The following is a 57,671-nucleotide window of genomic DNA, read 5'->3' on the forward strand; positions in this document are numbered from 1 at the left end:
ATTCAAAAATAGATTATATGTAGAAGTATTTTTTAAGACTTTAAAAAGTAAAATTTTAGATAAAGCGAATAAATTTCCGAGTTTCAATTAGATAAAGAACGCTTAAAAAAAGCAACAAAGTTTAAACATTTAGAATATTTATATACGGTACCTGTTTTTGGCTTTAAAAATCCAGAAGATTATTGGGAAAAAGCGAGCTCTAAACCTTATCTATCTAAAATAGATAGACCAACTTTACTTTTAAATGCGAAAGATGATACTTTCTTATCTGCAGAATGTTACCCAAGAAAAGAAGCGATTAAATCGCGTAATTTTTATTTAGAAATTCGAGAATTTGGTGGTCATTGTGGTTTTATGAGTTCCTTTAAAACAGAAGAAAATAATTGGCTAGAAACCAAAATAGCTTCTTTTATCGAAGAAAAAATTCAAATATAATTTTATGAAACAATATCTTACTAAAATTAATGTTATTTTAATAGGATTTAAGATATTTGTTACAGAAAAAATTATGTCATTTGAAATATAGAATTTTACTTTTTTCTTATTCTTAACTTTATTAATAAACGCGCAGGCATTTAGAAATTACTCTAATGAATTTTTAAATATTGGTGTAGATGCTGCTGCTTTAGGTAAAAGTAAAGCTGTTGTAGCTACTACAAATAACGTAAATGCAACTTACTGGAATCCTGCAGGTTTAGTTGGCATCGAAGATTATCAAGGTTCTTTAATGTATGCCTCATATTTTGCAGGAATTGCAAACTATAACCATGCGGCTTTTGCAATGCCTATAGATAAAGAAAGTGCTTTAGGAGTTTCTGTTATTCGATTTGGTGTAGATGATATTTTAAATACGACACAGTTAATTGATAGCGACGGAAACATAGATTTTAACAGAATTAGTTTATTTTCTGCGGCAGACTATGCGCTTAATCTAGCTTATGCTAGAAACTTAATTTTTAAAGATGTTAAGTTAGGTGTTAATGCAAAAATTGTAAGAAGAACAATTGGCGATTTTGCTTCTTCTTGGGGATTTGGTTTTGATATTGGTCTTCAATTTGAAAGAAATAATTGGAAATTTGGTTTAATGGCTAGAGATATAACTACAACTTTTAATAGTTGGGCTATAAATGAAGAAGAATTTGAAAAAATTAGAGATGCAATTCCTGGTCAAAATCAAGAATTACCACAAAGTACAGAAATTACAAAACCAAAACTACAACTAGGTGTTGCCGAGAGATTTTAAAATTGGCCGATTTTTTAATTTACAAACAGAAGTAGATTTAAATGTACGTTTTGCTAGAACAAATGATATCTTCTCTTCGGATGCAGGAAGTATAGATCCGGCAATTGGGTTGCAATTAGATTATGAAAATATTGTTTATTTAAGAGCTGGTGTTGGTAATTTTCAATATCAAACAGAATTTGATGGCTCTAAATCTTTAAACACACAACCAAATTTTGGTGTTGGATTTAATTATAAAGGAATTCAAGTTGATTATGCTTTAACTAATATTGGTAGTGTCGGAAACGCTTTGTATTCTAATATTTTTTCTATTACCATAGATTATAATTTACTTAGACCTTAATATATTATGATAAAAAAACTACATATAGTTCTTCCTATCTTTTTATTATTATTTAAAATTAATCATGCTCAGAAATTATCTACTTTCTCAGAAATATCTATTGTTACTGCAGGTCCTGGTAAAGAGTTATATGAGAAATTTGGTCATTCTGCAATTAGAATTAAAGACCCTTCTTTAAATTTAGATGTTATTTATAACTATGGAATATTTGATTTTGATAAACCTAATTTTCTATTAAATTTTGCTCACGGTAAAATGTACTACCTATTGGCTAAATATGATTTTGTCTATTTTTTTAATAGTTACATGAAAGATAAGCGTTGGTTAAAACAACAGGTTTTAAATTTAAATACATCAGAAAAACAGCAAGTCTTTTTATATTTAGAAAAAAATGCTCTAAAGGAAAATGCGACGTATTTATACGATCCTTTTTTAATAATTGTGCATCCAAACTTAAAGATATTTCTCTTGAAGTTTTAAAAGAAAATTTAATTTTAGAAAGTAATGAGATAGAAAATAATAAAACATTAAGACAATTAATGAACAAAGAAATCACCTGGAATACTTGGGGTAACTTTGGAATTAATTTAATTGCTGGTACTATCTTAGATAAAGAAAGAAATCAAATAGCTTACACCTATTTACCTGATTATTTATACAAAATATCTAAGAATGCAAAAATTAAAAGAAACGAAAGAACTGTAGACTTTGTTAAGCGCGAAGATGTTTTATTAAATTATAAAGAAGTTCAAAATAATAACTTTATTGTAAGTCCGATTTTTATTTTTTCTGCTCTTTTAATTATAGTTTTATTTATAACTGTTAAGAATATTAAAAATAATAAAAGATCAAAAGTTTTAGATTTTTTAATCTTCTTTATAACCGGTTTAATTGGTTTAATTTTAACCTATCTATGGTTATTTTCTTCGCACACAACTGCTCCAAATAATTTTAATGTATTATGGGCATTTATCCCTAATATTATTATTGCATTTTTATTATTAAGAAAATCGGTAAAACTTTGGGTGAAAAATTATTTAAAAGTAGCAATAGTTTTATTGAATCTAATTCCGTTATTATGGATATTAGGTTTACAGAGCTTTCCTGTAACTTTAATTCCGATTTTAATATTATTAAATATTAGATATTTCTATTTACTAAAAAACTTATTGCCCTCTGTAAAATAAGATTGTTGTAATGGTTTTAATTAAGATTTTAAAATCAAGAAAAGCACTTCTTTCTTTTATATAATACAAGTCGTATCTAAGTTTTATTTCTTGTTCTTCTATAGTATTTGCATAAGGATAATTTACTTGTGCCCAACCTGTTAAACCTGGTCTAACTACATGTCTAATAGCATAAAAAGGTATTTGTTCTTCCAAATCTTTTACAAATTCGGTCTTTCCGGTCTTGGTCCAATAATACTCATATCACCTTTTAAAACATTTAAGAACTGTGGTACTTCATCTAAACGCGTATTCCTTAAAAACTTACCAAAAGCTGTAATTCTACTATCATTTTTTTGCGCCCAAACTGCTCCATTTTTTTCGGCATTTTTCACCATAGAACGGAGTTTAAATATTTTAAAAAGGTTGCCATTTTGACCTACCCTAATTTGTGTGTAGAACAAGGAACCTCTATTACCAACTAAGTTTCCTATAATTAAAAGCGGAGCAATTAATAAAAAAACAAGAAGTCCTATAGTAGACACAAAAATGTCTACAAAACGCAAACCAAACAAGTAGAATCTATTGGTATTATTTTTACTGAAATTTAAATATTCATAAAAATTAGTGTCTAAAAAATCTTTTGGCACTCTAGACGTAACTTCTTCATAAAAACTAGACAAACCAACAATATTTATTCCTTTTTTAAACAATAAAATTAATTCTTTGTTTAGTTTATTTACATATTTGATATCTAATCCTTCTTTAGCAATGATTAATTCGTTTACGGGCAAACCTGTTAACTCGTCTATGATATTAGCAGTTGCTATATTTTTATAACCTTCTACACCTTCTATTTCTTCATTAGTATAATAAGCAATTAAATTATGTAAATTGTCATTGTACACATGTCTTACAATATTTTCGATACGCTCTTTTTTACCTACAAAAACGATGGTTTTAAAATGTTTTGGGGAAAAAATAAAAGATACGTACAAAAATCTCCAAATTATAACAGGTATTGTTATGGCTAAGAAAAAGTAAATAATTTGTAAACGATTGGTAGGTAATTACGGAGAAATATAAGGTGTGAAAATATAAAATATTACAGTAGCAAACGTGGTTACTACTACACTTCTAACGACCAAATATCTATTGTTAGAAATATTTAAATTAAAGAGTTGAAAAATTTCTCCAAATAGTAAAAAGTAAACAAATAACAGAAAAACCCAACCTAAACTGGCACTACTATTAAAATTAAAATAGTTAAACTCAAAAAACAAAAAAGAAGCATAAAGACCTGAAATTAAAAAAAACAAATCTATAATTTTTAAAAATATTTTTCTCTCAGAAAGGTTAAAGTAGTTTTTTTGAGGCATCAAATGGATAATAAGTTTGTTTAGCTTTTAGAGATTTAAATTGGAAACAAAAATAGAGTAATTAAAAAAATTGCTATGTTCCCTTTAAAATATTTTTTCATACAAATTACTTAGAAAATAAAAGTTGTGATATTTTTTCATGAAATCATACCCTTTTTCGCCTAAAATAGTTCTTTCTGCTGAACTCATCTCGTAAAGTTTTGTAATTCCTTCAATAATTTCTTTTGTTGATTCTGGTTTTACAATAATACCACAGCCGAGACAACTCTACCTGATCTCTAATAAATTCTGATGATTCTAAAATTGGTTTTTTAGCTAGCATGTAATCAAAATATTTATTGTAAGAAACACCATAATGGTATAATTTAGATTTATATCTACTAATGTAACAAACATCAAAAAAACTTATCAAATGTTGCACTTTAGCTTTATTAATTTTTTCTATAAAAGTAATATTTGTGGACTTTATTACTTTCTTTTGCAAAGATTCTTTTAAATAGCCGTCTCCAACTATAATAAAATGAATACTACTATTTTTAATAGAGATAGAAGCTTCAACAAAAAACTCCATTGCATTTGCCAATCCTATTGTACCAGCATAACCAATAATAAATTTATCTTTTGGAATTAAATTTAGTACTTCTTTATCTAATTTTTCATTTTTAAGTAGGTTTTCATCGATTCCATTAGGTATGTAATGTACTTTTTTATTTACTTTAATTAGAGAATTAATGTAAGTAGAAGTATTTGGCAAAACAGAAACGATTTCGTCTGATTTATTATAAGCATATTTTTCAAAAAAACTTAAAAATATGATAAAAGGATGTCTTTTAGAATAACCTTTTAAATACATTGGCGTTAATGGCCAAAGATCTCTAATTTCAAAAATTAGTTTTTTAGCTTTAAACTTTTTCTTAAAAAAAACACCATTTAAAATAGGAAAAATTGGCATTGAAGAAACCAAAATAACATCTGGTTTTTCTAAAATTTTAGTTGTCAAAAAAAACAAACGAAATGTATATACAAAGTTGCTAATTATTTTTTAAAACCTGTATTTTTATAAACGGGTACTTTTACCCAACAAAACTCAATATTATTTTCTATAGTTTCCTTGGTAAACCATTTGTTTAAAGTTTTAGGTTGATTTATAAATAGATGGTTGTAAGAACCAGAGATAATTTTAACCTTATATCCTTTCTTTACCCAATATTTGCTAAGAAAATAATGCCTTTCTCCCCAACCAGAATCTAAATTACCTGCTGTTTGATTTATTATCCAAATTGTTTTAGACATTCTTTATATTATTTATTACTGCTCTAAATTTACCATTTTTATTTTTAGGAATTTCCTGTAAATATTTAAAATCTATAGTATTATTTTCACCTAAAATATCATTTAACCTTTGTAGAATTGTGGATTCAGATTTTTGTGAATAACTATTATCAACTGTTAAATTAATAACAAATACATTGAGATTTTCCTGTACAATTTGGCCCACTATTAAACCTGTAATATCTAAAAACAAACTATGAAATCTAACTATTTGTTTACCATCTTTACCAATAATAACATCCTCTACTCTACCATTTATCTCTAAAATTGATGGCATTTGCAAACCAGATTTTGTTTGTTGATTTTTTTCTTTGTAGCGCTATCTCCAATTCTATATCTAATTAATGGTTGATCAAAGTTTAACAAACCTGTTAAAACTACTTCTCCTTCTTCTCCATTAGCAACCTTTTTACCATTTTCATTTATTAATTCTAAAACGCCTGTATCTCGGACTAAAAAGAAAATCTCCAAAAACGTTTTCTGAAATTAAACCACATGCTTCCATACCACTGTAAGAATCGTAAGTTTTACAATTGTAGGCTTTTGTAAAAGTAGTTCTCATTTCTTTTGTTAATTTTTCACTAGAAGTAATTACAGCTTTTAATTTAGGTACTTTAATTTTTTTATCTGCAATTAGTTTTGCCAAAAAATAATTACTCATTGCATAGCCAACCATAAACTCTACTTTATGATTTACAATGCCTTCAACATAATTTTTAACCGATTTTTCATGAATATGATAAGCAGAAAAATAAGTTTGTTTTTCTGCTTGATTAAACCTGTAGTAAGGTGGTTTTACATTTGTTTTGTGTATAATTTTTCTACCACCAATCATTCCTCTAGCATTTTTTATAGAAACTCCTGCCCAATTTAATACTCTACTTTCATATGCTGCAAACCATTTTTGATGTGTTTTTTTTGAAAAGTAAATACTTACTGGCGTTCCTGTACTGCCACTACTGTAATAAAATTTCCCTTTTTCTTTCTTTTTTGATAAAAGTAATGTTGTTCCATACTTTCTTAATTCTTCTTTTTCTAAAAACGGTAATTTATGCAAGTCAGCTAGTTTAAAATGCTTAAAATCATTTAAACAAAAACCTGCTTTAGCATATTTTTCTTTGTAAAATGGAACATTTTTAAAAGCATGAATTAATAATTTTCTTAATTCCGTTTCTTGATAAATTTCCCATTCCTTGAAAGTAAAACTTTCTCTTTTCTTGAATAAAAGTAATTCTTTTTTAAACTCTTTACCTAATCTTCTATTTTTCCAGTAATAACCATAAATACTAATTCCAATGTTTTGAATTTGGTATGGTAAAAAACTATATATTTTAGATAAGAAACGCATTAATTTAAAATTTCTTTCCACTGGTTCATAACAATAGGACTATCAAATTTCTCTACTTTTTGTCCGGCCTTTAGTGGCAATGCTTTATGTTTTCCATCTACTACATTTTTAATTGCATTTACCATCTCCTTAGCATTGTTTTTTGCTACTAAGAGCGCATCTGTATTGTTTTCTAATAAATAAGAAATTCCGCCAACATTTGTAGTTACAACAGGCAAACCCAATGCCATTGCTTCCATAACACTTATAGGTGTATTGTCAAAATTTGTAGTATTTATAAAAACATCAAATTCTTTAGATTTTTTGTGCCATTCTTCTTTAGGCAAAACTCCTGTAAATTCTACAGCTCCTTGTAGTTGATATTTTTCAACTAATTTTTGACATTTTTCATAAGAACTATCTACAAAAGGACCAACCATAAATAATTTTGCATTTGGGTATTCTTTTTTTAATAAAAACAATACTTCTATTGCCATTGTAGGATTATAAATTTCTTTAAATGCTCTAACCCACAGTAATGTTGGTTTTAAATCTGCTCTTTTTTTAAAGGGATAATTTTCTATTTCTAAAATGTTAGGGATAAATTTTACAATATATCCCTTTCTTTCAAATTCAGTTTTTAAATAATTGGATGGTGCTACGTTTACAAAAGAATTTTTAAATAATAAATTCGACATTCTTACAGATTTAGAAATTCTATAAGGCAAATTACCTCCATGTAAAATAGGTATATATTTAATTTTAAAAAACCTGGCTAATTGAGCTGTTAAAAAAGCATAATAAAAATTTGTAGTACTAAACGTGTCAATTAATATATATGCTACTTTATTTCTATATTTTACAATAGAAAATAGCATTGATATTAGTCTTAGGAATTTATTGGTTTTGTCTGAAGAAATGTAAACGGTAAAACCTTCTTTTCTGAATAAATTAGATAAGACTGTTAAAGTAGAATTGTACTTGGATTTTTTGGTTAAATTGTTACCAATATATAGAATGGATTTATATTTCTTCTTCATAATCTGTAATTCTAATAAGACTTAATGCATAAATAAAGCCAGGAATTGCAATACGCATTGCAGAATGATTTATAGTTAAAAACCAAATTACATAAAATGAAATGATAAAGGCTTTCTGAAAATAATCTCCTCTAAGAAAATTAAATATCGGAACTGTTAACAGCATAATTAATATGAAAAAACCAATTATACCGTGTTCTTCTAACAACCTTCCTACTTCGTTATGCGAAGCTCCTGTTACTTTTCCAATACTTTTTTGTCTTTCATATTTACCATTCCCAACACCAATACCCAAAGGATATTCTAAGAAATTATCAAACTGCACTTGTATAATATCTAATCTACCGCTGGTAATGTCTTCTTTTACACCTATTTTGTTTCTACCAGCATATCTATTATCTAACATTCCTCCAGTGATATTGGAAGTATATAGCCATATTGCTACTAAGAAAAAACCTCCTATAAAAATATATTTTGTAAGTATTTTTATAGAAACTTTTTTATATAAACTATAAAAAAACAAAAATAAAATTATAGATACCGTTGCCACGAGTATACCGCCTCGAGAAAATGTTAAAAGACCACGATATGAAAAATAAATAAGGAAAACTGCGTCTAGAAATAAAAAACCCGAAAGCTTTGTTTTAGATGCAATAAAAACTAACAATACAAACATTCCTAAACCTATTGCAGTAGCAACTTGGTTTGGTCCAAAACCGCCGAGATGTTGCAAAATTTGCTTCAGAATGAAAAACAATTTCTTTTAAATCAGGGGTTTTAAAATACATATAAGTCAACATGGAAAATAAAGGTAACAACATAAAAAAAAGTGCATTTAAAAATTCCTGCTTTTTAATAGGTCTCTTATAAAAATAAATAGCAGCAATACCCAAGCCTATTGGACCTCCTAAATTAAAAATAATTGCTTTTCTTATCGATTCTCCTCCTGGTACTTGTGTAAATACAATACCCAGTAAAAGTAGTAAAATATAAAAAATGTATTGTAAAGAAAAAACTTGTTTGTACTTTCCAAATAAAATTCCGAGCACTAAAAATAAAATGACACCATATTTTCCTGTTTCATATAATATAAAACCTTTTGTCATTCGTATAAAAACCTCAGCACCTGTAATATAAGCTGCTAATATAAAAGCTTCTTCATTTTTATTTTGTGAAAGATAAATAAGCAATACAGGAATTATAATAACTAGGGAACCGTAAAGTTTCGGAAGTAAAGGTAAAGTCCCTAAGAATCCAAATGCAATATGGATTCCTATAAATAATAATTTGTTATTTAGTATTTTTTCTATCAAATTTAACTTTTATAAACCTCTAAAAGTCTTTTTAAAAATAAACTTTGAGAATAATTGTCTGAAATATTTTTAAAATTTCTTTCGGCAAAAATAATTCTTTTAGATTTAGAATTTGCCAATAAATCTAGTTTCTCAGATAATAATTTAGGGTTTTCTTTTTCTACAACATAACCAGAATATTCGTTTTGTATTACATTTGAACATTCACCAACATTTGTAACTATAACTGCTGTTTTTGACAAACCATATTCTAGCAGAGAAATAGGTAAACCTTCTGATTTAGAAGTTAAAACAGCTATGTCTGTTTGTTCTAGAATATTTTTAATATCAAAACAAGAATTATAAGTAAACACTTTATCCTTTAAATTTAATGTATTTATTAGGTTTAGAATTTTATCTGAATATGCGCCTTTATGTAATTTCCCAATTAAATGTAAACTCCAATTTTTATTATTTACAATAAATAAAGAAAACGCTCTTAGTAAAGTTTCATGGTCTTTCTCTGCTCTAAAACCAGCTATATGAGTTATTCTTTTACCGTTTAAGCCTTGTAAATTAGTCTCTTTATTCAAATTACTAAAAATCGGAAAGTTTTTTAAGTAATAATTTTCTCTACAATATAATTTTTTCTGAGACCATTTTTTTAAATCTTCATTTACATGTATAATACAGCTAAAAAAATAAGATTGAATTTTTAAAGCTAATAAATTAACACCGGTTAAATTTACATTATTTCCATAATGGTTGTGCCATATTATTTTAATTTTCGGATACATTAATTTTATACAGAAAGCAAAAAATGAAGATGTTCCATGGGCATGAATTATATTGATCTTATTATCTTTTAAGTATTTTTTGAATCTAATAAAAGATTTAAAATCAATAGTTTTTTTCGATTTAAAAATAAATAATTAGTAGGATTTAAAATACTATTTTTTAAATATCCTTCTGCTCTTGTAGCACAAATATGAGAGTCTGTAAGGTATTTAGATAAACCATTAGTTATATTTACGGCTAAAACTTCTGCTCCTCCTATTTCTAAAGAATCTACAAGTTGTATTACGCCTTTTTTACTAATCATTTAAAAGTTTCTTTATTTGTAACTCAAATTTATCTAAAGTATATGTTTGAGACCATTCTTGAGCTTTTAATGCCTTTTTTTGATAATCTTCGGATTTTTCATAAAATGACCAACAATTTCATAAATTTCAGAAATTGTGGCATTTGCATTTAAAACGACACCTCTTTTTCCAATATCCAACATACTGCGCACACAAGAAACATCAGATGATATGGGTAAACACCTCCAAAACATAGCTTCCGCAACTACCTTAGGCCAACCTTCAGATTTTGATATAAATAATAAGAAATGAGCTTTTTGGTAAGCTTTTTTAATTTTTTCTTTTGGTTGATTTCCATGTAAAATAACAAAATCAGACAAATTATTATCCCTAATGTATTTTTTTACTTTATTAAACTCAACCCCATTACCATACATATCTAATTGTACATTGTGTTTTTTAGATTTTAACAACGCTATCGTTTTAACACTTAGCAAAGGCTGTTTTCCTTCAGAAAAAGTTCCAACAAAAATAAACTTGATTAAAGAATTTAAGTTCTTTTTTGGTATTTCCTCTAATTCATTATTGTAATATGAAGCAGTAAAAAAAGGCACAATATTTTTTGATTGATTTTTCCATTCCCCATACACTAATACTTTACAATTTCTAGTTAAAAACGTATTCGATATTATTTTTTTCTGTAAACGATAACTAAATGGTTGTATACTCCTAGGATCCCAGTTACCTGCATATTTCACTGTTTTAGGTTTACTAGGAAATAAAATTTGTACAAAACAACCTAATAATCCAATATTTCCAGGACATCTTAAATGAATGTGATCTGCCCATATCATTACTTTTAATATTCTAAAAAGGATTACTGGAATTACAAAAATAGATTTTACCATATTTGAAAAAGTAACAATATTAAAACTTGGGATTTTTAAAAATGAAACTTCTTTATGTTGGTACTTTTCTTCAATAGTAGATATATTTTCAAAGGAAATTGGTGAAATAATTTTTACCTTTTCAACATATTTAGACCATAAATTCATTTCGCGAACATAAGGTTCGTAAGCGAATAAAGTATTATTTACTTTTTTATGAACTGCATGTGTTATTATGGCAAATTTCAATATTTAAATTTTAAAAGTTAATTTTAATAAACTTTTTTTAATAAGTAGTTGTAAAAAGTACAATTTTTATTTAAAATATTATCTGGTGCAAACTTTTTTAATACTTTTTCTCTTGCAGCAATTTCTATGAATCTATTATTTTTTCTATTATTCAAAGCTTTAATAATAGTTTTAGAGATACTATCAATTTCTAATGGTTTACATAAAAACCCATTAATTCCATCATCTATGGTTTCAGGTCCAGGACCATATTCTGTAAAGACTACTACTTTTTCCATGCACATTGCTTACGGAGCCACTAGACCTTGCACTTCCATATGAGAGGGAAAACAACAAATTTCACCAAACTCGTAAACTTTTGGCAATTCTTTATAAGGAACAGGTTTTCTAAAAGTAATATGATGTTTTATTTCGTCCGAAAATTGATTCAACATCCAATTTTTGTATAATGTCCCATCAGAAAAAAACCAATCTCTACCATAAATATAAAGATGAACCTCTCGGAAACATTTCCCTTATTTTGGGTAAGGCCAAACACAACTGTCTTATACCCTTTTTTTCACATACTGTGCCCGCAAAAACAATTGCGCCTTTTATAACTTTACTTTTGTCTGCTGGATAAAATTGTTCTGTGGGAATTGGGTTGTTTATTGTTATATTTTCTTTATTTGAAAAGTCTAAAAATTTAGAAGTTTGTTTTTTTACAAAATCTGATGTTGCAATTACCGCATCTGTTTTATTAAATGTTATTTTCTCTAGAATAGATTTTTTAAAACTTAACTTTTTATTTTCGAAACTATGAAAAAAATGATGACCTCCATGCATTCTAACAACTTTACGGATTTCTTTAGGAATTTTTACAAAAGCCAAACCCGCTTCTTGTGATTCTATAATATCTATTTTATTTTTTTGATGAACCTGTTTTATAATTCTACCAGTTGTTTTAGAGTTTTTAAGCCAGGATAAACCTTTTATTGTAGATCTTTTTTTATAATAAATATGTACACCGTTTATTTCTGTCTGTATTTCTGTTTCTTTTATAACACCTACAATAGAAACTCTATATCCACTTTTAACTAATAGATCGCAATAAGTAAGTAAAAATGTACCAATTCCTCCAAAAGATTTGTTTGGTAAAGGATACTCACTAGCTATAAAACAAATATGCATCTTTTAATTTTAATGTATTTCTGAAATTATAGTGTTTGCTAACAAAGTTGCATTATCTTTTAAAGGGTGTAAAACAATTCTTTTCATCCATAACTTCCTGTCTTCACCAATACTTTCAGGGTTGTTTATAGCCTGAATAATCTTAGTGCTAATATCTTTTTTATTATTAATCCAACCTACAGCATTTATATCCTTCAAACTTTTAAAATGTTCGAAATTAAATACATCTTCTACCTTAAAGATAGAATCTTTTACTGGATTGTAATTTAAATACAAGCAAGGCTTATTTAAAACTGCAAAATCATGTGCCATAGTGCTTCCTAAGTTTATAACTAAGTCAGAATGTTTTACTGTATTAACCAATAATCTATTATCATTTATAGTTGGATAAATAGTGGCAAAAGAATCACCATTTACTTTACCAGTTTTCCAATCTGGATCTATAGAAAAAACAAAATCTTTATATTTTTTTAACACAATATCAAATCTATCAGACATATCAACAGGGCATCTTCTAAAAAGAATTTGAGGTCTTCTGTTTTTATCTATTTTAGATATTTCTTCACAGATATCTTTTAAATAAACGGCGTCATAGGGTGATGAAATATCATTTCGGAAAAACAGATTGTTTTTTTATTTTCATCTAACCCATATTTATTTAAAAATACTTTTCTATCTTCATATAGGTTAGCATAACTATAAAACTCAAATTGTGGTGTACCGTAAATTTTTACTTGTGTAGGAATAATTTCTGAATACAATTCTAATAATTGATTTTTCATTAAATTAGACCATACAAAATAGTAATCATATCTTGATATTAATCTTGCTTTCGGCACATTGTCCCATGAAAAGATAACCGTTGCAGTAGTTATTCTATTTTTCTTTGCTGCTGTTATTATTGGAGAGGTTATTGGTGCTCTTTGGTGCAAATTTAAAACGATATCTGGCTTAAAATCTACTAAAAATTTTTCTGTGGACTTTGAACTTTTACTTTTAGAAACCTCTTTTTCATAAAATCTATCCGCTTTTTTAATAAGTAAATACGATTTAGATAATAAATACCCTAAAACTTCAGCTATAAAGTACAGTGTTTTCTTCTTAAAACCTTTTTTACTAGGGCTCCAAAACTTTAATATTGTATTATTTTTTAATGTTTTTTCATTTCTTAAAAGTCGGGCATATGCTAATGTTTCTCTTAAAAGTCTAGCTTTAGGACTCTCTATAAAATCCGGAATTTTTTCTAAATTATTAATTTCCGGTTTATTTATTTTTATCTCCTCTATAGCAGATTCAGACAAATTATGATAGACTAAAACTTCATTCCCTTCTTTTAAGAGATTACTTGTAAAATTTGAAAAGAGGTAATTACGAACACCTACACCATCTGGAACTAATAATATAACTTTCATTTTTATTACCTTAAATCTTTTTTAGTATCTATATCTAAACTACTTTCAATAGACATTTCAAAATGTATTGTTTTATTTGTTAAAAGAGTATTTTTTTCATAAACTCCTCCACTTTAATTATATAGATTGCGCCATTTGCTCTGTATGTTTTAGGTAATACTTGCCTTGGGTAAAATGGAAAATCATTATTTATAATCCCTTTTAAATAACCATTCTCATCAATATTAAATGTTTTGTATGGATGATGCTCTAACTCGCATACACTAATTAGTGACGTTGCTTTAGAATTTAATAATTTTTCAAAGGCAACATCTATATCTTTAAAGGTTCTTAAAGGTGATGTTGGCTGTAAAAGAATTAAATAATCATATTTTATTTCATTTAAACTATCTAAAACATGTGTTAAAACTGGTTCAGTTTTAGAGGTATCTTGCGCTAATTCTATAGGTCTTTTTAAAGCTAGAACTTCTTTGTTCTTTTGAGCTTCATTTAAAATTTCATCATCATCTGAAGAAACAATAACATCTGTAATATATTTTGATTTTAGAGCCGCTTCAATAGACCATTGTATTAGCGGTTTTCCGGAAAAATTGACTAAATTTTTCCTAGGAATTCCTTTAGATCCTCCTCTTGCTGGTATAATTGCAATAATTTTCATTTATAAATCTTGAAATTGTTTTTGACAATTTACTTCCCAAATAATATCTGATTCTAACAAATGTAAGAAAAGTTCATTGCTATTTCCTTCTCCAAATTCATTAATATCAATGATTTCTTGTTTTTTTGATGAAATGTTTTTTATTGCCAATAAAATGTCTTCAGAATCATAAGCCACATTTATAATAGAATTTGCTTGTCCTCTATTACTTTGTCTTGTTCCTATATCTATTGTAGGTACTTTATAATAAGGAGCTTCTCTTACTCCTGCACTAGAATTACCTATTATAAATCGAGTTTCTTTAAGTAATCTTAAAAAATATTCAAATCTTAAAGATGGATATATTTTAAATCTAGAATTATTTTCTAACCTTCTATATTCTAAGAGTATTTCTTCTGTTCCTAAATCATTATTAGGGTAAATAACTACAAAGTTTTCGTTCGAATTTAATAAAGAATCTACAAAGTTTTTAGCGTTCTGTTTTATATTTTTATAATCTGTTGTTACAGGATGAAACATTACAATTGCATAATCTTTAAAAGGAATTTCATAGTACTCTTTTACTATATTTAAACTTGGTAAATTAGTAGGATTCATTAAATCTAAATCTGGAGAACCAATTACATAAATAGAACTTTCTAACTCTCCCATTTGTATTAACCTTTTTTAGCTTCTTCGTTAGAAACTAAATGCAGATGACAAAGTTTACTTACAGAATGACGAATTAACTCATCTATAGTTCCGAAATTTCACCTCCTTCGATATGTGCAACCAAAATATTATTTAAACTTCCTACAATTGCTCCTGCTAAAGCTTCTACTCTATCTCCATGAACCACAATTAAATCTGGTTTTTGAGTTGCTATGTATTCTGAAAAACCGATTATTGTTTTTGCCAAAGTTCTATCCATAAACTCAGCACCAGCATGATTTTGAAAAGTGTGAATATTATTAAAACCACTTTTATAAATTTCATTGACAGTTGCGCCATATTTTTCATCCAAATGCATTCCTGTTGCAAAAATTTGAACATCAAAATTGGAGTTCTCTTGTGTTATTTTTATTAAGGACTTTAATTTCCCAAAATCTGCACGAGTTCCTGTGAGGAATACTATTTTTTTGATTAATCAATATCCGACCAATTTAAATGTGTATCAGTTTCAATATCTTTACCTGAAGTTTTACCAAGAATATCGTTAAAATCTTTTGCTAAAATATCTCCTGTGCCAGGTCTTTTAACCCATAAATTTTCTTTAGTAAAGATTTCACCTTTTTTAATGGCTTTAATTGTAACTACAGTTGCAAATGCAAAATCTATAGTAACTTGTTCTTCTTTTGCGGGTTCTTTTGTTCCTCCACACATTTTCCAAATCATATTACTACCTTCAATCAACTCTTTACAATCATTTTCATCCATAGAACAGACGATATCTGGTCCTGTTCTTTGTTTATGGTCCGTAAAGTGACGTTCTAATATTGAAGCCCCTAAAGCAACAGCACCTAAACAAGCATGATTTGTTAATGTATGATCTGATAAACCAAAAACATTTTTAGGAAAAGCTTTTGACAATTCTTGCATTGCCCCAAAACGAACCAAATGCGGTGGTGTAGGATATAAATTTGTTGTATGTAATAATGCCAAAGGAACTTCTGCTTTTTCAAATATTTTGACGGCTACAGAAACACTTTCGATCGTGTTCATACCTGTACTTAAAATTACAGGTTTTCCAAAAGTTGCAATGTGTTCTAACAATGGATAATTATTACATTCTCCGAACCAATTTTATAGGCTGCAACATTCATTTTTTCCAAACGTTCTGATGCTGCTCTAGAAAATGGTGTAGAAATAAAGATCATTCCTTTACTTTCTACATAATTTTTTAAAGCAATTTCATCAGCTTCATTTAAAGCACAACGTTTCATAATTTCATAAATTGAAACATCTGCATTGCCTGGGATTACTTTTTTTGCAGCTCCACTCATCTCATCATCTACAATATGAGTTTGATGTTTTACGCATTCTGCTCCTGCTCTATAAGCTGCATCAACCATTTCTTTGGCAACTTTTAAAGAACCTTCGTGGTTTATACCAATCTCTGCGATTACAAAAGGCGGGTAATCTTGTCCTATTTTTCTTCCTTGTATTTCTATATAATTATTCAAAATATCTCTAAATTGTTGTTAATTTTCTATATATTTTCCCAATAATCTCTTTAATTTTATAACTAAAAAAGGGAGGCTTAAATTTAATATCAGTACTATACTTAGTAATTTTTAATTCAGTAAATTTATATTCATTTATCCAATTTGGTATATTATTTCCTAAATGATAAGCAAATGTTTTAATTGTTGATAATCTATAGTAACCTAATTTATCAATTGGATCGTCTAAATAAAATCTTTCTGCTCCATTCTCAAAAACAAATTTTGTTTTTTTAATTTTATGTTATGCAAAACCTCTTTTCTGTATGTAGCAATAAAATGACCTGCTCCAATACATACTTTATATTTTTTTTATTTAAATATAGTTGATTTCTAAACCAATTATTCTTTTCAAGAGAAATTTTGCTATTTATGCTTTTTTCAAATAACAATATATCTTTATCTAAAACAACTTTTCCTTTTTTTACTCTATGCAAATTGTTAAAAAATAAAGAATAATTAGAATAATAGGCCAATTGTGGCATTGGTAGTGGTGCTACTACACCAGCTTTTTTATAATTTTTAAAAACCTGAATTGTACTATTTAACCAATTAGAAAAATAGAAAACATCTGCATCTGCAATTGTTATAAATTGCTCATAACTACCTTTTGCTTCAGATAAAATTGTATAAACTTTACCATAATTAGTGGCTAATTTAACATGTTTATCTATTTTTTTACTATATAATAAACCATCTATGTAATCTGTAACTTCTTTTTTACTATTGTTATTAATAATAGTAATATTTGTTTGCGTCTCATTCGTGGTTTTAAGTAAAGAATTAATAGAGGTTTTTAAAACTGAAAATAAATTATTAAAATACTCTTCTTTAGATTCCGGGATATAGACTGGAATTATAATTCTATGAGGTTTGTATAAAATCTCCTTATATATTTTTTCTCTCGGGTTTTTTCCTTTCCTCATTTTTTTAAAATTATAAACAAAAGTAATTTAATTTTTTTATAGCTAAAAAACCAAAATAAATTCAACTTAAATAGTATTTTTAAATTTTTAAAATAGCTTATTTTTACCTTTTTAATTTCATCTTTAACTAAATTATTAATATTAATTTTATAGGTCTTTTTATTAATAACACCACTATTTAGGTAAAAATCTAACTTTGATTTTATTGTTAAATTCAAATTAAAGTATAAACTTTTGTTTAATGATGAGTTGTTTTCATTATGTATTCTATATTTTGTAAGTGGTAAATCTAAATAATAAAAATTTGTAAAAAAAGAAGCTCTAGCCCAATATTCTGCATCTTCACCAGCCGCTTTCATTTCTTCATTAAAAAAACCAATTTTGTTTATTATTTCTTTTCGAACCAATGGATAATCACTTATTGTCCAATTACCAATCATACGCAATGAAACATCACCATGCTTAACATCTCGGAGTACCAGGTCTACCTGTTATTCTCTTTAATTCTTTACCATTTTTATCTATTAATGAACAATAATTATGAACTAAGCCAAATTCTGGATTAGTTTCTAAAATTTGAACCATTAATTCAATTCTATTAAAAACCCATAAGTCGTCATCATCTATAAAGGAAATATAATTTCCTCTTGCTCTTTTTATACCTTCGTTACGAGGTTTACAAGGTGAACCACTATTTTCAATTTTTAAATAATTAACCTCAAATTTTTTACATAAAATTTTATTACTATCTCCAATACTACCATCATCAACAACCCAAACTTCAATATTAGAGTAAGTTTGATTTAAAACAGATTCTAAAGTTTGTTTTAAATATTGTGTCCTATTGTAAGTAGGTATAATTACGCTAACAAGTTTCATTTAGTTAAAATTTTTTTGATAAAAATTTTAACTAAAATTTTATAATATTTAATTTTAATAAATTTTACATTATTTATTTTTTTCAAAAAATTAATTTTGTAAAATTTAGATTTATCTTTAAGAATAAAAAAATTTATATAGTGTTCTATAAACTCTTCATATTTATGATGCTGATTAAATATATTTAGATATTCTATTTTTTCTTTATAAATAGACTGTAAATTAAAATTAAAGTTTTTGGTAGAAGTAGAATCAACATGTCTTCTAAAATAATTTAAATTTTTATTTAAGAAAATAAAAGTCTTATTTTTAACTAGATATGTCCATAAAAAAATATCTGAACATTGTTTAAAAGCAAAAATTTCTTGAGGTATATTATCTAGAGGTTTTCTAAAAACTACGCTACTACCATTTGTAATTAATGTATGAAAAGGCATTGAATTAATAAATATTTCTGATGGAAAAATACCGTAATTACCCCTTAAAACTTTTAATTTTTTTAATCTGTTAGTAGAATCATATAAATATTCTCCTTCTTGGTTTACGTAATTACTTGCACAAAAACTTAAAGCAGCATCTTTATTCGCATTTAAAACAGCAACTTGTTCTTCTAAATAAGTTGTATCTGAATAATCATCAGTTTCTGCAATCCAAATATATTCAGATTTTGCAAGTTTAATTCCTAAATTCCAAGAATTATAGCCACTTCCGAGTTCTTTTTATTAATTATAAATTGCTCTATTTTATTTGGGTATTTTTCTTTGAAATTTTTCAAAATTTCAATACTATTATCTGTAGAGCAATCATCAATTATAATTAACTTCCAATTTATAAAAGTCCGGTTTATTATAGAATTTAACCTTTCTTCTAAAAATAAAGCATGATTATAACTTGGAAGAATTATTGAAACTTTTGTCATTTAATTAACTGTATTTAATTTTATGGTTTTAATAAATCCTTTTTCAACCAAATATGCTTTTTCTGAAACGCTATAAATTGTGTTGCCTGTTTCTTTTAAAGATTTAATTATAAAAGGAAATTCATCATCAATTTTTGTGTTTTTATAGTCTATTATACTAAAATGCTTTTTTTCTGAAGTTATGTATTGAGAAGTCCAATCTGTAGCATTTATATCTAATTTATTAAGTTCTTCTTGAAAAAAATAATGTGGTGAATTAAAATCTACACCAACAAATAAAATTTTTTTATTAGGAAATTTTATAGAAATATAATTTAAAACGGTTGTTAAACTGCCTCTAAAATGATATAAATCATCTTTAATTGTTGTTGCCCATTTATTACCTCTTGCAATCCAGTTTTGAACACTGATATATTCAAATTTAAAGTTTTCTGGAACAACATTAAATTTAATTATATCCTTAGGCGTTAAAATCTTTTTTATTTTATTTTTTATACTAACAAAGGTTTTATAATTTAAAGGTTTTATTGTTTTTCTAAAAAATAGAATTAATAACCGATAGAAAAATAAGTTTATTTGACTTAAAAATTTCGTTAAATAATATGAAAGTTTTGTTTTTTTAAAATATCCTAAATATCCCTTAGAAAGAATAAAATTGACTTCCTTAAGAGGTTTATTTTTTAAAAAATTAATTATATGCTTTAAAAAGAGTATTGAACTATGACTAAAATCATCTAAAAAGTATACATGAGTTGGAGAAATTTCAGCTTTGTTGTAGAAAGCTGCATATTTGTTTATGCCAATTTTAGTAGGACAACTATTAATTAGAACTCTCTCTTCTAAGGTCAAATTATTAACAGATAATCCAGATCCCAAAACAACTACATAGTCACTAATTATTTCATTTTTACTTACGGTCATCTGATATTGTTTTTATTAATAGCATATTTAAAATACCGATATCAAATTATATTGGTATAATTTGCATTAATTAAGGCAACATTGGTAGCTCTATTTGTGTTTCCAACACCCCAATAATCTCCAGGAAAAACTTTAAATGAGAATGCATTATGTAATAAATCCAACTGTTTTAGTTCCATTTTATTAGTTTGCACAACAATAGATACATTATAGTTTCCACCTCTTAATAAAAGCTCTGGTATCACTAAATCTACACACTCATCAATATTATTAAATTTTATCCCCATTTCATCAGAATAAAAATCGGCAATTTTAATTTCATAATTATCAAATATTACTAAACCAAAAATTAAATCTTCTTTATTAATTGATGATTCAAAATTTATAGAAAGTCGAAATTTACAATAACTTCCGGATAAAATTTCACTAATAGAATTATCTTCTTTATTTAAAAACTCAATTTTTGAAAATTTAATCTCACCACTACCAGTCCTATCTTTTCTATTAGATAAACTAGTTTTTAAGTTCATTTTTTTATTATTTAAATAATAATCTACTGCAGCACCTGTATTTCCGAAAAAACAGACTTTCCATCTTCTAAAACTACTCCTCTAGTACAAAGATTTTTAACAGCTGCCATATTATGACTCACAAACAAAACAGTTCTCCCATTTTCACCAGAAATATCTTGCATTTTACCTATTGCTTTCTTTTGAAATTCGGCATCACCAACTGCTAAAACTTCATCAACAATTAAAATATCGGGTTCTAAATGTGCTGCCACAGCAAATGCCAAACGCACTTTCATTCCACTAGAATAGCGTTTTACAGGTGTATCTATATAACGCTCACAACCAGAAAAAGAAACAATTTCATCTAGTTTAGATGCTATTTCTTTTTTTGTCATTCCGAGAATTGCCCCATTTAGAAATATATTTTCTTTTCCTGTCATTTCTGGATGAAAACCAGTACCAACTTCTAACAAAGAAGCAATTCTACCTTTTGATTTTATTGAACCTGTGGTTGGACCTGTAACTTTAGAAAGAATTTTTAATAGTGTAGATTTTCCCGCTCCGTTTTTACCAATAATCCCAAGAACTTCTCCTTTTTTCACTTCAAAATTTATGTCTTTTAACGCCCAAACATATTCAGATTCTCCTTTAGATGCTCTGTCATTAGATTCACCAATTTTTAAATACGGATCTTCTTTACCACGAATTTTCGCTAAAAATCGATTTAAGTCATGGCTTATTGTTCCTGTACCCAAGGTTCCTAAACGATATTGTTTAGATAAATTTTCAACTTTTAAAATAACTTCCTTACTCATATTTAAATAGTATCTATAAAAGTTTTTTCTGTTTTATTAAAAATCAATAATCCTAAAAAGAAAATTATAACTGTAAATATTGATGTATAGACAATTCCGAAAGAAGAAAAATCACCATCACTTAAAAGTATAAATCTACCAAATTCTATTAAATGTGCTATAGGATTTATATCTACAACCCAAGAATAATCAGTTCCTTTTTCAGCATTTATTAACTTTTCTCTCATTAAATCTAAAGGATACATCACTGCTGATAAATACATCAGCAACTGAACACCAAAAGATACTAAAAAAGTTAAATCTCTATATTTGGTTACCATAGATGAAATAATCATCCCTAAGCCTAAACCAATCATCCCCATTGCAATTATCAATAAAGGAAAAAACAATATATATATATTTGGTAATATGTCATATCCTGAAATAACATAATAAAGATAGAAACAAACAAATATAAATATTTGAATACCAAATTTTAACAAATTAGAAATCACTATTGACATCGGCATTATAACTCTCGGAAAGTATACTTTACCGAAAATTGCTTCATTTTTTTTAAACGTATCAGAAGTAGCTGTTAAGCATTCTTTAAAATAATTCCAAGTAGTTACACCCGCTAAATTGAATAAAAAAGGTGGAATTTCCCCAGTTGAAATACCTGCGATATTATTAAATACCAACGTAAATATTACAGAGGTAAATAATGGTTGAATTAGATACCAAAGTGGACCTAAAATTGTCTGCTTATATAACGTAACAACATCTCTTTTTACAAACAAAAGAAGTAAATCTCGATACTGCCGGACTTCCTTTAAGTTTAAGTCTAATAAATTGTTTTTTGGCGTTATTTCAAAAAGCCATTTATCTTTTTGCATTGTTTATTTTATAGGGCTGATACAAATATAATTTTTTTAAATAGATTAACCATTGTCTTTCGTTGAAAGGTATTATTTTTACGTTCAAAATTATCTTATTTAGCTTAAATCATAAAAATTCTATGTCTCATAAAATTTTACCGTTTAAAATTATTTCTTTTGAAGATAGGTATTCTAAAGATTTTTATAATCTTAATGTTAACTGGTTAGAAAAATTCTTTTATGTTGAGCCTTATGACGAAAAAATTTTAAGTAATCCTAAAGAATATATTATTGATAATGGAGGATTTGTTTTTTTCTAAAATTTGATTCTAAGATTATAGGTACTGCAGCTTTTATCAACCAAAAATCTTATTTTGAATTAAGTAAAATGGCAGTTTTAGAAGAATATCAAGGGTTACAGTTTGGTAAAAGATTGATAAATCATTGCATATTATTTGCTAAAGAGAAAAATTGGGAAAATATCACACTTTACAGTCACAGAAAACTAGAAACAGCAATAAATCTATATAAAAAAGTAGGATTTGTTGAAATTCCTTTAGAAAAAGATGTTCACTACGAAAGAGCAAACATCAAAATGAAACTTGATTTATAAAAAACTCTGTATTGCTAAATCGTATCCTTTTAAACCAAAACCAAATAAAACTCCGTTAGCATTTGGTGAAATAAAACTGTGCTGTCTAAATTTTTCTCTTGCATGAATGTTAGAGATATGAACTTCTATTACCGGTGTGTCAATTCCTTTGATTGCATCACCCAAACCAACAGAAGTATGCGTGTAAGCCGCGGCGTTTAAAATAATGCCATCATAAGAAAATCCCACCTCATGTAATTTATTAATAAGTTCTCCTTCAACATTACTTTGAAAATAAAACAATTCTATGTTATCAAATTTTAATTGTAATTCTCTAAAATAATCTTCAAATGATTTGGAACCATAAATTTCTGGTTCACGTTTTCCTAAGAGATTTAAATTTGGTCCGTTAATTATAATTATTTTCATATTTCAAAAATACATTTTTTTTACAAAAAAACGGAGGCATTTGCCTCCGTTTTGGTGTATTATAATAAATAATCTAACTTAGATTCCGAACATTACCCCTAAACTTACGTTAGAAAATGTTAGATTATCATTGCTAATACCCGAATATGATAAATTTAATTGTGTTGTATCTCCAATTTTGTAACCAACTATTGGTCTGTAGTAAAAACCACCATCGTTTCCTTCATCTAATCCTAAAGCGTAACCAATGTTAGCTCCTAAAACAAATTTTTCTGAAACGTTAAATCTTGCTGCACCGAAATTGGTAAGAAAGAAGAATCTGATACATCAAATGTACCTCCAATAGTTTCTACTTCTTCTCCAAAAAAGTGCGAATATTGTACAGATGGTCCTAATGTGAAACCTTCAGCTACCGGAAACATATAATTTAACTCTGCTCCTAAAGTAAAACTAGTTAGATCACTTACGTCTCCTGTTGGTAAACCAACATTAAAACCTCCATTTAAAACACCTTCTTGTGCATTTACTTTACCTAAACCTGCTATTGCTAAAAACGCAATGAATAATACTTTCTTCATAATTAAAAATTTTAGTTTAAATTCTTTTACAAAAGTATCTTGGTTCTGCACGTAATATTTGCTCAAAAAGGAATTAAATTAACTCAAATGAATTAATTTAAAAGCTACTTTTTAACATTCAATTTCACAATATTAATAAAAGCTTCTTTACCTTCCTCTAAATCAGCAATTACCTCATATTCTCTTCTAAAATCGTATAAAATTAACTTTGCAGTATTGGTTTTTAATTTACCAAAATTTACTGTAATAATTTTAATTAAGTTATTGGTATCTTCTAAATTTAAGGTGATTGATTTCTTTTTTTGTTACAGCATAGTTTTCTAAAACTGGTTTATTATTTTTGAGTATCGTAATTACATCACCATCTTCTTTACCATAATCCCAAATTTCCATTTTAAGTTTACTTGTATAAACAAATACAGATACTTTTTCTCCTGATCTAATTTTTGTTTCGCTAAACTTTTTTAGATAATTTTCTCGCTCTAACTCGGCAATAACTACACTGTCAATTTTCTTAACTTTACTAATCTTCTTTACTTTCTTATATACTTTTTTGATTTTTTTCTCTACAAACTTAGTACTAACTAATTTTAATTTTCCGGTTGCACAAGTATCTCTATCATCATAAATACCTGTAAAATCACCTTCTAAGAGCTTTTTTTAGTTTCTCCTTTAAATTTCCCTTTAAAGCTTACAAAACAAAATTCTTCCGGTAAAAACTCAGATTTTGTATATAAAATATCACTTTCTTTAAACTGAATATTTTTAGATTTCACATCATAATAACCTCTTATGTATGATTTGGTTTCGTTTTCTCCTGATAAATCTGTGTAAGAATATCCTTCTATAAACCCGTTTTCTCTAGCATTAAAAACTATTTTATAAGAAATCAATTGATTAGATTCTAACGCTAATGCGCCTAACAACTCATAATCAAACTCTTTTCTATCTTGAGAAAACAGATTAAAAACGGTTAATAAACTAACTAAAACTATAATATTTTTATTCATAGAAATCTGCTATATTTGACACAAATAACTTAAAAAAAACAAACTTCATGAAAAAATCATTAACTATTTACACATTATTATTTGCTTTCTTTGCTTTTTCTTTTAATACACATGCATCTTTCCCTGTAAAAAAAACTAAGGAAATTGTAGAAGTGATTAAAGACAATAAAGTAGAAAAGAAAGAACTAACAACTTATGCAGCGGCTGCTAACTCCGGTAAAAGCCAAGTAACAGCTTTATTATTATCTCTTTTCTTAGGAGGATTAGGTGTAGATAGATTCTATCTAGGATACACTTTATTGGGAGTTTTAAAATTAATCACTTTAGGAGGTTTTGGAATTTGGTATATTATTGATCTAATTTTAATAATTACGGGCGATTTACAACCTAAAAACGGAAGTTATTCTAAAACTATTTAAGAATAGGTTTTTTATAAATTTTTAAAACCATCCATTATTTGGATGGTTTTTTTATTTACTAAATTTACGTCATGAATTGGCAACACGCAATTAAAGATTATCAAATGTATTTAAAAATAGAAAGAGGTCTTTCTAAAAATACAATTATAAGCTACACTAAAGATTTAGAAAAATTATATTCCTTTATTACAGAGAATAATATTGTGAACACCCCTGTTACAATTGATGCTGAGACAATAAAATTATTTATTTATGATGTTGCTAAAAAGGTTAACCCTAGAAGTCAAGCTAGAATAATTTACGGTTTAAGAAGTTTTTTTGATTATTTAATATTTGAAGACTACAGAACAACAAATCCGACAGATTTATTAGAGACACCAAAAATAGGAAGAAAATTACCTGATACTTTATCGCAAGAAGAGATCGACTTATTGATATCTGCAATCGATTTAAGTCATCCTCAAGGTGAAAGAAATAGAATAATTTTAGAAACAATTTATAGCTGCGGATTACGTGTAAGTGAAGCAATAACACTAAAAATTTCAGATTTATTTTTTGAAGAAGGATTTATAAGAGTTTTAGGTAAAGGAAATAAAGAAAGATTTGTTCCAATTCACCAAGAAGCTCAGAAATACATTTCAATTTATATAAATCAAATTAGAGTTCATATAAAACCTCAAAAGGAATATGAGGATACTTTATTTTTAAATCGAAGAGGAAAAGCTTTAACTAGACAAATGATTTTTATGATACTAAAAAAGTTAGCATCAGATATTGGTTTACATAAAAAAATTAGTCCGCACACTTTAAGACATTCTTTTGCAACACATTTATTACAAAATGGTGCAGATTTAAGAGCTATACAACAAATGTTAGGGCATGAAAGTATAACAACCACAGAAATATACGTTCATTTAGACAGATCATACTTAAAAGAAGTTGTAGAAACATATCATCCTAGAAAATAAAAAATCCCGCCAAAAGCGGGATTTAAATTATAATATAAATTAGAAAAAATTATTTAGCTACATTCACAGCTCTAGTTTCTCTGATTACAGTAACTTTAACTTGACCAGGATATGTCATGTCGTTTTGTATTTTTTGAGAAATACTGAATGACAATTCAGAGGCCTTTGTATCGTTCACTTTTGTACTTTCTACCATAACACGCAATTCTCTACCTGCTTGAATTGCATATGCTTTTTGAACACCAGTAAAACCAAAAGCGATATCTTCTAAATCTTTCAATCTCTGAATGTAAGAATCTAATACCTGTCTTCTAGCTCCTGGTCTTGCACCGAAATAGCATCACAAACCTGTACAATAGGAGAAATTAAACTTTTCATTTCAATTTCATCGTGGTGTGCTCCAATAGCATTACAAACATCCGGCTTTTCACCATATTTTTCTGCCCATTGCATACCTAATAATGCGTGAGGTAATTCACTTTCTGCATCCGGTACTTTACCAATATCATGTAATAAACCAGCACGTTTTGCAACTTTAGGATTTAAGCCCATTTCTGCCGCCATAATTCCACATAAATTAGCAACTTCTCTAGAGTGTTGTAATAAATTCTGACCGTAAGAAGACCTATATTTCATTCTACCAACAGCTTTAATTAATTCGGGTGTAAACCGTGAATTCCTAAATCTATAACCGTTCTTTTACCAACCTCTATAATTTCTTGAGTAATTTGCTTTTCGGTTTTACTTACAACTTCTTCAATTCTAGCTGGGTGAATTCTACCGTCTGTAACTAATTTATGTAAAGATAAACGAGCAATTTCTCTTCTAATAGGATCAAAACAAGATAAAATAATTGCATCTGGCGTATCATCAACAATAATTTCTACACCTGTGGCAGATTCAATAGCTCTAATATTTCTACCTTCTCTACCAATAATTCTTCCTTTTACATCATCAGACTCTAAGTTAAAAACAGAAACACAGTTTTCTACAGCTTGCTCTACGCCTACTCTTTGTATAGTTCCTAAAACAACTTTTCTAGCCTCTTGTTCTGCTGTTAATTTAGCTTCTTCTATAGACGTTTGAATAAATGCCATTGCTTCTGTTTTCGCCTCATCTTTTAAAGAAGAAACCAATTCTTTTTTAGCTTCGTCTGCAGATAAACCGGAAATTTGCTCTAACATATCTACGTGACGCTTATGCATCTTTTCTAACTCATTTTCTTTTTTCTCTAAGAAATCTAATTTATGGTTAAAGTCTTTCTCTTTCTGTTCTAAAGAACGATTTAACTTAACGTTTTTATCAACTTCTGATGCTACTTTAGATTCTCTATCTCTAATTCTTTTCTCTACATCAGAGATTTTCTTTTCTCTTCCTAAAATTACTTTTTCATGTTCAGACTTAAGTTCGATAAACTTTTCTTTAGCCTGTAAAATTTTATCTTTTTTAATTGATTCTGCATCAATTTTAGCTTCTTTAATAATTGCTGAAGCTTCTTTTCTTGTAGAATTTAAAAGCTTTTTCCTTTTGATTTTTCAATTGATTTTGCAATAAAAAAACCTACTGCAATTCCAATAATTCCCACAATAATGGGAAGTAACATTCCATCCATAATTTAATTTTAATATATAAAAAAAGCCTACGCTAGTTTGGTTTTTATAAACTCCATTATTACAGGTTTAGGACTAACCAGCTGATCAAGGATCCACCTAAAATACTAAATAAATAGCAATAGTGGCATGCTTTAGCAACCGAGACTTATCCTTTATAATAGATACTTGTTGAGTTTATCAAACAATTTACTAACGTAGGCAGTGTGTTGTTAATGTATTTTAAAGAACTTATTTTAAATGAGTATCAACCAAATTGGTTAATTCTCTTAATTTATTTATTGTTTCAGTATTTTCAGAACCTTTTTCTATTGTAGATATTTCTAATTTAGAAGCAAACTGTAAAGCACACATAGCTAAAACATCTTGTTTATCGCTTACTGCATAATTTTGCTCGTACATAGAAATTAACTTATTAATTGCTGTAGCTGCTTTTCGCATACCTTCTTCTTCTTTAGTATTATTAACACTTAAAGGGTAAGTTCTACCAGCTATAACTATATTAATTTTTAATTTATCCACAATTTAAAGAACTTTATTCTTGTAACTGAATAATACATTTATCGATTTCTCTAATTAATGTATTTATTTTGAGTTTTGTATCTCTTGTATTTGTATTACTGCCGTCTATAGTTTTTGCTATTTTTAATAAATCAAATTCTTGTTTTTGATTTTTTATAATTTGCTCTTGTTCTATAATTTTTTGCTGATATTTTGTAGCACTTTGAAGCAATATTTCATTTTCTTTTTTAAAAAATCATAATTAGAAAGTAAGTTTTTTAACTTATCTTCCAGTAAATGAATTGCTTCTAAGGTATTACTCATAAAATTTTTAGAATAAAACTATACACACAAAGTTAACGTTCTGTTTTAAATATTACAACATTTAATTGATATTTTAATAAATTATTGGCTACTAGCTAATTAGTAAAATGATGTTTTTTACTATTTTTACACAAAAAAACACATTTTTTGAAACAGAAATTATTTATACTCTTATTACTACCGCTTTTTAGTTTAGCTCAAGATAAATATCCAAAAGATTATTTTAGAAACCCTTTAAATATACCAATTGTTTTATCCGGTACTTTTGGCGAATTAAGAAGCAACCACTTTCATTCCGGTTTAGATATTAAAACGCAAGGTAAAGAAGGTTTAAAAGTTGTTGCCGTTGCAGATGGGTACGTTTCTAGAATTAAAGTGCAACAATATGGTTATGGTAAAGCTATTTATGTTACACATCCAAATGGTTATACATCGGTTTATGGTCATTTAAGTAAATTTAATCCGGAAATCGAGGCATACGTTAAATCTATACAATACAAGAAAGAAAATTATGAAACTGGTAATTTATTCCCTAAAAAGAACAAATTTGTCTTAAAAAAGGGCGAATTACTTGCCTATTCTGGTGATACTGGCGGTTCCGGTGGCCCACATTTACACTTCGAAATTAGAAATACAAAATCAGAAAACGTTATAAACCCTTTATTTTTTGGTTTACAAGTAGACGATACCAAATCACCTACAATTCAATCTTTACAAGTTTATCCTTTAAATGAAGGGTCAAGAATTAATCAGCAAAATAATAGTTTTAAAATCGCTGTAAAAAATATTGGTAAAGGTAAATATACTGCAAATAGAATCTTTGCAAGTGGGCGTATTGGTTTTGGTATCAATGTTTTTGATAGACTAAATAAGGCTTTAAATAAAAACGGAATTTATAGCTTAGAAATGTTAGTTAATGGTAAAAGACATTATTATCACGATGTAGAAACTTTTTCTTTTTCTGAAAGCAAATATTTAAATCTATTAATAGATTATGCGTATTATAAAAAGTATAGAAGTCGAATTCAGAAAACCTTTAAAGTAAAAAATAATAAACTATCAATTTATCAAGATCTTGTTGATAAAGGCGAAATAAACATCGAAAATGGTTTAAATTACACCATAAAAATAATAGCTAGAGATTTTAAAGGAAATACAAGCGCTGTTACAATTCCGGTAATTGGTAAAAAAAGTAATGCTATTTTCAAAAAACAAAAAGACACTACCATTTATAAAATTACTGCAGATAAATTTCATAAATTTACAAACAAAAATGTAACTGTTGCTTTCCCTAAAAACAGCTTTTATGATGATATTTATTTAGATTTTAAGGTGGAAAACAACATTGCAAAAATACACGACAAAACAGTACCTTTAGATAAAAGTTTTACCTTAACTTTTGATGTTTCTAAATACACAAAAGCACAAAAAGAAAAGTTATATATTGCTAATGTTGAAAATCAAAAATATCCTAGGTACACAAATACAAGAAAAAAGACAGTACTTTTTACACAACAACAAAAACTTTAGGTAAATACTCTTTAATTTCTGACAATCAAAAACCTAAGGTTAATATTTTGTATTTTAAAAATAATCAATGGATATCGAAATTCAATACTTTAAAAGTCAAAATTTCTGATGTTGGTTCTCGGTATCAAAAACTGGCATGCAACTATAGATGGTAAATGGGTTTTAATGCAATTTAATCATAAAAGAAGAATTCTAACATATAATTTTGATGACAATAAATTGATTGGAAGCAAGCATAATTTTAGAATTATAGTGTCTGACAATGTAGGTAATACTACAGAGCGTTCTGCAACGTTTTTTAAGAAACAAACAAATTAATTTATTCGTGAAAAGAAATTTACTATTAATCATATTATTTTTACCGCTTTCTGTTTTTTCTCAGAAAACAACCATATTAAAAGGTACCATAAAAAACACTAACAAAACTGTTATAGAAAACGTATCTGTAGAATATGGCTCAAAAGGAACGATTACTGATAAAAATGGTAATTACTCAATTAGAATACCTTATAGGAAAGAAATTACTTTAAAATTTAGTCATATTAGTTATAAAACTATTTTTCATAAAATTACGGCAAAAAGTAGAAATGCAATTCGCTACTCTCCTACTTTAATTCTTAAAACAGAATCGTTACAAGAAGTGGTTGTAAAGGACAATAGAAAAGCCGCAAGCGGAATCACTAAAATTGACGTAAACAAAGCAAAAAATATTATTGGCGCCAATGCAGGTGTAGAAAATATTTTAATGACTTTACCTGGCGTAAATAATAACAATGAGTTAAGTACACAATATAATGTTAGAGGTGGTAATTTTGATGAAAACCTTGTTTATGTTAACGGAATTGAAGTTTATAGGCCTTTTTTAGTAAGATCTGGTCAGCAGGAAGGGCTTAGTTTTATAAACTCTAATATGGTTCAGAATATAGATTTTTCTGCAGGAGGTTTTCAAGCAAAATATGGTGACAAGCTATCTTCTGTTCTAGATATTACATACAAAAAACCAACGGAAACTGTAACTACTATAAATGCAAGTTTATTAGGTGGTAGCTTAACTTTCGAAAGTCCGTTTTTAGATGATAAATTAACTTTAATCACAAGTTTAAGGTATAGAGATAATAGCTTGTTTGTAAACAGTAAACAAATTGAAACAAACTTTAGACCAAAATTTACAGATTTACAATCTTATATCACGTATAAAGTAAACGATAAAGTTAGTATAAACTATCTGAGTAACTTTTCTTTAAATAATTACAATTATCAACCAATATCTAGAAGAACAAGATTCGGAACTGTTGCAAATCCTTTAGAATTAATTGTTTTTTATAAAGGAAAAGAAGAAAACAACTATTTAACGCTTTTTAATGCTTTGTCTGCAGATGTTTCTGTAAATGAAAATTTATCTTTCACAAGTACAATTTCTTCATACAATACACAAGAAGAAGAGTATTACGATATTGCGGCTTCTTACAATTTAGGAGAAGTTGATTCTAATATTGGCTCTGAAAATTTTGGTGAAGTAGATTTTTCTCAAGGAATTGGATCACAATTAAATCATGCTAGAAACGATTTAGATGCTCTGATTAATAATGTTCAACTAAGAGGAACTTATAAAAAAGACCGACAACAATTAAATTTTGGTATTAAATATCAACATGAAGATGTTAGAGAAAGAATAAGAGAATGGGAAGTTATTGATTCTTTAGGATTCTCTGTAAGACCTCCAAATCATATTTCAAATAATCAACCTTATGAATCTTTTGAAGGTCCAATTACACCATTTCAAAATATTAGAAAAGATAATAATGTATCTATAAATAGAGTTTCGGGGTTTGTTCAATTTAATGAGCGTTTATTTATGGGCGACAGTGAATTTTGGTATAATATTGGAATTAGAGCACATAATTGGAGTGTTAAATCGGCTCTAAAACTTCTAAAAGTCAAACAACCATAAGTCCTCGAGTTCAGGCTTCAATTAAACCTAATTGGCATAACGATATGCTTTTTAGATTTGCGGCTGGTTGGTATTCTCAACCACCTTCGTATCGAGAATTAAAAGATTTTAACGGTACTATAAATGAGAATGTAAAAGCTCAAAAATCTATACATTTAGTTGCAGGTATGGATTATAGTTTTGATTTATGGGGAAGACCTTTTAAGCTTACATCAGAATTATATTACAAAAATTTAAATGATATTAACGCATATTCTGTTGATAATGTTAGAATTCGTTACAGAGCAGATAATTTAACAACAGGTTTTGCTCACGGAATAGATTTAAGATTAAATGGTGAATTTGTACCTGGAAGTGAAAGTTGGGTGAGTTTAGGTTATTTAAAAACAGAAGAAAACATAGAAAATAGAGGTGATATTTCTAGACCAACAGACCAAAGATTAAAATTTGCTGTTTTATTTCAAGACTATGTGCCTAATCTGCCAAATTTAAAGGCTTATTTAAACCTAGTTTATAACACAGGTGTACCTGGTGGCGCGCCAGCTTACGCAGATGTATATCAATTTCAAGAACGACTTCGTGATTACAAAAGAGCAGATTTAGGAATTTCTTATGTTTTTACAGATGCAAACAAACAATACAAAACTGGCTGGTTATCTAATTTTAAAGAACTAACAGCTGGTTTAGAATTATTTAATATGTTTGATATACAGAATTCTATAACCAACACTTGGGTTAGAGATGTATATTCTAAAAATCAATTTGGGATTCCTAATTTTATGACTGGAAGAGTTCTTAATTTTAAAATAAGAATTAAAATTAATTAATTTAAGGTTAATTCAAACTTACCTTTTTTACTTAAAAATAAAGAGGGTTTTATATTGACTACTTTCATTTTGTAAGATTTTCCTTTATATTGTCTAGTCTGATCTCCCTCCAAAACATTTTATCATTGAAAGAGCTTGCATAATAAAGAAACTTAGGATCTAATAAATATCTTAACAATTTCTTTTCCCCTGGCTTATAGTGAAACCAACCGATTGTTTCCCATTGGTCTTTAGTATTTTTATGTCTTAAAAGTAATTGAATTTTTTGATTTGTATTATTATGAATAACAAGTTTTACTGCATGAATTTCTTTTGTTAAAGAACCTTTATCGTAAATAAACTTAGATTTTATTTCACCACTATCAAAATAATCGTACCAAGTACCTGTTTTTTTATCGTTAAAATAACTTCCTTTTTCATCTAGAAAATATTTTCCTGATAATGTTTCATAATATATTTTGCATTCTCCGTTCCTTAAACCATTTATAAATTTAGTTTGTTTTTTAAGTTTACCACTTTTGTAATATATTTTAAATGTACCATTTTCTTTACCAGAGGTATAATTACCTGACTCTTTAATTAATCCATCTGAATAATATTCTTTATATGAACCAGTAATTTTGCCATTTAAATAGTTAACACTTTTCTTTAATTTACCATTATAATGATATTCTTTTTGATAACCTGTTTTTTTACCATTTACGTAATTAGTAATTTCTTCTAATGCACCGTTTTTGAAGAATATTTTCTGTAAACCATCTAACTCATCATTTTTATAATTTTTTAAAACTTCAGGTTTTCCATTTTCAAAATAATAAGAATACTCTCCATTGTAACCGTGCTCATTATATTCTATTTTAGACTTTAGTTTACCATTTTTATGGTATGTATACTCTGCAGTCTGTCCGCTTATTTCATCACCTTTATAAATCCCCTTGAATAATAATTTATCTTTTTCTAAATATTTAAAAGCAGCTCCGTCCTTATCACCATTAATATAATTGATCTTTGCTCTAAGAGATCCGTCCTCAAAAAACTCTAGATATTCACCATTATACTTTCCTTTAGTATAATTTATAATAAAATTTGGCGACCCGTCTCTGTAATAATTAAAATATAAGCCTTCTTCATTATTATCGACAAATGTTACTATGGTTTTTAATTGATGGTTGTCAAAATAACTCTTCCACTCTCCTGCTCTTTCTCCTTTAGAATATTTTCCTTCTTCCTTTATTTCACCATTTTCAAAAAAACTTTTAAACAGCCCATCAAAATCCTCATCATCTAAATTACATGTAGCATATATTTTACCAGACTTGTAAACAGCTTTAAATTTATTTGGTTCAATTTCTTTTCCATTGTCTGCATATTTTTTTTCAATATAATAATCTAAAAAAACACTATTTCCTTGTAACCAGGTTCCTACTTTGTTTCCGTTTATATAATTTCCCTTGAAATAAATATCTCCTTTTGGTACATATCCTTCCCAATAACCATTTTCTTTTCCTTCTTTAAAAGGACCTTTTGCTAGAATTTCACCTGTCTTGTGATAATAAACCCATTCACCTTCTTTTTTACCATCTATCATTTTACCTTCACCAAATAACTTACCGTCATTGTAATTTATTTTTTTAACTTGAGAGTTCGTAGTTAAAGTAAAAACGATAAAGAATAAGTAAATTATTTTTTTGTGAAATATTGGCATAAAAGAATAAGTTATAATTTGTAACAGGATTTATTATTTTCAAAAATAAAAAAACGAATTGACTTTCGTCAACTCGTTTTAAATTAATATACTATCTTCCTTTTTCTATTTTTTAAGAAGCTTTTGCATTAATGTACCTTTATCTGTAATTACTTTAATAAAATACACTCCGCTTGAAAAGCGCGATATATCTAAATCTATTTCTTTAGATTTTAAAACTTTTTTACCTACCAAGTTATATATTTCTATAGAATTTAATAACAAGCCATTTGATAATGATACTGTAATGTATTTTTCTGCTGGATTTGGGTAAATTAAAATATTATCTTTTAATAACTCACTATCTACAGACAATACTTTACAAGAAAGGTTATAATTTGCTTCTTTGTCTTTTTTCCAATTCGTATTATTAATTGCAGCATCTACATCATCAACCTCAATACAAGTTAAATTCGGATTTCCGGTAGCATCAAAATTTATTAAAGTACTATTAGCACCATTTTTTAAATTTAAACTACTTAAGTTGTTATTGGTAACAATTAAATCTGTTATACTTGTTAATTTAGAGATGTTTATTGCTTCAATTAAATTGTTGGCAACATTTAAAACTTTTAAATTATTATTAACCGAAAGGCTTCTTCTCTCGCCTGTTATTCTAGACGAAACAACAACTGCATTTGCATTTAATAAACTACTTATATCTGTAATACTGTTTCGAGAAATATTTATACTAGCAGCATTTGTAAATGCTTCTAAACCTTGTACCGAAGTTATATTTCTTCCACTTAAATCTAAATCACCTGTAAAAGCCTGAGCTTCTTCGTAGGTTACAACTCCGTCACCATCATCATCTAAGCCAGCAAAAGTAACCAAAGCCGTTTCTAAGTTTGTATCTGTAGTATAAACTTCCCATTCTGATGCGCAATCTATATTATAACTTACCGTTGCATCTTTTTCTAACCAATTTTCATCAGAAAAAACAACATTATCAACAGCGATACAACTAAGATTTTCGTTATTTTTAATATCGAATTCTACAATAGATTGATTATTTCCGTTTCTTAAATAAGCTCTTTCTAGCGCATTATCATTTAAATATAATTTAGTTAATGCTGTATTTTGGTTAATATCAATATTTATAATGTTATTATTACCTAAATACAACTCTTCTAATAGCGTGTTGTTTGTTAAATCTAAGCCAGTTAAAGCATTATCGCTTGCAATTAAAATTTTAAGCTTTGGATTTTTAGATATATCTAAAGATGTTAAGCCAGAATTTATTACATCAATTCTTGTTAATTCTACATTATTAGAAAAATCTAAATTTGTAATATTATTATCTCCCATTCTTAAATCATACAATTTTGTGTTTTTAGAAATATCTAATGACGTAATATTAGTTTCAGACACATATAACCTTTCTAGATTTAGTAGCATAGAAACGTCGATTGTACTAATTGCTGTTTTCCATAAATGGATTCTATTTAAAGATAAGTTATTAGAAAAATCCACTGCTGTTAAACCGAAATTCCAATCTAATTGTAATGATTCTAAAGCTGTATTTTTAGAAATATCTATTGATGTTAACTCATTTATATTTAACCATAATCTGGTTAAAGCAACATTATTTGTTAGATCTATGGTTGTTATTTTATTCTCGCCCGCATAACAATATTCTAAATCAACTAAACTACTAATATCTAAAGAACTAAGTTGATTTTGATCGATACTTAAAATTTTAAGCTTTGTGTTATTTGATATATCTATAGTAGTTAATAAGTTATTTCTAACTTCTAAAGTAGTAATATTTACAAACGCTTCTACTCCTGTTAAATCTTCAATTCCTTTTCCATTAGCCACAATACCTCGAGAAAAAGCTTGAGCTTCTGAAACCTGAATTTCATTATCGCTATTTAAATTAATTAAAGTATTAGAAATTAAAGCAGATTTGAAATTTACATCCGGAATATTAACTATATCTTCTGTAACAAAACCACAATCTATATTAAATAATGATGCGTTAACTGCTGGAAAACTTGATGACACAGTAGTTACATCATCTACTTGTATACATGTTAAATTTGGAGAATTGCTTACATCAAATTCAGTTAGACTTGTATTATTACCGTTTTTTAAATCTATTTTTGACAAACTAGGATTATCACCTGCTAATAAACTAGTTATTGGAGATTTACCTAATTTTAATTCAGAAATACCTGTATTGTAAATCCCTAATCGATACATTTTTGTTTGTGCAGAAAAATCCATTTGAGTAAGGTTAGAATTATCTGCTAACCAAACTTCTAATAAATTAGGGTTATTAAATAGATTAACTGAACCAATATTTGTTTGTTCTGCTGTTAAAATTCTCATTTCTGTTTGAGCAGAAACATCTAGAGAAGAAATAGGATTAATACCAATAGCTAAATTGTCTATTTTGGTATTTGCGCTTAAATCAATTTCTGTTAATAGATTTGCCTCAATCCACGCAATAATTAATTCAGGGTTCTTTGTTAAATCTAAACTAGTAATCTGATTATTATAGATTCTTAAATCACTTAAAACAGTATTTTTAGTAATGTCTAATGCAGTTAATTTACCGTCAAAAATAGAAAGTCTTTCTAATTTTGTGTTATTGCTAAGATCAATGCTTGTAAAAAGGTTTGCACTCGCATAAAGAAATTCTAGATTTGGCAAATTTGTTACGTCTAAAGATGATAACTGATTATTCCAGACATATAACCTTTCTAATAATGTATTATTTGAAAGATCTAAACCATTCGAAAAAGGATTATCTGATGTATATAACCAAGTTAGTTTTGTGTTGTTTGAAGTATTTAAACTTGTTAATTGATTACCATGAACAAATAAATCTTTTAGATTTAATAATGTAGAAACATCTACTGATGTAAACTGATTTCTCATAATCCCTAAACGTTCTAAAGCAGAATTATTTGAAACGTCTATTGATGTTAACTGATTGTCATTTACAAATAACGAGATTAAATTAACATTAGCAGAAACATCTATAGTTGATAATTGATTTTCACCCAAACTTACATCAACCAAATTAATATTATCTGATAAATCTACAGTTGAAATTTCATTTTGTCGAACATCTAAATAAGTTAGACTTGTCATAGAAGCTATACCAGAAATATCTTTTATTTTTCCTGAAACATTAGGTGTAAATTCATTTTCTAAAGGATTTCCAATTTTTAAGCTATCAATTAAAACAGCATCAGTTTTTAGTATTGTACCATTTAAACCATTAGAATCAAAACCAAGATCTATTAAAGCTTGTTCAAAGTTTGCATCTGGCACAGAAACAAGATCATCAGAAATACCACAGCTTGTATTAAAAACTATTCCGTTGCTTATATTTGTAAAGTTAGAATTTGCATAACTAACATCATCAACAGTAACACAAGTTAAATTAGGGTTGTCTGTAATTTCTGCATATGTTATACTTGTATTATGGCCATTTCTTAAATTTAGTTCACTTAACAGCGTATTTGCAATTATAAAAGACTCTAATTTTGTATGCTTAGACAAGTCTAAATTTCCTGTTTTTTTAACTTGATTAATGTCTATTTCTTTTAAAAGTAAATTATTAGAAAGATCGATATTGTTAAGCTTGGTATCAAAAATTATAAGCTTTTCTAGTTTTGTATTATTATCTAAATTTAGTTGTGTTAAATTTGTTTTCCAGCCATATAATTCTTTTAAACTAGGTTTATCTGTTACATCTATTGTTGCAATTTCATTATTTCCAAAAGCCAAAACTTCTAAAGAATCATTTACAGCAATATCTAAACTTGTTAAATTATTGGAATTCGCATTTAACAAGGTTAAATTTGTATTATTAGAAACGTCGATTGAACTTAAATTTAATCCTGCAAGTATTAACTCTTTTAGATTTGTATTTGTTGATACATCCAAAGCACTAATTGTATTCGTTTCTAAGCTTCCACCTAAGTCTTCAAAATTACCACCCAACCATAAGTATTCTAAATTTACATTTGCGCTTACATCTATTGTTGCAATTTGATTATTGTGTGCTCTTATAAATGTTAATGCACTATTTTCAGAAACATCTAAACCATTTATTTGGTTTCCGTCTACCAAAAGTTGTGTTAAAGATAAATTATTAGTTAAATCTAAATTACCTGTAATAGCATTGTTTGAAGCCCATAAAATGGATAGATTTGGGTTTTGAGAAACATCTAAACTTGTCATTGCTTGATTCGGTATTCTTAAAGTTTCTAAACTTGGTAAACCGGTTAAATCTAGCGATGTTATTTTGTTATATGCTAATTGTATAAAAGTTAAGTTTGGTGAGTTGCCAAAGGTTACAGTTTCTAAATTTGATAGTGTTGTTAAATAAACACTTTTTAAATTGGTATTCATAGATAAATCTACACTTGTTAAACCACTACTTCCGCCAAATAGACTAATTAATTCTAAGTTTATATTTTTAGTAACATCTAGTTCAGACAAATTATTACCATCTAAATTTAAATATTTTAAGTTTACATTTTTTGTAACATCAATAGCAGTTAAACTATTATTTTTTGCCCTTAAATAAATTAAGTTAGACATTTTTTCAACTCCGAGATAAACTTAAAATTTCTTTATTATCAATTTTTAAGCTATCAATTAAAAGTGCATCCGAACTTAATATATTTCCATTTAATCCGTTAGAATCAAAACCTAAATCAATTAAAGCTTGTTCAAATTTAGAATCAGGAATCGTAGTAACTTCTGTCGCAGAACAATCTAAATTAAAAGCTGCGTTTTCATCTTTTAGCCATGTAGTTGTAACTTGTGATTCTGCAATTTGAATACACGATAAATTTTCGTTTTCTTGTAGGGTAACGCTTGCTATTTCTGGATCTGAAATTAATAATAGGTTATTACTGATATCTAAATTCGAAAGATTGTTTCCGTTTAAATACAAGTTTGTTAATTTATCTAAATCAGATAAATTAACACTAGTAAAATCGTTATTTTCAATAGAAAACCAATATAAATTTGATAAGCTTGTAAAATCTAAATTAGAAACATTATTGTTATCTAAAACTAATACTTGTAACTTATTATTATTAGAAACATCTAAACTCGTTAAATTATTATCAACAAAAGTAAAAAACTCTAATTCTGTGTTTTTACTAATATCAATAGCAGACATATTACCATTAAATCCACCATAAATACGTTTTAAATTTACGTTTTTAGATAAATCTATAGAAGAAATACCAACTCCGTAAAAAGTAATGAATTCTAAATTTACATTATTGCTGACATCAATAGAGTTTATAGGATTGTTCGAAAATCTTAAATCTTTTAAATTGATATTATTAGATAAATCTAATGTAGAAATTGTATTATTTGGATTTAATTGATGATTATTTTCTATGCGAAGTGTTTCTAATAAAGTATTATTTGTAACATCTAAACTCGATAACAAATTATCATAAGCTCTTAAAACAACTAGATTTATATTACTCGAAACATCTAAGTTTGTTAACTGATTTCCATGAGCATAAAACTCTTTTAAATTGACTAAATAAGATACATTAATAGCTGATATTTGATTATTCATAATACCTAATCGCTCTAAATTGTTATTATTAGAAATATCTATAGAAGTTAATTGATTTTCATTTACAAATAATGAAACTAAATTGGTATTATTACTAACATCAATTGTGGATAATAAATTGGTGCCAATACTAACATCTACTAAAGCAGTATTTGTAGATAAATCTACTGTAGTAATTTCGTTTTCTCTTACATCTAAATAAGTTAGATTTGTCATTGAGTCAATACCAGAAATATCTGTTATTTTTCCTAAAACATTTGGTGTTAATTCGTTTTCTAACGGATTTCCAATTTTCAAACTGTCAATTAATAGTGCATCCGAACTTAAAATATTTCCATTTAATCCGTTAGAATCAAAACCTAAATCAATTAAAGCTTGTTCAAAATTTGTGTCTCGGAATTGCAACAGTTTGGCTAAACATGTTAAGACTAAAGATAGATACTAATAATAAAAATAATTTTGTTTTCATTTTACTGTTTTTTCATAATAACTATTGATAAAGGAATCTAGTAATTCTAGATTTTGGGGAAATTTTTAATTATACTAAGTCAAAAGCTTTCGCATAATTATACCAATCGAATATTGAGGTTAAATTCAACTTTTGCTTAATTCGCTTTCTATGAGTAGAAACTGTTGATGTTTCTATAAATAAACTATTTGCAATTTCACAAGAGGATTTTCCCTTAATTACAAGTGTAAAAACCTCTTTTTCTTTACAAGTTAATGTTTCAAAATATTTTTTATTTTCTAGTACAAACTGCCTATTTCTTTCTAATTCTTCTGAATAAGAAATTAATTTTGGCAAATCTTCTTGTTTGATATTAAAAAAGAAAAGAAAGTCTCTAATAAAGCTAATAGACAATTTCCTATCTATCGATTCATTATCCTTTTTTGAAATTAATTCTAAATTTGACTTATCAAATAGTTTAACTACCCCCATAATTTTTTAAGCATTTTATAAGCTTTGTAAAATTAATTGTAGTTCTTTAAAAAAAACCATACTTTAGTATTGTCTTTTAGAACTTTAGAACCCATTGAAAAAAATTACTCTCCTCTTTTTTATTCATATTTTTAGTTTTATTAGTGCTCAAGAAAAACAAAAATCGGTTTATGATGATTTAAAATATTTTGACACTAAAGAGCAAAATCTTTCAATTTTAGAGATAATACACAATTATGAATCAGGTGAATTTCAAAAAGAAGAAAATCAAAAAATTTACAAAATTTTAAACGGTAAAACGTTTTGGTATCATTTCTCTTTAGACAATACTTCAAAAAAAATAGATAAAAAATACTTTACAATTGCCAATACTTATTTAGATTTTGGTAAAGTATACTTGAAAAAAGGCAATAAAATTGATACCCTTTCTAGTGTTTCTTACAACGAACTTTTTCCGCATAAAAACATTTTTTACAGAAATCCAGTTTGGAAAATTGAAACCGATAGCATTTTAAAAACTGATGTTTTTTTAAGAATAAAAAATAGTACTGGTAGAACTAGATTGGCTCTTTATTTAGAAAATGAAAATGATTTTTTAAAACGAGTACAATCAGAATATTTTTATTTCGGACTTTTTATAGCTTTTTTAATAAGCATGACTCTTATACTTGTCTTTTTTGCAGTATTAAAAAAAGAATATGCTGTTTTATTTTATGCAGCTTACATAGTTACCGTATTTTTCGAATTTTTGGCAGGCAAAGGCTTAGGAGTACAATATATTTGGTCTGATAGCGTATTTTTAATTAATAATGTTAGAAGTTTTAGCCAAACAATTGGTGTGCTATGCATGGGTTTATTCTATTTAAATTTTTATAAATTAAATGCAAATCAAAAAATATCAAAAGGGATTTTTAAATGGGGCGCATACTTCACAATTCCGTTTGTATTATTATATGTTTATAAATTTTTCTTCGGAGGATTCATAAACTTATATCTTTATGTTTGGACAGTTTTAAAGATAATCGCGTTTATTTGGGTTTTAAATCATATCTATTTAACAATTAAGAAACAATTACCTTTATACTTAGTCATAGCTTTTATTGTACCAATTTTAGCTGTTATAAATGGTCAAATTATGAACCCGGAAGTACATAATACATTAGCAATTAAATATAGCGGACCAAATATTTATTATTTAGCACTATCATTAGAAATTTTGCTATTTACGCGCTATATTTTTGGTACTGTTATAGATACTCAAAGAAGTTATTTTAAGTTGAAAAAAGTTAGTGATGAACTTAAATATAATTTTCAAAATAAAACCCTAGAAGTACAGCAACAAGAACGCAACAAACTTGTAAATAATGTACATGATACCTTTGGCGGATATTTAGAAGCTTTAAAACTGAGACTTTTACAAAAAGCAGACAATACACCAGAAAAAGTACAAGAAATTTTAGATGCTTTTTATAAAGACTATAGATATTTACTAAACAGTTTATATGCTCCTAAAATCAATTCAGAAAACTTTATTTCTAGTTTGATAGAATTTTGTGAAAAATTAGATAAACTTACAAATCAGAAAATATCACATAACTTTAATCTAGACGGTATAGATTTACCACAAGATAAATGTGTTCACATCTATCGAATTATATCAGAATTAACTACAAACGCAATAAAACATTCTAAATCAACCATAATTAATATCAATATTCATCAACAAAAAAATAAAGTTGTTTTTATAGAAGTAAAAGATGATGGTATTGGCTTTAATACTGATAAAATTTCCGATTCAAGTTTCGGTTTAAATAGTATAAGAGAAAGAGTTTCTCAGTTAAAAGGAACCTTAAATATTATTTCTGATAAAACCGGAAGTACTTTTAAAATTGAAATCCTTGTAAATGATTAAAAGCCCAATAAATATAGTAATTGCTGATGACAATCGTTTTTTTGCGATGCATTAAAAGATAGTTTAAATTTTCATGAAGAATTAAATGTAATACAAACGTTTAATAATCTTGATCATTTAATTTCTTTTACATCACTAAACAAATTTGACGTTTTAATCCTAGACGTAAATTTTAATGGAAAGAGTTCTTTAGATTTCTTAAATGAAATTAAAAAGAATAACAATTTTAAAATCATTGCTTTAACAACCATGAACAATAATTATATTAAAAATAAAGCAATAAGTAACGGTGTAGATTTTTTTGTTGGAAAGGATGAAGATTTAGAAAATTTTAAAGAAGTTATTCTTACTTGTTTTATGAGTAAAACCGTTAAAAAGAATAAATCTTCTTTTAAAGTAGAAATCGATAATTATAAGTTTACAAAAAGAAAATTAGAGATTTTACAAGCATTATATGATTATTCGAATAAAAAAGAAAAAGAACTCTCTGCAATCTTAAACATTACAGAAAGTTCTTTAAAATCTCATAAAAGGGAGCTTTTTGAAATTACGTTAACAAAAAGTACACCGTAATTAATAAAATTCGGTATTCAAAAAGGAATAATAATTACCTAAAAAGGTATTCATTATTCTAAAATTTGGGCTGCATGCGCCTTTGTTTTTACCTTTGAAATTACATCTTCTATAACACCATTTTCATCTATAACAAAAGTGGTTCTATGAATTCCGTCATACTCTCTTCCCATAAATTTTTTAGGTCCCCAAACATTAAAAGCCTCAATTACTGCTTTATCTTCATCTGCTAATAGAGGAAATGGCAATTCATTTTTATTGATAAAATTTTGTTGTCTTTTTGCAGAATCTGCGCTTACACCCAAAACATCATAGCCTTTGCTTAAAAAAGTTTGATAATTATCTCTTAAATCACATGCTTCGTTAGTACAACCTGGTGTACTTGCTTTTGGATAAAAAATAGAACTAATTTTTTACCGCTATAATCTGATAATTTAATTGTGTTACCTGCATTGTCTTTTGCTTCAAATTCCGGAGCTTTGTCTCCTATTTTTAATGATGTCATTTGTCTTGAAATTTTAGAATATAAAAATAGAAAGTTTTTTACTTTAATTATTAAAAAAAGTAAAGTAATACTAAAGAATTTACTTTTAACTTTTTTAACTTTACACCTTATCTATTATTTATGACAAAGCAAGAAAAAGTACAATTTGTAATTGATACACTTCAAGAAAAATATCCGAGAAATTCCTATTCCGTTAGATCATAAAGATCCGTATACATTGTTAATTGCAGTATTGCTGTCTGCACAATGTACAGACGTTAGAGTAAATCAAATTACACCATTATTGTTTGCCAAAGCAGACAATCCTTTTGATATGGTAAAAATGTCTGTTGAAGAAATTAAGGAAATCATAAGACCATGTGGTTTGTCTCCAATGAAAAGTAAAGGAATTTACGGTTTGTCTAAAATTTTAATTGAAAAATATGATGGCGAAGTTCCTCAAAGTTTCGAAGGTTTAGAAGAATTACCTGCTGTTGGTCATAAAACTGCAAGTGTTGTAATGAGTCAAGCATTTGGTGTACCCGCTTTTCCGGTAGATACGCATATTTTAAGATTGATGTATCGTTGGAACTTAAGTAACGGAAAAAGCGTTGCACAAACAGAAAAAGATGCAAAAAGATTATTCCCAAGAGAACTATGGAATGATTTACATCTTCAAATTATTTGGTACGGAAGAGAATATTCTCCTGCTAGAGGTTGGAATTTAGACAACGACATTATTACTAAAACAATTGGTAGAAAAACAGTTTTAAACGAGTATTATAAAACAAAAAAAACACCTTAAAAAGGTGTTTTTTTTGTTTTATAATATTGTAATATCTTAATGGGGAACTGCTTGACCAATTAATGTTTCTCCTTCTATAATTTCGAAAGTTTTATTTATTGCGGCTGTGTCATGTAAAGATCTAACTAAAGTTTGTGCTACATCATCTCTTGTAATTTTACCGGATTTATTAAGTTTTCCGCTTAGTTCAATTTTTCCTTTTCCTTTTTTGTCAGTTAAAGATCCTGGTCTAACAATAGAATATGTAAGATTGCTTTCTTTTAAATAAACATCAGCATTGTGTTTCGCTTTTAAATATTCTTGCAAATCATCTGCTTGCTCAGGATTGTCTGCTCCCATAGAACTTAACATTACAAACTTAGATACGTTTTCTTTTATTGCTGCATCTATCATTCTTTTAGCTCCTTCTTGATCTACTTCTACTACTTTTTTACCACCAGAACCAGCGGCAAAAATAACTTTGTCTATATTTTTAGTTGTAAAAGAAACATCTTCTTCTAAATCTGCTAAAACAGTTTTAATATTTTTATCTTCAAATTGCTTTTTTTGTTCTTCTTTTCTAACCATAGCAATTGGATTAAAATATTGTGATGTTTCTAATAACTTAACTATTTTTTTCCTGTGGTACCATTTGCACCTGCTACTAATATGTTTTCCATGGCTGCAAGTTACTTAGATATTAGATTTTGTATTAACTCATTTAATTTTTTAAATAGTGCATATAAAAAAAGCCCCAACGTTAGTTGAAGCTTTTTCCACTCTTAATTCAAATTCAATTCAATGAAGTTATTTGATTTTGTTTTTTCAATTCGTAGAGATTTGGAAAAATTAATCAAAAATTGAACTGTTTCTTTTTTTGGTTGCATCTGATAATCAGAAGACTTTTTAGAGTAAAGTTGCATCATATAAATTATTTAATATATTGGTTTCTAATTTGATAACGACGCATTTTAAACTTTATTGTTAATTCACCAAAATAATTTTATGTTTATCTATTAGCTTACGCATATTTATTAAAGCATATCGCATTCTACCTAAAGCTGTATTTATACTTACGCCTGTATTTTCGCTTATTTCTTTAAAGCTCATATCTTTATACATTCGCATAACTAAAACTTCTTTTTGCTCTTGTGGCAACTCATTAACAAGCTCTCTTACATTATCGTAAATCTGTTCTTGTATAATTTGTTTTTCTGCATTTAAGCTACCGTCATGTAAAACAGAAAAAATGTCAAACTCATCAGTATTTTTAAATGAAGGCATTCTATTATTCTTTCTAAAATAATCAATTACTAGATTATGAGCAATTCTCATAACCCAAGGTAAAAACTTTCCTTCTTCATTATAATTTCCTTTTTTTAAAGTTCTAATTACTTTAATAAAAGTATCCTGAAAAATATCTTCTGTTAAATCTTTATCTTGTACTTTACTGTAAATAAAGCTAAAAAGGCGTTGTTGGTGTCTGTTGATTAAAATAGCTAAAGAGGCTTCTTTACCTTTAATATAATCGCTTACTAAAATGCTATCTGAAATTGTATTAGTACGTATCATAATTACTTGTAGAAAAGCCGTTAGTGCTTTTCTTATTATTATTTGTTAATAATTTTTAAAGTAATTTTATACTATATACGTCTAATTTTGTGAGGTTTATACTACAAATATGAATATTTTTTATTTAAAGTACAAACTTTTTACAAAAAAGATTTTAGTAATTTCTAAATGAGGTAATTTTTTGGTAATTTTATAGCTTATATTTTTGATACATGAAGACAGATATTTCAGCCGTAAATCCTAAAGAAAACATCATTATAAAAGGTGCCAAATTGCACAATTTAAAAAATATAGATGTTGTAATTCCTAGAAATAAATTAGTAGTTATTACAGGTCTTTCTGGTTCCGGTAAATCTTCTTTAGCTTTTGATACCCTTTATGCAGAGGGCCAAAGGCGTTATGTAGAAAGTTTAAGTTCCTATGCAAGACAATTTTTAGGTAAATTACACAAACCTAAAGTAGAGTATATTAAAGGTATTGCACCCGCAATTGCAATAGAGCAAAAAGTTAACTCTACAAACCCAAGGTCTACTGTTGGTACAAGTACAGAAATTTACGATTATATAAAATTATTGTTTGCTAGAATAGGTAAAACCTTCTCTCCTATTTCTGGTAATGAAGTTAAAAAAGATACTGTTTCGGATGTTGTAAATTTTATTAAAAAATTTAACGACAACACTAAATTACTTTTGCTTGCACCTGTAACTATAGATGAAAACAGAGATTTAAAAACCGTTTTACAAGTTTTAGAGCAGCAAGGTTACGCAAGACTTAAGTGGAATGATAAAGTATATAAAATTGCTAGTTTTCCGCAAGAAGAATTTAAAAATGAACCTTTACTTTTAGTTGTAGATAGAATTGTAAAAAAAGATGATGAAGATTTCTACAATCGATTAGCAGATGCTATACAGACTGCTTTTTTTGAAGGAAAAGGTGTTTGTTTTGTAGAAAATTTAGAAGATAATAATGTTTCAGAATTCAGTAATAAATTCGAATTAGATGGCATTACTTTTTTAGAACCGAACACACATTTATTTAGCTTTAACAATCCATACGGCGCATGCCCAACTTGCGAAGGATATGGAAATGTAATTGGTATCGATGAAGATTTAGTAATACCAAACACAGGTTTATCCATTTTTGAAGACGCTATTTTTCCTTTTAAAACACCTGCTTATGTTCATTATAAAGAAGATTTAATAGAAGTTGCTTATAAATTTGACATTCCAATTCATAAACCTTGGTTTGAACTTTCAGACAAACAAAAAGAGTTGGTTTGGAATGGTAATAGTTCTTTTCACGGAATCCATCATTTCTTTTCTGTTTTAGAAGAAAAAAGTTATAAAATTCAGAATCGTGTAATGCTTTCTCGTTACCGTGGCAAAACAAAATGTACAACTTGTAATGGCAAGCGTTTAAGAGAAGAAACTAATTATGTTAAAATCAATTCTAAAAACATTTCAGATTTAGTTGCTTTGCCTTTAGACGAATTGGCTTCTTTCTTCAAGGAAATTAAACTGAATAAATATGAAGAAAAAATAGGTAAAAGACTGCTTACAGAAATTAACAACAGATTGCAGTTTTTAACTAATGTTGGTTTAAATTATTTAACAATTAACAGAACTTCTAACACACTTTCTGGTGGAGAAAGTCAGCGAATTAATTTAGCAACATCTTTAGGAAGTTCTTTGGTTGGTTCTATGTATATTTTAGATGAACCTAGTATTGGTTTACATCCTAAAGATACAGAAAGATTAATTGGCGTTTTAAAAGATTTAAGAGATTTAGGTAACACTGTAATTGTGGTAGAACATGATGAAGATATCATGAAAGAAGCAGATTATATTATTGATATTGGCCCGGAAGCAGGAACCTACGGAGGAAATGTTGTTGCTGAAGGTAATTTTGATGAAATTTTAAAATCTGATTCTTTAACAGCAAAATATTTAAATGAAGATTTAACAATCGAAGTTCCTAAAAAAGAAGAAAATCAAACAATAAGATACAAATTCTTGGTGCTAGAGAAAATAATTTAAAAAATGTTGATGTTACATTTCCTTTAAATTGTCTATCTGTTATTACAGGGGTTTCAGTTCGGTAAAAGTACTTTAGTTAAGAAAATTCTGTATCCAACAATGCAAAAAAAGTTAGTTGGTTATGGCGATAAAGTTGGGCAACACACAGATGTAATTGGTAATTTTGACACCTTAAAACATGTTGAGTTTATCGATCAAAATCCTATTGGTAGATCTTCTAGATCTAATCCTGTTACGTATATCAAAGCCTATGATGATATTAGAGCGTTATTCTCAAATCAGAAATTATCTAATATCAGAAATTACAAACCAAAACACTTTTCTTTTAACGTAGAAGGTGGTAGATGTGAAGTTTGTAAAGGCGAAGGTGAAGTTACAATAGAAATGCAATTTATGGCCGATGTGCATTTAGAATGCGAAACTTGTAACGGTAAAAGGTTTAAAAGAAGTATTAGAAGTTAAGTTTGATGGGAAATCTATTGATGATATTTTAAATCTAACTATTGATGATGCTGTTGCTTTTTTTACAGAAAATTTAGTACTAAAAATAGCCAACAAATTAAAGCCTTTACAAGATGTTGGTTTGGGATATGTAAAATTAGGACAATCTTCTTCTACCCTTTCGGCGGAGAAGCACAACGAATAAAACTAGCATCGTTCTTAGTTAAAGGAAACACAAAAGACAAAGCCTTGTTTATTTTTGATGAACCTACAACTGGTTTGCATTTTCATGATATTAAAAAACTATTAGCTTCTTTTAATGCTTTAATAGAACGCGGACATTCTATTGTTGTAATTGAGCATAATATAGAATTGATAAAGTGTGCAGATTATATCATAGATTTAGGCTTAGAAGGTGGTAAAAATGGTGGTCAACTTATTTTTGAAGGTACGCCGGAAGAATTGGTGAAAAATAAAAAATCGTACACTTCTAAATATTTAGCAGAAAAATTAAATTTATAAATGATAACTAATATAACTGACGAACAAAAGGTAAATTACGTAAGAATCCTAGCTATTTTGGGGGTTTTAATATTGATGATATATGCTCCTAAATTATGGATTACCACAAAAGTTTTTCCTGTAATCCCTTTGTTTGATTGGTTACCTATCCCTACAAGTCCTTTAGATTATATTTTAGCTGGAAGTTTTTTTCTTTTACAAATTGTATATATTTTTCAAAATAAAAGATGGCAAGGTCTTCTAATTCTTTTATTATATATTTATCTTTCTTTAGTTGATCAAAATAGACTACAACCCTACTTCTATCAAAGCTTTCTAACAATTTTAGCAATTGAAGTTTTCCCAAAAAAAACAGATTATAAAAAAGTTCTTTATGCAGTTATTTTAGTTTTTTTGCAACTTATTTCGGAGCGGAATTCAAAAAGTAAATGGTGAATTCTACATTCAATGGTTAAGTGCCTTAGAAAAGCATTTTAGCTTTTTACCACATATATTATTAGAATACTTTACATACGCTGTACCTTGGCTAGAAGCATCTATGGGAGTTTTATTATTGTTTAATAAAACCAGAAAATTTGCCGTGTTATTTATTTTATTAATGCATGCAACAATAACATTTTTGTTATTTTACTTAGGCTACGGTTACAATGTTGTACCTTGGAATATCCAAAATATGTTATCAGTTTTTATCATATTTTGGTCTTTAAAAACAATAAATTTTTCAGATTTCTTTATCAAATTATTTAACAAACAAAAAGCGGTTATTTTAGTTTTTACAATGTTATTACCATTGGCAAATAATTTGACTGGTTTTTACGATAATTTGTTATCATTTCATTTTTTTACTGCAGATTTAAATTATTACAATATTATTCTTAGTGAAGAATTAGAAGATAATTTACCAGAACACATTCAAGATTTTTATCGTTACAAAAACGGTAAAGCCTATTTAAATATGAATGAATGGGCTCAATACGATAATAAAGTATTATTTTATCCAGAAGAAAGAATTATAAATTATATGAATTCTTATTTAAAATCTTTTGCTAAAAACCCTAATCAAGAAGGTTTAACAACACTAGAAATCTACAATCATTAACAGGTTTTTATTGATTTTTACATTTTAATTCACGAATTCTAATTGATATCTCACGAATTCTAAAACAGTTAAAATTTAAGCTTTCTTCTAAACTACTTTTACAGTGTAATAACACTAAAAAAGTAGAAATCATGAGAAACATTTTAAGAAAAACATTCGTTGTATCGTCTTTAATAATAGCATCTAGCAGTTTTATTAGTTGCGATACATCATCAGAAAAAAGCATCAGAAAATTTAGCAATTGTAGAAACTTCTAAAGAAATTATAGAAGAAAACATTGATATCACTTACAAAAAACCGATCGTTTTTATTGCTGGTTTTGATAAAGGAAATGAAACTTTTTATAAAGATGCTAGAAAATATTTCACAGAAGAAGGTTTAAAGGTTATCGATGGTAAATATTCTTTAGAGGAAATTATTTTGTGGCTTAACGAAAACGGAAGCAATCAACCTTACAGCGAAATTCATATTGTAAATAAAAGCAATCCTTTTAAAGGTATGAATTTAGAAACTGTGGTTAGAGGTGATAAAATTACTTCAGAAACTTTAAGAAAGACAATTACCCAGGGTAGTTTACCTAAACTAGAAAATGTAGTAAATACCAATTCAAAAATTATATTTCATGCTTCTGGTTTAGTAGAAAATAAAGAACTTTTAAAAACACTAAAAGATGCTTTTTACACAAAAAACAATCCAAAAGTTGTAGCATCACCTTATCACACAATTTTTGGTGGTCGATTTTCCAATCATTATTTAGCACAACCATATTATGTATTTTATCCTACTTCATATTCACCTGGTAAAATGGATCTTTCTAAAGAAATTGCAAGAAAATATCCGGAAGAAAAAGATATTGATTGGTATGATGCATTAAATAATGAAGAAGAAAGATATGTTGGAGAGCCTTATACTACACAGTTTTCTATACCAATTAAGTGGGAATTTGATTATTATAATACAGACAATGAAATGCCTAAATTTAAGTCTGTAGATGAATTAAAAGATTGGATTGAAACACAAGAAGACTTAATGTATGATATCGAAAAACACAATGTATCGATAGATAAATTTAGATGGAATTGGTCTGTAAAAGCAAGTAAATTAGTAATTAGAGGTAGAACAACAGGTTTGTGTGTTTTAAAGCCACTTGTAAAACCATATGGCGAATTAGAACATGTAAAACCGGATACTAGCAACAAGCGTTTGTATGCTTTAAAATAAAGTGAATTAGAGAAAGTAGTTGTAATAAACGTCATTACCCAAAATTTAAAATGGTGTAATGGCGTTTAAATTAGTAAGTTTGTTCTAATGAAAAAAAGCATTGTTAATTTAATTATTTTTAGAAAATTATACTTAAAAAAAGTACTATTAATTCTAATAGTATGTTTACCATTTAGTGTTTTTTCACAAGACTCCGTTTTCGAGGAAATTACAGCTTTTAAGAATTTCGATAATTCTTCAATTTTTGAAATTACTCAAGACAACAATCAAACAATTTGGTTAAGAACTAACAAAGGTTTACTAAATTACAATGGAAAATTTATTTCTAATCGTTTTAAAAATAGCGCAATTAAATCAAGTTTAAGTACTGCCCTATTTATTAATAATGATTCAGTTTTTATAGGAAACAGTAATAACCTTTCTTTAATTACAAAAAGTAATATTTTTTCTTTTGAAGCTAAAGGTGTCAACAAAATTTTTAAACACAAAAACATATATTATGTTGCCTCTAACCATGGTATATTTTATTTTAATAGGAATTATCTGCAACCATTAAAAACCACCTATAATCTAGATTTTTCTATAATAAACGATATCATTTTTTATGATAATAATTTTATAGTTGCTTCTAATAGCGGACTTTGGATTTTATCAGATTTATTTAATCCGAAACAATTACACTACTTTCAAAAGGAAATTTTAGTACTTTTAAAATGTATCAAAATAAATTATTTGTTTTAAAAAATAAGCAAACTATTTTTCAGTTAAAACCGAAGAATCAATTAATAGAAAAGTATACTTCTGATGAAGAATTTAATTACGAAGTTGTTGCTGATAAATTGTATTTGTTTTCTAAACAAACTGGTATTGATGTTTTGAATGCTGAAAACTTCATTTTTGAAAAAAGAATTAATAAATACAATAGTAATATCAATTCGAATGTTATAATAGCTATTTTTGAAGATTTTGAAGGTAATTTATTTTTAGCAACAGAAAATAGTTTTTACATTCAGAAAAATAAAGAATCGCTTTTAAAACCGAATTTATATATTGATAAAGTCTTAATTAATTATAAGAGTCTAGATACCATTAACTTAAATAATTACCAAAAAAAATTACACTTAAATTCATTTAGTAATAATATTTCTATAGCTTTAAATAGCAATGTGTTTTCTTCTGATAAAACAATAGAATATCGCTATAAATTGGGGGATAAATTTTCTCCTTGGCAAGCAATAAACCAAATAAATTTTGCCAATTTAAAACCTGGTAGTTATCAATTTGTTGCAGAAGCAAGATTTAAAAATAATAAAAATAGTAGTTTTAAAAGCTTTAGTTTTATAATTAAAAAACCAATTTATCAAGAAGTATGGTTTTACATTATTTGTGCGATTGCCTTTCTTTTAATTGCAATATTCTTTTTAGAAATGCATCTAAAAAAAGTAAATAAACGCAATCAAAAGAAAATTAAAGACTTAGAGATAAAAAATCATTTGCAAACTTTAGAACAAAAAGCTTTACAGTTACAAATGAATCCTCACTTTATTTTTAACGTTTTAAACGGAATTAAAGCATTAGGTAATTCAGAAAAAAAACAAGAGTTAAACGAAACAATATCTAGTTTTTCTGTACTTTTAAGAAGTGTTTTAAACAACTCTAGATTAGAAGAAATTAGTTTAAAAGAAGAAATTACAACTTTAAAAAATTATTTAAAATTAGAACAACAAATGAGTTCTAAGAATTTTGATTTTTTTATTGAAGAAAATTTAAACGGAATTGATGCCGAAGAAATTTTGATTCCACCTATGTTAATGCAACCCTTTGTAGAAAACGCAATCAAACACGGAATTTCTAAAATCAACATAAAAGGAAATATTCTTATTACTTTTGATGTAAAACAAGCCTTTTTACATTGTTCGATAATAGATAATGGAATCGGAATTTACCATGACACAACTAATAATTCAGAAAAAAAACATACTTCTGTGGCTTTTAAAGTAACAAAAGAAAGAATAGAAAACCTATCGAAATACAATGTTTTTACTGCTAAAGAAATTTTTAAAGAATCAAATTGTATCGGAACAAAAATTTCATTTAAAATTCCTCTAAAAACAGATTATTAAATTAAAATGGAAAGAAGAAAATTTATAAAAAATTCACTTTTAGGTGCCGCTGGCGCTAGTTTAATTGGTGGTTTATATACTTGGCAAGTAGAGCCTTTTTGGTTAGAATTTGTTCATGTAAATATGCCTATAAAAAATTTACCAGATCATTTAGAAGGTAAAACGCTAATGCAAATTAGCGATATTCATGTTGGTAATAGGTTTAATTATAATTACGTAATCGAATCTTTCGAAAAAGCTAAATTATTAGAACCCGATTTTGTAGTGTACACTGGCGATTTTGTTTCTTATGAAAATGAAGAGCAATTAGAACAATTACAAACTGTTATGAAATCTACAGTTAAAGGAAAGTTAGGAACTGCCGGTGTTTTAGGAAATCATGATTATGGTGGCGATTGGGTAGAACAACATGTTGCAGATGCTATTACTAATGTATTAGAAGAAGCTGGAATTACAATTTTAATCAATGATGAAAAAGAATTTGATGGATTGAATATTATGGGAATTGATGATTATTGGGGATTAAATTTTGATCCCACAAAAATTACTTCTAAATATGATGCAAAAAAAGCAAATGTTATGCTTTGTCATAATCCTGATGTATGTGATTTAGATGTTTGGAATAATTATAAAGGTTGGATTCTTTCGGGTCATACTCATGGCGGACAAGTGAAACCTCCTTTTTTAAATCCGCCAATTTTACCCGTAGAAAATAAAAGATACAACGCTGGTGAAATAGATTTATTCGACGGACGAACATTATATATCAATAGAGCTTTAGGTAATTTGTATCAAGTTCGATTTAATGTAAGACCAGAAATTACAGTTTTTAAGTTATCGAAATCTTAAAATGAATAGACTTACTACCATATTAGTAGAAGATAATTCTTTAGCTTTAGAAATGTTAGAATCAGATATTTCTATGTATCACAAAGAAATAGAAATTATTGGTACTGCAAAATCTGTTGTACAAGCAGCAAAACTTCTACGTAAAACAAGACCAGATATTCTCTTTTTAGATATTATGTTGGGCGACGGAACAGGTTTTGATATTTTAGAAATCTTTCCTGATTTACAATCAAAAATCATATTTGTAACCGCAAGTGATGCTTACGCTATTAAAGCTTTTAAATTTGCTGCTATAGATTATATACTTAAGCCTTATTCTAATGAAGATTTAGCTAATTCTATTAAAAAAGCTAAACAGCAAATTCAACCTAAAAAAGAGCAATTACAAGTATTAAAGCAAGCTATAAACGAACCCAATACTAATTTAGAACAGATCTCTTTACATACATCAGAAAAAATTATTGTTGTAAATATTAAAGATATTATTCGTTGTAAGTCAGACAATAATTATACTACGTTTTATTTAATTGATAACCGGAAAGTTTTAGTATCAAAAACCTTAAAATTTTATGCAGATTTATTAAAAGATATTGGTTTTTTTAGAGTTCATCAAAGTCATTTGATTAACACCTCTTACATAAAAGAGTTTATAAAATCTGATGGTGGTTATTTAATTTTAGCTGATAATTCTAATATTCCTGTTTCTGTTAGAAAAAAAATGAAGTAATAAATCTTCTTAAAAATCTTCATTTGTAGTATTTTTTTACTACATTTACATATAAATAATTTGTAATGAAGGTAAAAGATAAGGAAAGGGCAGACCGAATAATCGAAATTTATAATGATGTAGGTTTAAATCAAAGAAAATTTGCAGAATTAATTGGTGTATCGCAACAATTGGTAAGTGCAGTATTAAATTATAATAAAAAACCAAACGAAACTATCCTTTTTGCCATTATAGATAACATTACAAGTGTAGACCCAATATGGTTATTAACAGGTAAAGGAAAATATACAAATAACTATGTCCCCCAAAATATAGTATCTACCCCCATAGATACATATATTTCAAACATAGTAAAGGAGCGCTTTGATAAAATTACTAGTGAAATGAATCAAAGATTATCAAATATTGAAGAATTAATTTCTAAAACTAACGCAAAGAATATCTTGAGAAGAATTGATCAAGACAATTCTAAATTAGTATCAGAATTAAAAAAAGATACTAAAAACTTAGGAAGCTAATCCTTTAATATTTGATACCGCTTCTAATTTAAATTGAATTAATTTTATTAAAAAAAATAGAGTTTCAGATTTTTTTAAATCATTATAATAACTTAAAACTTCTATAGATTTTAAAGTAGCCTCTTTGTAGGTTACGGCATGTTGCTCTACTGGTACTTCTTGTTCAAATAATAAAGAAAAATAATCTATAATATTGTTAAAATAAATTCGATCTTCATCTTTAACAGACAATTTAAACTTCTCTAAAAAACTAACAATTGGATCTATTCCTCCAAAATCATTAATTTTCTTAACCATTTTTTGTTGTAAAGTCATAATTTCAGTTTTAGGTTGGGCAACTAAATTTACAAATTCAACAGGTAAAAACCTAATTTTTTAAATTTTATATAATTTTTGAAGCACAAAAAAAGCTTCTTATTTCTAAGAAGCTTTCTATTTTTGGGTGGAAGACGGGACTCGAACCCGCGACACTCGGTACCACAAACCGATACTCTAACCAACTGAGCTACAACCACCATATAATTGCGGGTGCAAATATAAAAATATTTTTTAATTTAAAACAACAAAAAACTAAATTAATTTATCTAAATTTTTAACAGCAACGTAACGTTCTGAGGTAAAACCTTCTGCGTGATCTACTCCTATCAATCTTCCTAAATCTCTTGCTCTATAATTTATACTATCTATAAAATTTTTACTAGTAATTGGCGTTTCGGCTCTTTACTGTTCGGATTAAAGAATTGAGATCCATAAGCTAAAACTGCTTCGGTTTTCTTTTCTATAAAACCAGTAATATCAATTACAAAATCTGGTTCAATATTTTTCCATTGAATATAATGATACACTTGCTTTGGACGCCATTTTTCTTGAATTTCTCCATCAACAGTAGTTTCAATTTTTATTAATCCGCTTAAAAAACAAGCATCAGAAACTAATTTACTTCCTTTACCATGATCGATATGCCTATCATCAATAGCATTACATAAAACAACATCTGGCTTGTATTTACGAATCATTTTTATAATTTCTAGTTGATGTTTTTTATCATTAGTAAAAAATCCATCAGAAAACTTTAAATTTTCTCTTACAGAAACACCCATTATCTCGGCAGCTTTGTTTGCTTCAATCATTCTTAATGCTGCAGAACCTCGCGTGCCTAATTCACCTTGAGTTAAATCTACAATTCCTACTTTTTTACCTAGCGAAACTTC

The 57,671-nt window shown here is 27.1% G+C and carries 58 protein-coding genes, 1 tRNA gene, 1 other RNA gene and 10 pseudogenes (2 of these 70 cut by a window edge); 23 read left to right on the forward strand and 47 right to left on the reverse strand.

The features are described from left to right. The 4 genes and pseudogenes from ACZ1HD_RS08640 to ACZ1HD_RS08655 all read left to right on the forward strand — a co-directional run. A protein-coding gene (locus ACZ1HD_RS08640) for a YheT family hydrolase (RefSeq protein ID WP_472689205.1) crosses the window boundary here: on the forward strand, positions 1–91 show its final stretch. Its footprint begins 539 nt before the window's first position; 91 of the gene's 630 nt are visible here — the last part of the coding sequence; its start codon lies beyond the left edge, outside the window; the stop codon is at positions 89–91. A gap of 468 nt (positions 92–559) precedes the next feature. Next, positions 560–1,586 (forward strand): annotated as a pseudogene (locus tag ACZ1HD_RS08645) (putative type IX sorting system protein PorV2). A gap of 6 nt (positions 1,587–1,592) precedes the next feature. Beyond that, positions 1,593–2,066 (forward strand): lipoprotein N-acyltransferase Lnb domain-containing protein, encoded by a 474-nt coding sequence (locus tag ACZ1HD_RS08650; protein ID WP_472689206.1) that lies wholly within the window; start codon positions 1,593–1,595, stop codon positions 2,064–2,066. Between the two features lie 59 nt (positions 2,067–2,125). Continuing rightward, positions 2,126–2,773 carry a hypothetical protein gene (locus ACZ1HD_RS08655; RefSeq protein ID WP_472689207.1) on the forward strand — a complete coding sequence of 216 codons (648 nt, stop codon included), beginning with the start codon at positions 2,126–2,128 and terminating at the stop codon, positions 2,771–2,773. Here the strand turns inward: ACZ1HD_RS08655 and ACZ1HD_RS08660 are convergent. The 29 genes and pseudogenes from ACZ1HD_RS08660 to ACZ1HD_RS08800 form a co-directional block, all read right to left on the reverse strand. After that, positions 2,753–2,968 (reverse strand): sugar transferase, encoded by a 216-nt coding sequence (locus ACZ1HD_RS08660; protein WP_472689208.1) that lies wholly within the window; start codon positions 2,966–2,968, stop codon positions 2,753–2,755. The genes ACZ1HD_RS08655 and ACZ1HD_RS08660 overlap by 21 nt on opposite strands. A gap of 5 nt (positions 2,969–2,973) precedes the next feature. Beyond that, complete coding sequence (locus ACZ1HD_RS08665) at positions 2,974–3,750, reverse strand: sugar transferase (RefSeq protein WP_472689209.1); 777 nt, start codon at positions 3,748–3,750, stop codon at positions 2,974–2,976. 592 nt (positions 3,751–4,342) lie between these two features. Further along, complete coding sequence (locus ACZ1HD_RS08670) at positions 4,343–5,131, reverse strand: glycosyltransferase family 4 protein (RefSeq protein ID WP_472689210.1); 789 nt, start codon at positions 5,129–5,131, stop codon at positions 4,343–4,345. 35 nt (positions 5,132–5,166) lie between these two features. Continuing rightward, entirely contained in the window at positions 5,167–5,424 is a 258-nt protein-coding gene (locus tag ACZ1HD_RS08675; RefSeq protein ID WP_472689211.1) for a hypothetical protein, read from the reverse strand. Next, a complete protein-coding gene (locus ACZ1HD_RS08680) occupies positions 5,417–5,740 on the reverse strand; it encodes a hypothetical protein (protein ID WP_472689212.1) in 324 nt (107 codons plus the stop codon). Before ACZ1HD_RS08680 ends, ACZ1HD_RS08675 begins: the two co-directional genes overlap by 8 nt. Before the next feature lie 141 nt (positions 5,741–5,881). Beyond that, positions 5,882–6,832, reverse strand: coding sequence for a phenylacetate--CoA ligase family protein (locus ACZ1HD_RS08685; RefSeq protein WP_472689213.1), 951 nt, complete (start codon positions 6,830–6,832; stop codon positions 5,882–5,884). After that, the gene (locus ACZ1HD_RS08690) at positions 6,811–7,830 is read right to left on the reverse strand and encodes a glycosyltransferase family 4 protein (protein WP_472689214.1); all 1,020 of its coding nucleotides are present in this window, start codon (positions 7,828–7,830) and stop codon (positions 6,811–6,813) included. Before ACZ1HD_RS08690 ends, ACZ1HD_RS08685 begins: the two co-directional genes overlap by 22 nt. Continuing rightward, on the reverse strand, positions 7,814–8,563 hold the full coding sequence (locus tag ACZ1HD_RS08695) for an O-antigen ligase family protein (protein WP_472689215.1): 750 nt from the start codon (positions 8,561–8,563) through the stop codon (positions 7,814–7,816). The genes ACZ1HD_RS08690 and ACZ1HD_RS08695 overlap by 17 nt, the downstream gene beginning before the upstream one ends. Beyond that, the gene (locus ACZ1HD_RS08700; protein ID WP_472689216.1) at positions 8,475–9,143 is read right to left on the reverse strand and encodes a hypothetical protein; all 669 of its coding nucleotides are present in this window, start codon (positions 9,141–9,143) and stop codon (positions 8,475–8,477) included. The genes ACZ1HD_RS08695 and ACZ1HD_RS08700 overlap by 89 nt, the downstream gene beginning before the upstream one ends. Positions 9,144–9,145: 2 nt before the next feature. Next, entirely contained in the window at positions 9,146–9,919 is a 774-nt protein-coding gene (locus ACZ1HD_RS08705) for a glycosyltransferase (protein ID WP_472689217.1), read from the reverse strand. A gap of 68 nt (positions 9,920–9,987) precedes the next feature. Continuing rightward, positions 9,988–10,224 (reverse strand): hypothetical protein, encoded by a 237-nt coding sequence (locus ACZ1HD_RS08710; protein WP_472689218.1) that lies wholly within the window; start codon positions 10,222–10,224, stop codon positions 9,988–9,990. Between the two features lie 66 nt (positions 10,225–10,290). Then, positions 10,291–11,340: a glycosyltransferase gene (locus ACZ1HD_RS08715; protein WP_472689219.1), complete on the reverse strand. Its 1,050-nt coding sequence runs from the start codon at positions 11,338–11,340 to the stop codon at positions 10,291–10,293. Positions 11,341–11,363: 23 nt separating this feature from the next. Further along, positions 11,364–11,618 carry a glycosyltransferase gene (locus tag ACZ1HD_RS08720; RefSeq protein ID WP_472689220.1) on the reverse strand — a complete coding sequence of 85 codons (255 nt, stop codon included), beginning with the start codon at positions 11,616–11,618 and terminating at the stop codon, positions 11,364–11,366. Between the two features lie 9 nt (positions 11,619–11,627). Beyond that, complete coding sequence (locus ACZ1HD_RS08725; RefSeq protein WP_472689221.1) at positions 11,628–11,774, reverse strand: hypothetical protein; 147 nt, start codon at positions 11,772–11,774, stop codon at positions 11,628–11,630. Positions 11,775–11,814: 40 nt separating this feature from the next. Next, positions 11,815–12,510 (reverse strand): glycosyltransferase family 4 protein, encoded by a 696-nt coding sequence (locus ACZ1HD_RS08730; protein WP_472689222.1) that lies wholly within the window; start codon positions 12,508–12,510, stop codon positions 11,815–11,817. A gap of 9 nt (positions 12,511–12,519) precedes the next feature. After that, positions 12,520–13,008, reverse strand: coding sequence for a hypothetical protein (locus tag ACZ1HD_RS08735; protein ID WP_472689223.1), 489 nt, complete (start codon positions 13,006–13,008; stop codon positions 12,520–12,522). Positions 13,009–13,085: 77 nt separating this feature from the next. Next, positions 13,086–13,922, reverse strand: coding sequence for a hypothetical protein (locus tag ACZ1HD_RS08740; protein WP_472689224.1), 837 nt, complete (start codon positions 13,920–13,922; stop codon positions 13,086–13,088). A 79-nt stretch (positions 13,923–14,001) separates the two neighbouring features. Beyond that, entirely contained in the window at positions 14,002–14,580 is a 579-nt protein-coding gene (locus ACZ1HD_RS08745) for an acylneuraminate cytidylyltransferase family protein (protein ID WP_472689225.1), read from the reverse strand. Further along, positions 14,581–15,231, reverse strand: coding sequence for a UDP-N-acetylglucosamine 2-epimerase (locus tag ACZ1HD_RS08750; RefSeq protein WP_472689226.1), 651 nt, complete (start codon positions 15,229–15,231; stop codon positions 14,581–14,583). An 82-nt stretch (positions 15,232–15,313) separates the two neighbouring features. Next, positions 15,314–15,589 (reverse strand): UDP-N-acetylglucosamine 2-epimerase, encoded by a 276-nt coding sequence (locus tag ACZ1HD_RS08755; protein WP_472689227.1) that lies wholly within the window; start codon positions 15,587–15,589, stop codon positions 15,314–15,316. 113 nt (positions 15,590–15,702) lie between these two features. Continuing rightward, positions 15,703–15,996 carry an SAF domain-containing protein gene (locus ACZ1HD_RS08760; RefSeq protein ID WP_472689315.1) on the reverse strand — a complete coding sequence of 98 codons (294 nt, stop codon included), beginning with the start codon at positions 15,994–15,996 and terminating at the stop codon, positions 15,703–15,705. Beyond that, a pseudogene (locus tag ACZ1HD_RS08765) lies at positions 15,988–16,631 on the reverse strand (N-acetylneuraminate synthase family protein); the annotation flags it as partial. The pseudogene ACZ1HD_RS08765 and the gene ACZ1HD_RS08760, both read right to left, overlap by 9 nt. A gap of 389 nt (positions 16,632–17,020) precedes the next feature. Continuing rightward, positions 17,021–17,707 (reverse strand): glycosyltransferase family A protein, encoded by a 687-nt coding sequence (locus ACZ1HD_RS08770; protein ID WP_472689228.1) that lies wholly within the window; start codon positions 17,705–17,707, stop codon positions 17,021–17,023. After that, a complete protein-coding gene (locus ACZ1HD_RS08775; protein ID WP_472689229.1) occupies positions 17,704–18,147 on the reverse strand; it encodes a hypothetical protein in 444 nt (147 codons plus the stop codon). Before ACZ1HD_RS08775 ends, ACZ1HD_RS08770 begins: the two co-directional genes overlap by 4 nt. A 22-nt stretch (positions 18,148–18,169) precedes the next feature. Beyond that, the gene (locus ACZ1HD_RS08780) at positions 18,170–18,586 is read right to left on the reverse strand and encodes a glycosyltransferase family A protein (RefSeq protein ID WP_472689230.1); all 417 of its coding nucleotides are present in this window, start codon (positions 18,584–18,586) and stop codon (positions 18,170–18,172) included. A gap of 682 nt (positions 18,587–19,268) precedes the next feature. Next, a complete protein-coding gene (locus ACZ1HD_RS08785; RefSeq protein ID WP_472689231.1) occupies positions 19,269–19,505 on the reverse strand; it encodes a glycosyltransferase family 2 protein in 237 nt (78 codons plus the stop codon). Further along, positions 19,506–20,426: a hypothetical protein gene (locus ACZ1HD_RS08790; RefSeq protein ID WP_472689232.1), complete on the reverse strand. Its 921-nt coding sequence runs from the start codon at positions 20,424–20,426 to the stop codon at positions 19,506–19,508. A gap of 41 nt (positions 20,427–20,467) precedes the next feature. Then, positions 20,468–21,753, reverse strand: a pseudogene (locus ACZ1HD_RS08795) (ABC transporter ATP-binding protein). Between the two features lie 2 nt (positions 21,754–21,755). Continuing rightward, entirely contained in the window at positions 21,756–22,628 is an 873-nt protein-coding gene (locus ACZ1HD_RS08800) for an ABC transporter permease (RefSeq protein WP_472689233.1), read from the reverse strand. Positions 22,629–22,750: 122 nt separating this feature from the next. Between ACZ1HD_RS08800 and ACZ1HD_RS08805 the strand changes: the two genes are divergently transcribed. Both ACZ1HD_RS08805 and ACZ1HD_RS08810 read left to right on the forward strand, forming a co-directional pair. Then, complete coding sequence (locus tag ACZ1HD_RS08805; protein WP_472689234.1) at positions 22,751–22,930, forward strand: hypothetical protein; 180 nt, start codon at positions 22,751–22,753, stop codon at positions 22,928–22,930. A gap of 35 nt (positions 22,931–22,965) precedes the next feature. Further along, positions 22,966–23,223 (forward strand): GNAT family N-acetyltransferase, encoded by a 258-nt coding sequence (locus tag ACZ1HD_RS08810; protein WP_472689316.1) that lies wholly within the window; start codon positions 22,966–22,968, stop codon positions 23,221–23,223. Here ACZ1HD_RS08810 and aroQ read toward each other — a convergent pair. From aroQ to ACZ1HD_RS08830, 4 genes are all read right to left on the reverse strand, one after another. After that, the gene (gene aroQ / locus ACZ1HD_RS08815; protein WP_340933746.1) at positions 23,218–23,631 is read right to left on the reverse strand and encodes a type II 3-dehydroquinate dehydratase; all 414 of its coding nucleotides are present in this window, start codon (positions 23,629–23,631) and stop codon (positions 23,218–23,220) included. The two genes, ACZ1HD_RS08810 and aroQ, sit on opposite strands and share 6 nt — an antisense overlap. A gap of 257 nt (positions 23,632–23,888) precedes the next feature. Continuing rightward, a complete protein-coding gene (locus ACZ1HD_RS08820; RefSeq protein ID WP_472689235.1) occupies positions 23,889–24,209 on the reverse strand; it encodes a hypothetical protein in 321 nt (106 codons plus the stop codon). A gap of 261 nt (positions 24,210–24,470) precedes the next feature. After that, the gene (locus tag ACZ1HD_RS08825; RefSeq protein WP_472689236.1) at positions 24,471–24,602 is read right to left on the reverse strand and encodes a hypothetical protein; all 132 of its coding nucleotides are present in this window, start codon (positions 24,600–24,602) and stop codon (positions 24,471–24,473) included. 254 nt (positions 24,603–24,856) lie between these two features. Beyond that, the gene (locus ACZ1HD_RS08830; RefSeq protein WP_472689237.1) at positions 24,857–25,219 is read right to left on the reverse strand and encodes a hypothetical protein; all 363 of its coding nucleotides are present in this window, start codon (positions 25,217–25,219) and stop codon (positions 24,857–24,859) included. A 47-nt stretch (positions 25,220–25,266) separates the two neighbouring features. On the opposite strand from ACZ1HD_RS08830, the gene ACZ1HD_RS08835 reads away from it, so the two are divergent. Then, entirely contained in the window at positions 25,267–25,638 is a 372-nt protein-coding gene (locus ACZ1HD_RS08835) for a TM2 domain-containing protein (protein ID WP_472689238.1), read from the forward strand. 71 nt (positions 25,639–25,709) lie between these two features. Next, positions 25,710–26,606, forward strand: a complete 897-nt coding sequence (xerD, locus tag ACZ1HD_RS08840) for a site-specific tyrosine recombinase XerD (RefSeq protein WP_472689239.1) — start codon at positions 25,710–25,712, stop codon at positions 26,604–26,606. A gap of 49 nt (positions 26,607–26,655) precedes the next feature. On the opposite strand, the pseudogene rny reads toward xerD, so the two are convergent. The 4 genes and pseudogenes from rny to ACZ1HD_RS08860 all read right to left on the reverse strand — a co-directional run bounded on the left by rny (position 26,656) and on the right by ACZ1HD_RS08860 (position 28,949). Then, positions 26,656–28,218 (reverse strand): annotated as a pseudogene (gene rny / locus ACZ1HD_RS08845) (ribonuclease Y). Between the two features lie 48 nt (positions 28,219–28,266). After that, positions 28,267–28,393: non-coding RNA, 6S RNA (gene ssrS, locus ACZ1HD_RS08850), on the reverse strand. 54 nt (positions 28,394–28,447) lie between these two features. Further along, positions 28,448–28,738: a cell division protein ZapA gene (locus ACZ1HD_RS08855; protein ID WP_340933736.1), complete on the reverse strand. Its 291-nt coding sequence runs from the start codon at positions 28,736–28,738 to the stop codon at positions 28,448–28,450. Positions 28,739–28,751: 13 nt separating this feature from the next. Further along, complete coding sequence (locus tag ACZ1HD_RS08860; protein ID WP_472689240.1) at positions 28,752–28,949, reverse strand: hypothetical protein; 198 nt, start codon at positions 28,947–28,949, stop codon at positions 28,752–28,754. A gap of 239 nt (positions 28,950–29,188) precedes the next feature. Between ACZ1HD_RS08860 and ACZ1HD_RS08865 the strand changes: the two genes are divergently transcribed. From ACZ1HD_RS08865 to ACZ1HD_RS08875, 3 genes and pseudogenes are all read left to right on the forward strand, one after another. Then, entirely contained in the window at positions 29,189–30,571 is a 1,383-nt protein-coding gene (locus tag ACZ1HD_RS08865; protein ID WP_472689241.1) for a M23 family metallopeptidase, read from the forward strand. A gap of 108 nt (positions 30,572–30,679) precedes the next feature. Beyond that, on the forward strand, positions 30,680–30,889 hold the full coding sequence (locus ACZ1HD_RS08870; RefSeq protein ID WP_472689242.1) for a hypothetical protein: 210 nt from the start codon (positions 30,680–30,682) through the stop codon (positions 30,887–30,889). A gap of 7 nt (positions 30,890–30,896) precedes the next feature. Next, positions 30,897–33,349, forward strand: a pseudogene (locus ACZ1HD_RS08875) (TonB-dependent receptor). Positions 33,350–33,413: 64 nt separating this feature from the next. Here the strand turns inward: ACZ1HD_RS08875 and ACZ1HD_RS08880 are convergent. The 4 genes from ACZ1HD_RS08880 to ACZ1HD_RS08895 all read right to left on the reverse strand — a co-directional run bounded on the left by ACZ1HD_RS08880 (position 33,414) and on the right by ACZ1HD_RS08895 (position 41,599). Beyond that, complete coding sequence (locus ACZ1HD_RS08880; protein WP_472689243.1) at positions 33,414–35,054, reverse strand: toxin-antitoxin system YwqK family antitoxin; 1,641 nt, start codon at positions 35,052–35,054, stop codon at positions 33,414–33,416. 105 nt (positions 35,055–35,159) lie between these two features. Beyond that, a complete protein-coding gene (locus ACZ1HD_RS08885; protein WP_472689244.1) occupies positions 35,160–39,656 on the reverse strand; it encodes a T9SS type A sorting domain-containing protein in 4,497 nt (1,498 codons plus the stop codon). A gap of 4 nt (positions 39,657–39,660) precedes the next feature. Then, positions 39,661–41,064, reverse strand: a complete 1,404-nt coding sequence (locus ACZ1HD_RS08890; protein WP_472689245.1) for a leucine-rich repeat domain-containing protein — start codon at positions 41,062–41,064, stop codon at positions 39,661–39,663. A 133-nt stretch (positions 41,065–41,197) separates the two neighbouring features. Beyond that, a complete protein-coding gene (locus tag ACZ1HD_RS08895; RefSeq protein ID WP_472689246.1) occupies positions 41,198–41,599 on the reverse strand; it encodes a helix-turn-helix domain-containing protein in 402 nt (133 codons plus the stop codon). A gap of 94 nt (positions 41,600–41,693) precedes the next feature. Between ACZ1HD_RS08895 and ACZ1HD_RS08900 the strand changes: the two genes are divergently transcribed. Both ACZ1HD_RS08900 and ACZ1HD_RS08905 read left to right on the forward strand, forming a co-directional pair. After that, positions 41,694–43,511 carry a 7TM-DISM domain-containing protein gene (locus ACZ1HD_RS08900; RefSeq protein WP_472689247.1) on the forward strand — a complete coding sequence of 606 codons (1,818 nt, stop codon included), beginning with the start codon at positions 41,694–41,696 and terminating at the stop codon, positions 43,509–43,511. Positions 43,512–43,601: 90 nt separating this feature from the next. Continuing rightward, a complete protein-coding gene (locus ACZ1HD_RS08905; RefSeq protein WP_472689317.1) occupies positions 43,602–44,084 on the forward strand; it encodes a response regulator in 483 nt (160 codons plus the stop codon). A gap of 53 nt (positions 44,085–44,137) precedes the next feature. On the opposite strand, the pseudogene bcp reads toward ACZ1HD_RS08905, so the two are convergent. Continuing rightward, positions 44,138–44,589 (reverse strand): annotated as a pseudogene (gene bcp / locus ACZ1HD_RS08910) (thioredoxin-dependent thiol peroxidase). Positions 44,590–44,709: 120 nt separating this feature from the next. On the opposite strand from bcp, the pseudogene ACZ1HD_RS08915 reads away from it, so the two are divergent. After that, positions 44,710–45,373, forward strand: a pseudogene (locus ACZ1HD_RS08915) (endonuclease III domain-containing protein). Positions 45,374–45,409: 36 nt separating this feature from the next. On the opposite strand, the pseudogene ACZ1HD_RS08920 reads toward ACZ1HD_RS08915, so the two are convergent. Together ACZ1HD_RS08920 and ACZ1HD_RS08925 are read right to left on the reverse strand one after the other, a co-directional pair. Continuing rightward, positions 45,410–46,032, reverse strand: a pseudogene (locus ACZ1HD_RS08920) (SDR family oxidoreductase). Between the two features lie 304 nt (positions 46,033–46,336). Then, positions 46,337–46,924: an RNA polymerase sigma factor gene (locus tag ACZ1HD_RS08925; protein WP_077809404.1), complete on the reverse strand. Its 588-nt coding sequence runs from the start codon at positions 46,922–46,924 to the stop codon at positions 46,337–46,339. A 212-nt stretch (positions 46,925–47,136) separates the two neighbouring features. Between ACZ1HD_RS08925 and uvrA the strand changes: the two are divergent. From uvrA to ACZ1HD_RS08970, 9 genes and pseudogenes are all read left to right on the forward strand, one after another. Next, positions 47,137–49,923 (forward strand): annotated as a pseudogene (gene uvrA / locus ACZ1HD_RS08930) (excinuclease ABC subunit UvrA). Further along, positions 49,924–50,358, forward strand: a complete 435-nt coding sequence (locus ACZ1HD_RS08935) for a hypothetical protein (RefSeq protein WP_472689248.1) — start codon at positions 49,924–49,926, stop codon at positions 50,356–50,358. Positions 50,359–50,461: 103 nt separating this feature from the next. Beyond that, on the forward strand, positions 50,462–51,022 hold the full coding sequence (locus ACZ1HD_RS08940; protein ID WP_472689249.1) for a hypothetical protein: 561 nt from the start codon (positions 50,462–50,464) through the stop codon (positions 51,020–51,022). Between the two features lie 420 nt (positions 51,023–51,442). Continuing rightward, positions 51,443–52,243: a hypothetical protein gene (locus ACZ1HD_RS08945; protein ID WP_472689250.1), complete on the forward strand. Its 801-nt coding sequence runs from the start codon at positions 51,443–51,445 to the stop codon at positions 52,241–52,243. A gap of 87 nt (positions 52,244–52,330) precedes the next feature. Further along, positions 52,331–52,984 carry a hypothetical protein gene (locus ACZ1HD_RS08950; protein ID WP_472689251.1) on the forward strand — a complete coding sequence of 218 codons (654 nt, stop codon included), beginning with the start codon at positions 52,331–52,333 and terminating at the stop codon, positions 52,982–52,984. After that, complete coding sequence (locus ACZ1HD_RS08955) at positions 52,957–54,366, forward strand: sensor histidine kinase (RefSeq protein ID WP_472689252.1); 1,410 nt, start codon at positions 52,957–52,959, stop codon at positions 54,364–54,366. Before ACZ1HD_RS08950 ends, ACZ1HD_RS08955 begins: the two co-directional genes overlap by 28 nt. Positions 54,367–54,372: 6 nt before the next feature. Further along, positions 54,373–55,215: a metallophosphoesterase gene (locus tag ACZ1HD_RS08960; RefSeq protein ID WP_472687240.1), complete on the forward strand. Its 843-nt coding sequence runs from the start codon at positions 54,373–54,375 to the stop codon at positions 55,213–55,215. A 1-nt stretch (position 55,216) separates the two neighbouring features. After that, entirely contained in the window at positions 55,217–55,942 is a 726-nt protein-coding gene (locus tag ACZ1HD_RS08965) for a LytR/AlgR family response regulator transcription factor (RefSeq protein ID WP_472687241.1), read from the forward strand. Between the two features lie 65 nt (positions 55,943–56,007). Then, entirely contained in the window at positions 56,008–56,460 is a 453-nt protein-coding gene (locus ACZ1HD_RS08970) for a helix-turn-helix domain-containing protein (protein ID WP_472687242.1), read from the forward strand. On the opposite strand, the gene ACZ1HD_RS08975 is transcribed toward ACZ1HD_RS08970, so the two are convergent. The 3 genes and pseudogenes from ACZ1HD_RS08975 to bshB1 all read right to left on the reverse strand — a co-directional run. Continuing rightward, positions 56,449–56,775: a hypothetical protein gene (locus tag ACZ1HD_RS08975; RefSeq protein ID WP_472687243.1), complete on the reverse strand. Its 327-nt coding sequence runs from the start codon at positions 56,773–56,775 to the stop codon at positions 56,449–56,451. The two genes, ACZ1HD_RS08970 and ACZ1HD_RS08975, sit on opposite strands and share 12 nt — an antisense overlap. Before the next feature lie 125 nt (positions 56,776–56,900). Next, positions 56,901–56,976, reverse strand: a tRNA-His gene (locus ACZ1HD_RS08980). Between the two features lie 54 nt (positions 56,977–57,030). Then, a pseudogene (gene bshB1, locus ACZ1HD_RS08985) lies at positions 57,031–57,671 on the reverse strand (bacillithiol biosynthesis deacetylase BshB1) (it continues 75 nt past the right edge of the window).

It is taken from the genome of Polaribacter sp. HA6-7, from assembly GCF_055693625.1.

Coding starts and splice junctions, on each gene's coding strand:
- ACZ1HD_RS08650 (WP_472689206.1), top strand. CDS start 1,593: ATGATAAAAAAACTACATATAGTTCTTCCTATCTTTTTATTATTATTT.
- ACZ1HD_RS08655 (WP_472689207.1), top strand. CDS start 2,126: ATGAACAAAGAAATCACCTGGAATACTTGGGGTAACTTTGGAATTAAT.
- ACZ1HD_RS08675 (WP_472689211.1), bottom strand. CDS start 5,424: ATGTCTAAAACAATTTGGATAATAAATCAAACAGCAGGTAATTTAGAT.
- ACZ1HD_RS08680 (WP_472689212.1), bottom strand. CDS start 5,740: ATGCCATCAATTTTAGAGATAAATGGTAGAGTAGAGGATGTTATTATT.
- ACZ1HD_RS08690 (WP_472689214.1), bottom strand. CDS start 7,830: ATGAAGAAGAAATATAAATCCATTCTATATATTGGTAACAATTTAACC.
- ACZ1HD_RS08705 (WP_472689217.1), bottom strand. CDS start 9,919: ATGTATCCGAAAATTAAAATAATATGGCACAACCATTATGGAAATAAT.
- ACZ1HD_RS08710 (WP_472689218.1), bottom strand. CDS start 10,224: ATGATTAGTAAAAAAGGCGTAATACAACTTGTAGATTCTTTAGAAATA.
- ACZ1HD_RS08720 (WP_472689220.1), bottom strand. CDS start 11,618: ATGGAAAAAGTAGTAGTCTTTACAGAATATGGTCCTGGACCTGAAACC.
- ACZ1HD_RS08725 (WP_472689221.1), bottom strand. CDS start 11,774: ATGTTGAATCAATTTTCGGACGAAATAAAACATCATATTACTTTTAGA.
- ACZ1HD_RS08730 (WP_472689222.1), bottom strand. CDS start 12,510: ATGCATATTTGTTTTATAGCTAGTGAGTATCCTTTACCAAACAAATCT.
- ACZ1HD_RS08735 (WP_472689223.1), bottom strand. CDS start 13,008: ATGTCTGATAGATTTGATATTGTGTTAAAAAAATATAAAGATTTTGTT.
- ACZ1HD_RS08740 (WP_472689224.1), bottom strand. CDS start 13,922: ATGAAAGTTATATTATTAGTTCCAGATGGTGTAGGTGTTCGTAATTAC.
- ACZ1HD_RS08745 (WP_472689225.1), bottom strand. CDS start 14,580: ATGAAAATTATTGCAATTATACCAGCAAGAGGAGGATCTAAAGGAATT.
- ACZ1HD_RS08750 (WP_472689226.1), bottom strand. CDS start 15,231: ATGGGAGAGTTAGAAAGTTCTATTTATGTAATTGGTTCTCCAGATTTA.
- ACZ1HD_RS08755 (WP_472689227.1), bottom strand. CDS start 15,589: ATGCATTTGGATGAAAAATATGGCGCAACTGTCAATGAAATTTATAAA.
- ACZ1HD_RS08760 (WP_472689315.1), bottom strand. CDS start 15,996: ATGGATGAAAATGATTGTAAAGAGTTGATTGAAGGTAGTAATATGATT.
- ACZ1HD_RS08770 (WP_472689228.1), bottom strand. CDS start 17,707: ATGAGGAAAGGAAAAAACCCGAGAGAAAAAATATATAAGGAGATTTTA.
- ACZ1HD_RS08775 (WP_472689229.1), bottom strand. CDS start 18,147: ATGATTGGTAATTGGACAATAAGTGATTATCCATTGGTTCGAAAAGAA.
- ACZ1HD_RS08780 (WP_472689230.1), bottom strand. CDS start 18,586: ATGAAACTTGTTAGCGTAATTATACCTACTTACAATAGGACACAATAT.
- ACZ1HD_RS08785 (WP_472689231.1), bottom strand. CDS start 19,505: ATGACAAAAGTTTCAATAATTCTTCCAAGTTATAATCATGCTTTATTT.
- ACZ1HD_RS08790 (WP_472689232.1), bottom strand. CDS start 20,426: ATGACCGTAAGTAAAAATGAAATAATTAGTGACTATGTAGTTGTTTTG.
- ACZ1HD_RS08800 (WP_472689233.1), bottom strand. CDS start 22,628: ATGCAAAAAGATAAATGGCTTTTTGAAATAACGCCAAAAAACAATTTA.
- ACZ1HD_RS08805 (WP_472689234.1), top strand. CDS start 22,751: ATGTCTCATAAAATTTTACCGTTTAAAATTATTTCTTTTGAAGATAGG.
- aroQ (WP_340933746.1), bottom strand. CDS start 23,631: ATGAAAATAATTATAATTAACGGACCAAATTTAAATCTCTTAGGAAAA.
- ACZ1HD_RS08820 (WP_472689235.1), bottom strand. CDS start 24,209: ATGAAGAAAGTATTATTCATTGCGTTTTTAGCAATAGCAGGTTTAGGT.
- ACZ1HD_RS08825 (WP_472689236.1), bottom strand. CDS start 24,602: ATGGAAATTTGGGATTATGGTAAAGAAGATGGTGATGTAATTACGATA.
- ACZ1HD_RS08830 (WP_472689237.1), bottom strand. CDS start 25,219: ATGAATAAAAATATTATAGTTTTAGTTAGTTTATTAACCGTTTTTAAT.
- ACZ1HD_RS08835 (WP_472689238.1), top strand. CDS start 25,267: ATGAAAAAATCATTAACTATTTACACATTATTATTTGCTTTCTTTGCT.
- xerD (WP_472689239.1), top strand. CDS start 25,710: ATGAATTGGCAACACGCAATTAAAGATTATCAAATGTATTTAAAAATA.
- ACZ1HD_RS08870 (WP_472689242.1), top strand. CDS start 30,680: ATGTTGGTTCTCGGTATCAAAAACTGGCATGCAACTATAGATGGTAAA.
- ACZ1HD_RS08880 (WP_472689243.1), bottom strand. CDS start 35,054: ATGCCAATATTTCACAAAAAAATAATTTACTTATTCTTTATCGTTTTT.
- ACZ1HD_RS08885 (WP_472689244.1), bottom strand. CDS start 39,656: ATGTCTAACTTAATTTATTTAAGGGCAAAAAATAATAGTTTAACTGCT.
- ACZ1HD_RS08895 (WP_472689246.1), bottom strand. CDS start 41,599: ATGGGGGTAGTTAAACTATTTGATAAGTCAAATTTAGAATTAATTTCA.
- ACZ1HD_RS08925 (WP_077809404.1), bottom strand. CDS start 46,924: ATGATACGTACTAATACAATTTCAGATAGCATTTTAGTAAGCGATTAT.
- ACZ1HD_RS08935 (WP_472689248.1), top strand. CDS start 49,924: ATGATAACTAATATAACTGACGAACAAAAGGTAAATTACGTAAGAATC.
- ACZ1HD_RS08940 (WP_472689249.1), top strand. CDS start 50,462: ATGGGAGTTTTATTATTGTTTAATAAAACCAGAAAATTTGCCGTGTTA.
- ACZ1HD_RS08950 (WP_472689251.1), top strand. CDS start 52,331: ATGAAAAAAAGCATTGTTAATTTAATTATTTTTAGAAAATTATACTTA.
- ACZ1HD_RS08955 (WP_472689252.1), top strand. CDS start 52,957: ATGTATCAAAATAAATTATTTGTTTTAAAAAATAAGCAAACTATTTTT.
- ACZ1HD_RS08960 (WP_472687240.1), top strand. CDS start 54,373: ATGGAAAGAAGAAAATTTATAAAAAATTCACTTTTAGGTGCCGCTGGC.
- ACZ1HD_RS08965 (WP_472687241.1), top strand. CDS start 55,217: ATGAATAGACTTACTACCATATTAGTAGAAGATAATTCTTTAGCTTTA.
- ACZ1HD_RS08970 (WP_472687242.1), top strand. CDS start 56,008: ATGAAGGTAAAAGATAAGGAAAGGGCAGACCGAATAATCGAAATTTAT.
- ACZ1HD_RS08975 (WP_472687243.1), bottom strand. CDS start 56,775: ATGACTTTACAACAAAAAATGGTTAAGAAAATTAATGATTTTGGAGGA.